The 55477-nt window shown below is 70.1% G+C and carries 53 protein-coding genes, 1 tRNA gene and 2 pseudogenes (1 of these 56 cut by a window edge); 19 read left to right on the forward strand and 37 right to left on the reverse strand.

What is annotated here, in order from left to right; translation table 11 throughout:
* Nucleotides 1–47 precede the first annotated feature (47 nt).
* The 6 genes from AC5P09_RS11405 to AC5P09_RS11430 all read right to left on the reverse strand — a co-directional run bounded on the left by AC5P09_RS11405 (nucleotide 48) and on the right by AC5P09_RS11430 (nucleotide 9247).
* Nucleotides 48–497, reverse strand: coding sequence for a hypothetical protein (locus AC5P09_RS11405; protein WP_493873749.1), 450 nt, complete (start codon nucleotides 495–497; stop codon nucleotides 48–50).
* A gap of 1 nt (nucleotide 498) precedes the next feature.
* Nucleotides 499–5121, reverse strand: a complete 4623-nt coding sequence (locus tag AC5P09_RS11410; RefSeq protein WP_493873750.1) for a DNRLRE domain-containing protein — start codon at nucleotides 5119–5121, stop codon at nucleotides 499–501.
* A 130-nt stretch (nucleotides 5122–5251) separates the two neighbouring features.
* A complete protein-coding gene (locus AC5P09_RS11415; RefSeq protein WP_493873751.1) occupies nucleotides 5252–6217 on the reverse strand; it encodes an ankyrin repeat domain-containing protein in 966 nt (321 codons plus the stop codon).
* A 205-nt stretch (nucleotides 6218–6422) separates the two neighbouring features.
* Nucleotides 6423–8090, reverse strand: a complete 1668-nt coding sequence (locus AC5P09_RS11420) for a glycosyltransferase family 2 protein (protein ID WP_493873752.1) — start codon at nucleotides 8088–8090, stop codon at nucleotides 6423–6425.
* Nucleotides 8091–8316: 226 nt separating this feature from the next.
* Nucleotides 8317–8805, reverse strand: a complete 489-nt coding sequence (locus AC5P09_RS11425; RefSeq protein ID WP_493873753.1) for a DUF2267 domain-containing protein — start codon at nucleotides 8803–8805, stop codon at nucleotides 8317–8319.
* Between the two features lie 16 nt (nucleotides 8806–8821).
* Nucleotides 8822–9247, reverse strand: coding sequence for an Hsp20/alpha crystallin family protein (locus tag AC5P09_RS11430; RefSeq protein WP_493873754.1), 426 nt, complete (start codon nucleotides 9245–9247; stop codon nucleotides 8822–8824).
* 155 nt (nucleotides 9248–9402) lie between these two features.
* Here AC5P09_RS11430 and AC5P09_RS11435 point away from each other — a divergent pair.
* Nucleotides 9403–9606, forward strand: a pseudogene (locus AC5P09_RS11435) (hypothetical protein); the annotation flags it as partial.
* A gap of 523 nt (nucleotides 9607–10129) precedes the next feature.
* Here AC5P09_RS11435 and AC5P09_RS11440 read toward each other — a convergent pair.
* The gene (locus tag AC5P09_RS11440) at nucleotides 10130–11434 is read right to left on the reverse strand and encodes an MFS transporter (protein ID WP_493873755.1); all 1305 of its coding nucleotides are present in this window, start codon (nucleotides 11432–11434) and stop codon (nucleotides 10130–10132) included.
* Nucleotides 11435–11662: 228 nt separating this feature from the next.
* The gene (locus tag AC5P09_RS11445) at nucleotides 11663–11995 is read right to left on the reverse strand and encodes a hypothetical protein (RefSeq protein WP_493873756.1); all 333 of its coding nucleotides are present in this window, start codon (nucleotides 11993–11995) and stop codon (nucleotides 11663–11665) included.
* A gap of 94 nt (nucleotides 11996–12089) precedes the next feature.
* Here AC5P09_RS11445 and AC5P09_RS11450 point away from each other — a divergent pair, with 94 nt between their 5' ends.
* On the forward strand, nucleotides 12090–12227 hold the full coding sequence (locus AC5P09_RS11450; protein WP_493873875.1) for a hypothetical protein: 138 nt from the start codon (nucleotides 12090–12092) through the stop codon (nucleotides 12225–12227).
* A 33-nt stretch (nucleotides 12228–12260) separates the two neighbouring features.
* Here AC5P09_RS11450 and AC5P09_RS11455 read toward each other — a convergent pair whose 3' ends face one another.
* Nucleotides 12261–12638 (reverse strand): VOC family protein, encoded by a 378-nt coding sequence (locus tag AC5P09_RS11455; protein ID WP_493873757.1) that lies wholly within the window; start codon nucleotides 12636–12638, stop codon nucleotides 12261–12263.
* A gap of 211 nt (nucleotides 12639–12849) precedes the next feature.
* On the opposite strand from AC5P09_RS11455, the gene AC5P09_RS11460 reads away from it, so the two are divergent.
* Nucleotides 12850–14319 (forward strand): alginate lyase family protein, encoded by a 1470-nt coding sequence (locus tag AC5P09_RS11460; RefSeq protein ID WP_493873868.1) that lies wholly within the window; start codon nucleotides 12850–12852, stop codon nucleotides 14317–14319.
* Nucleotides 14320–14781: 462 nt separating this feature from the next.
* Here the strand turns inward: AC5P09_RS11460 and AC5P09_RS11465 are convergent, their stop codons facing one another.
* The gene (locus AC5P09_RS11465; protein ID WP_493873758.1) at nucleotides 14782–16335 is read right to left on the reverse strand and encodes an MFS transporter; all 1554 of its coding nucleotides are present in this window, start codon (nucleotides 16333–16335) and stop codon (nucleotides 14782–14784) included.
* 54 nt (nucleotides 16336–16389) lie between these two features.
* Nucleotides 16390–17727 (reverse strand): DUF445 domain-containing protein, encoded by a 1338-nt coding sequence (locus AC5P09_RS11470; protein WP_493873759.1) that lies wholly within the window; start codon nucleotides 17725–17727, stop codon nucleotides 16390–16392.
* 193 nt (nucleotides 17728–17920) lie between these two features.
* On the opposite strand from AC5P09_RS11470, the gene AC5P09_RS11475 reads away from it, so the two are divergent.
* On the forward strand, nucleotides 17921–19294 hold the full coding sequence (locus AC5P09_RS11475; RefSeq protein ID WP_493873760.1) for an SGNH/GDSL hydrolase family protein: 1374 nt from the start codon (nucleotides 17921–17923) through the stop codon (nucleotides 19292–19294).
* A 21-nt stretch (nucleotides 19295–19315) separates the two neighbouring features.
* Here AC5P09_RS11475 and AC5P09_RS11480 read toward each other — a convergent pair whose 3' ends face one another.
* From AC5P09_RS11480 to AC5P09_RS11495, 4 genes are all read right to left on the reverse strand, one after another.
* On the reverse strand, nucleotides 19316–20158 hold the full coding sequence (locus AC5P09_RS11480) for a DUF1707 SHOCT-like domain-containing protein (RefSeq protein ID WP_493873761.1): 843 nt from the start codon (nucleotides 20156–20158) through the stop codon (nucleotides 19316–19318).
* Between the two features lie 79 nt (nucleotides 20159–20237).
* A complete protein-coding gene (locus AC5P09_RS11485; RefSeq protein WP_493873762.1) occupies nucleotides 20238–21209 on the reverse strand; it encodes an ABC transporter ATP-binding protein in 972 nt (323 codons plus the stop codon).
* Between the two features lie 6 nt (nucleotides 21210–21215).
* On the reverse strand, nucleotides 21216–22064 hold the full coding sequence (locus AC5P09_RS11490) for an ABC transporter permease (protein ID WP_493873763.1): 849 nt from the start codon (nucleotides 22062–22064) through the stop codon (nucleotides 21216–21218).
* Nucleotides 22057–22857 carry an ABC transporter permease gene (locus AC5P09_RS11495; protein ID WP_307675139.1) on the reverse strand — a complete coding sequence of 267 codons (801 nt, stop codon included), beginning with the start codon at nucleotides 22855–22857 and terminating at the stop codon, nucleotides 22057–22059. Before AC5P09_RS11495 ends, AC5P09_RS11490 begins: the two co-directional genes overlap by 8 nt.
* 213 nt (nucleotides 22858–23070) lie before the next feature.
* Between AC5P09_RS11495 and AC5P09_RS11500 the strand changes: the two genes are divergently transcribed.
* Nucleotides 23071–25464, forward strand: coding sequence for a transglycosylase domain-containing protein (locus AC5P09_RS11500; protein ID WP_493873764.1), 2394 nt, complete (start codon nucleotides 23071–23073; stop codon nucleotides 25462–25464).
* A gap of 58 nt (nucleotides 25465–25522) precedes the next feature.
* Here the strand turns inward: AC5P09_RS11500 and AC5P09_RS11505 are convergent, their stop codons facing one another.
* Entirely contained in the window at nucleotides 25523–25879 is a 357-nt protein-coding gene (locus AC5P09_RS11505) for a GroES family chaperonin (protein WP_307675141.1), read from the reverse strand.
* 43 nt (nucleotides 25880–25922) lie between these two features.
* Nucleotides 25923–26252, reverse strand: coding sequence for a DUF3618 domain-containing protein (locus AC5P09_RS11510; protein ID WP_307675142.1), 330 nt, complete (start codon nucleotides 26250–26252; stop codon nucleotides 25923–25925).
* A gap of 106 nt (nucleotides 26253–26358) precedes the next feature.
* Here AC5P09_RS11510 and bcp point away from each other — a divergent pair, with 106 nt between their 5' ends.
* Nucleotides 26359–26826: a thioredoxin-dependent thiol peroxidase gene (gene bcp / locus AC5P09_RS11515; protein ID WP_493873765.1), complete on the forward strand. Its 468-nt coding sequence runs from the start codon at nucleotides 26359–26361 to the stop codon at nucleotides 26824–26826.
* Here bcp and AC5P09_RS11520 read toward each other — a convergent pair.
* A complete protein-coding gene (locus AC5P09_RS11520; RefSeq protein WP_493873766.1) occupies nucleotides 26807–27316 on the reverse strand; it encodes a GNAT family N-acetyltransferase in 510 nt (169 codons plus the stop codon). The genes bcp and AC5P09_RS11520 overlap by 20 nt on opposite strands.
* 152 nt (nucleotides 27317–27468) lie before the next feature.
* On the opposite strand from AC5P09_RS11520, the gene AC5P09_RS11525 reads away from it, so the two are divergent.
* The 3 genes from AC5P09_RS11525 to AC5P09_RS11535 all read left to right on the forward strand — a co-directional run bounded on the left by AC5P09_RS11525 (nucleotide 27469) and on the right by AC5P09_RS11535 (nucleotide 28867).
* Complete coding sequence (locus tag AC5P09_RS11525) at nucleotides 27469–28110, forward strand: HNH endonuclease signature motif containing protein (RefSeq protein ID WP_493873767.1); 642 nt, start codon at nucleotides 27469–27471, stop codon at nucleotides 28108–28110.
* On the forward strand, nucleotides 28107–28784 hold the full coding sequence (locus AC5P09_RS11530) for an HNH endonuclease (protein ID WP_493873768.1): 678 nt from the start codon (nucleotides 28107–28109) through the stop codon (nucleotides 28782–28784). The genes AC5P09_RS11525 and AC5P09_RS11530 overlap by 4 nt, the downstream gene beginning before the upstream one ends.
* Nucleotides 28784–28867: transfer RNA gene (locus AC5P09_RS11535), tRNA-Leu, on the forward strand. Before AC5P09_RS11530 ends, AC5P09_RS11535 begins: the two co-directional genes overlap by 1 nt.
* 54 nt (nucleotides 28868–28921) lie before the next feature.
* On the opposite strand, the gene rdgB is transcribed toward AC5P09_RS11535, so the two are convergent.
* From rdgB to AC5P09_RS11555, 4 genes are all read right to left on the reverse strand, one after another.
* A complete protein-coding gene (gene rdgB, locus AC5P09_RS11540; protein ID WP_493873769.1) occupies nucleotides 28922–29524 on the reverse strand; it encodes an RdgB/HAM1 family non-canonical purine NTP pyrophosphatase in 603 nt (200 codons plus the stop codon).
* A gap of 55 nt (nucleotides 29525–29579) precedes the next feature.
* Complete coding sequence (locus AC5P09_RS11545) at nucleotides 29580–29984, reverse strand: hypothetical protein (protein WP_493873770.1); 405 nt, start codon at nucleotides 29982–29984, stop codon at nucleotides 29580–29582.
* A gap of 156 nt (nucleotides 29985–30140) precedes the next feature.
* Nucleotides 30141–30878: a ribonuclease PH gene (rph, locus tag AC5P09_RS11550; protein ID WP_307675147.1), complete on the reverse strand. Its 738-nt coding sequence runs from the start codon at nucleotides 30876–30878 to the stop codon at nucleotides 30141–30143.
* A 94-nt stretch (nucleotides 30879–30972) separates the two neighbouring features.
* On the reverse strand, nucleotides 30973–31206 hold the full coding sequence (locus tag AC5P09_RS11555) for a PTS sugar transporter subunit IIB (RefSeq protein ID WP_266438963.1): 234 nt from the start codon (nucleotides 31204–31206) through the stop codon (nucleotides 30973–30975).
* Nucleotides 31207–31358: 152 nt separating this feature from the next.
* Here AC5P09_RS11555 and AC5P09_RS11560 point away from each other — a divergent pair, with 152 nt between their 5' ends.
* Nucleotides 31359–32696, forward strand: a complete 1338-nt coding sequence (locus AC5P09_RS11560) for a PTS transporter subunit EIIC (RefSeq protein ID WP_493873771.1) — start codon at nucleotides 31359–31361, stop codon at nucleotides 32694–32696.
* Nucleotides 32697–32862: 166 nt separating this feature from the next.
* On the forward strand, nucleotides 32863–34128 hold the full coding sequence (locus AC5P09_RS11565) for a PTS transporter subunit EIIC (RefSeq protein WP_493873772.1): 1266 nt from the start codon (nucleotides 32863–32865) through the stop codon (nucleotides 34126–34128).
* A 120-nt stretch (nucleotides 34129–34248) separates the two neighbouring features.
* Here the strand turns inward: AC5P09_RS11565 and AC5P09_RS11570 are convergent, their stop codons facing one another.
* Nucleotides 34249–35001: an MBL fold metallo-hydrolase gene (locus AC5P09_RS11570; RefSeq protein WP_493873773.1), complete on the reverse strand. Its 753-nt coding sequence runs from the start codon at nucleotides 34999–35001 to the stop codon at nucleotides 34249–34251.
* A 215-nt stretch (nucleotides 35002–35216) separates the two neighbouring features.
* Here AC5P09_RS11570 and AC5P09_RS11575 point away from each other — a divergent pair, with 215 nt between their 5' ends.
* Nucleotides 35217–35678, forward strand: coding sequence for a type II toxin-antitoxin system PemK/MazF family toxin (locus tag AC5P09_RS11575; protein WP_493873774.1), 462 nt, complete (start codon nucleotides 35217–35219; stop codon nucleotides 35676–35678).
* A gap of 26 nt (nucleotides 35679–35704) precedes the next feature.
* Here the strand turns inward: AC5P09_RS11575 and AC5P09_RS11580 are convergent, their stop codons facing one another.
* The 8 genes from AC5P09_RS11580 to clpS form a co-directional block, all read right to left on the reverse strand.
* Nucleotides 35705–36655, reverse strand: coding sequence for a PLP-dependent cysteine synthase family protein (locus tag AC5P09_RS11580; RefSeq protein WP_266438953.1), 951 nt, complete (start codon nucleotides 36653–36655; stop codon nucleotides 35705–35707).
* Nucleotides 36656–36671: 16 nt separating this feature from the next.
* Nucleotides 36672–36950, reverse strand: a complete 279-nt coding sequence (locus AC5P09_RS11585) for a MoaD/ThiS family protein (RefSeq protein WP_493873775.1) — start codon at nucleotides 36948–36950, stop codon at nucleotides 36672–36674.
* Between the two features lie 113 nt (nucleotides 36951–37063).
* A complete protein-coding gene (locus AC5P09_RS11590) occupies nucleotides 37064–37159 on the reverse strand; it encodes a putative leader peptide (protein ID WP_019759525.1) in 96 nt (31 codons plus the stop codon).
* Nucleotides 37160–37279: 120 nt separating this feature from the next.
* On the reverse strand, nucleotides 37280–38344 hold the full coding sequence (locus AC5P09_RS11595) for a LacI family DNA-binding transcriptional regulator (protein WP_493873776.1): 1065 nt from the start codon (nucleotides 38342–38344) through the stop codon (nucleotides 37280–37282).
* Between the two features lie 36 nt (nucleotides 38345–38380).
* Nucleotides 38381–38803: a M67 family metallopeptidase gene (locus AC5P09_RS11600; RefSeq protein WP_493873777.1), complete on the reverse strand. Its 423-nt coding sequence runs from the start codon at nucleotides 38801–38803 to the stop codon at nucleotides 38381–38383.
* 75 nt (nucleotides 38804–38878) lie between these two features.
* A complete protein-coding gene (locus tag AC5P09_RS11605) occupies nucleotides 38879–40309 on the reverse strand; it encodes an amino acid permease (RefSeq protein ID WP_493873778.1) in 1431 nt (476 codons plus the stop codon).
* Between the two features lie 344 nt (nucleotides 40310–40653).
* Entirely contained in the window at nucleotides 40654–41256 is a 603-nt protein-coding gene (locus AC5P09_RS11610; protein ID WP_493873779.1) for a DUF2017 domain-containing protein, read from the reverse strand.
* A gap of 44 nt (nucleotides 41257–41300) precedes the next feature.
* Nucleotides 41301–41618: an ATP-dependent Clp protease adapter ClpS gene (gene clpS / locus AC5P09_RS11615; protein ID WP_493873780.1), complete on the reverse strand. Its 318-nt coding sequence runs from the start codon at nucleotides 41616–41618 to the stop codon at nucleotides 41301–41303.
* 58 nt (nucleotides 41619–41676) lie between these two features.
* On the opposite strand from clpS, the gene AC5P09_RS11620 reads away from it, so the two are divergent.
* Both AC5P09_RS11620 and AC5P09_RS11625 read left to right on the forward strand, forming a co-directional pair.
* On the forward strand, nucleotides 41677–43023 hold the full coding sequence (locus AC5P09_RS11620) for a nicotinate phosphoribosyltransferase (protein ID WP_493873781.1): 1347 nt from the start codon (nucleotides 41677–41679) through the stop codon (nucleotides 43021–43023).
* Between the two features lie 130 nt (nucleotides 43024–43153).
* Nucleotides 43154–43741: an isochorismatase family protein gene (locus AC5P09_RS11625; RefSeq protein WP_266438935.1), complete on the forward strand. Its 588-nt coding sequence runs from the start codon at nucleotides 43154–43156 to the stop codon at nucleotides 43739–43741.
* 33 nt (nucleotides 43742–43774) lie between these two features.
* On the opposite strand, the gene AC5P09_RS11630 is transcribed toward AC5P09_RS11625, so the two are convergent.
* Together AC5P09_RS11630 and AC5P09_RS11635 are read right to left on the reverse strand one after the other, a co-directional pair.
* Nucleotides 43775–44116: a hypothetical protein gene (locus AC5P09_RS11630; protein WP_329340183.1), complete on the reverse strand. Its 342-nt coding sequence runs from the start codon at nucleotides 44114–44116 to the stop codon at nucleotides 43775–43777.
* A gap of 133 nt (nucleotides 44117–44249) precedes the next feature.
* Nucleotides 44250–46571, reverse strand: a pseudogene (locus tag AC5P09_RS11635) (immune inhibitor A domain-containing protein).
* Between the two features lie 335 nt (nucleotides 46572–46906).
* Between AC5P09_RS11635 and AC5P09_RS11640 the strand changes: the two are divergent.
* Entirely contained in the window at nucleotides 46907–47209 is a 303-nt protein-coding gene (locus AC5P09_RS11640; protein WP_493873782.1) for a hypothetical protein, read from the forward strand.
* Between the two features lie 68 nt (nucleotides 47210–47277).
* Here the strand turns inward: AC5P09_RS11640 and AC5P09_RS11645 are convergent, their stop codons facing one another.
* Together AC5P09_RS11645 and AC5P09_RS11650 are read right to left on the reverse strand one after the other, a co-directional pair.
* Entirely contained in the window at nucleotides 47278–47943 is a 666-nt protein-coding gene (locus tag AC5P09_RS11645; protein WP_493873783.1) for an RDD family protein, read from the reverse strand.
* Between the two features lie 89 nt (nucleotides 47944–48032).
* On the reverse strand, nucleotides 48033–49847 hold the full coding sequence (locus AC5P09_RS11650) for an RDD family protein (protein ID WP_493873784.1): 1815 nt from the start codon (nucleotides 49845–49847) through the stop codon (nucleotides 48033–48035).
* Between the two features lie 229 nt (nucleotides 49848–50076).
* Between AC5P09_RS11650 and AC5P09_RS11655 the strand changes: the two genes are divergently transcribed.
* Entirely contained in the window at nucleotides 50077–50490 is a 414-nt protein-coding gene (locus AC5P09_RS11655) for an SsgA family sporulation/cell division regulator (protein WP_493873785.1), read from the forward strand.
* A 60-nt stretch (nucleotides 50491–50550) separates the two neighbouring features.
* On the opposite strand, the gene AC5P09_RS11660 is transcribed toward AC5P09_RS11655, so the two are convergent.
* The gene (locus tag AC5P09_RS11660) at nucleotides 50551–51966 is read right to left on the reverse strand and encodes an FAD-binding oxidoreductase (RefSeq protein ID WP_493873786.1); all 1416 of its coding nucleotides are present in this window, start codon (nucleotides 51964–51966) and stop codon (nucleotides 50551–50553) included.
* Nucleotides 51967–52058: 92 nt separating this feature from the next.
* Between AC5P09_RS11660 and AC5P09_RS11665 the strand changes: the two genes are divergently transcribed.
* Nucleotides 52059–53471 carry a tetratricopeptide repeat protein gene (locus AC5P09_RS11665; protein WP_493873787.1) on the forward strand — a complete coding sequence of 471 codons (1413 nt, stop codon included), beginning with the start codon at nucleotides 52059–52061 and terminating at the stop codon, nucleotides 53469–53471.
* A gap of 25 nt (nucleotides 53472–53496) precedes the next feature.
* Here the strand turns inward: AC5P09_RS11665 and hppD are convergent, their stop codons facing one another.
* Nucleotides 53497–54642 (reverse strand): 4-hydroxyphenylpyruvate dioxygenase, encoded by a 1146-nt coding sequence (gene hppD / locus AC5P09_RS11670; protein ID WP_493873788.1) that lies wholly within the window; start codon nucleotides 54640–54642, stop codon nucleotides 53497–53499.
* A gap of 124 nt (nucleotides 54643–54766) precedes the next feature.
* Here hppD and AC5P09_RS11675 point away from each other — a divergent pair, with 124 nt between their 5' ends.
* Together AC5P09_RS11675 and AC5P09_RS11680 are read left to right on the forward strand one after the other, a co-directional pair.
* Nucleotides 54767–55258: an Lrp/AsnC family transcriptional regulator gene (locus AC5P09_RS11675; RefSeq protein ID WP_307675165.1), complete on the forward strand. Its 492-nt coding sequence runs from the start codon at nucleotides 54767–54769 to the stop codon at nucleotides 55256–55258.
* 22 nt (nucleotides 55259–55280) lie between these two features.
* Nucleotides 55281–55477, forward strand: partial view of an ABC transporter permease gene (locus AC5P09_RS11680; RefSeq protein WP_493873789.1) — the start only. 451 nt of this gene lie beyond the right edge of the window; only the first 197 of its 648 coding nucleotides appear in the window; its start codon is at nucleotides 55281–55283; the stop codon falls past the right edge of the window.

Consider the following 55477-nt stretch of genomic DNA (forward strand, 5'->3'; position numbering starts at 1 on the left):
CCGGTGGTGCCGGGGGAACGGGCGCTTGCGTAGAGGGCATAGAGGGCTCAGCCCTGGAGCTTCATGCCCTCGGGTGAGGTGAGGCCCTTGTCGGGGTGGGCACGGAACGTCGCCGTCCACGTGGTGGGCGGGCAGGACGTGCCGTTGGGGTGCTGCTCCGTCAGTTTGGCCCGGGTGCTGTCCTCGACGACCGTGTCACCGCTCTTCGCGGACGTCACGGTGAGCCGCACCGGCACGGTGGACGCACCGATGTCGTCCGGGAGTCGGACCACCAGCGAGGCGAACGGGTCGTCGGGACTGCCCGATGCCCGCTCCTCGCAGGTGTCGTCCACGCACAGCCGGATCTTCGCCTCGTCCGGGCCGCCGAAGTCGGCGGGCCGCCACACGGCGGAGACCTGCGAGTCCGCGTCGGCTTCGGTGCACGGTGTGCTTTGGCCGAGGAGCGAGCAGCCGGTCAGGGAAACCGCCAGCAACGGTGTGAGAAGGACGCGGCGCATGTCAGTACCTCGCTACCGTGCCGGGGAAGGCGCTGTTGGCCAACCCGATGTCGGTGAAGAATAGCCAGCACGGGTCGAACAACCCACCGCTGTTGTCGCCGCCACCACCACCGCCGCCGGAGATGATGCCCTTCGCGAAGGCGCGTCCGCTGCCGTCGACGGTGTACACCGGGCCGCCGGAGTCACCGTTGACCGTGCAGGATCCGGACGTCTTCTTCGCGACGACCATGTTCTTGGCCCTCGTACCGCCGGAGTAGGTGAAGCTCACCTGGGTGTCGGTCACCTTCCAGCCGCACTTCTCGCCGGTCATCATGCCGCCCGTGCAGACTTTGTCGCCCTCTTGGGCCCAGCGCCGCCAGTAGTCGTGGACGGGCCGGGACGAGCTGGACGTCTTGCCGCCCTTGTAGATCCGGGCCGACGCGGAGCTGTCGCTGTTGATCCGGTACAACGCCAGGTCACCGGAGTAGTAGCTCTGCCCGGAGAGTTTCACCGAGCCGTACCCGTTCTTCCAGTTGTCCCGGACGACGGGGCCTATGTAATCGTTTTGACTGGGGTTCAGGATGGCCCCGTTGCCGGTGGTGCAGTGGCCCGCGGTCACCATGTACCACTTGCCGTTGTACTTCCAGGGGAATCCCGCCGTGCACCACGTCGCCGAGTTGGTGGTCAGTTGCGAGTAGATGCGCGCCCCGCCGTAGTAGGGCGAGGTGTCGTTGTAGCGGGTCGCCTGGGGTTCCAGCGCGTCGACCCCGGGCGCGACCTGCACGGCCACGGTGTCGGTGCCGTACCGCTCGCCCAGGGCCGTGACCAGCGCCGGGGCAGCCGTCTCGGTCGCCACGACGACACGGTTGTCAGCGGCGTCCACGGACGCGACGCGCAGTCCGCTCGCGCCGGGCAGTTCCGCCTCCGACAGCTGGAGGACCTCGTCGCGTACGGACTCCAGCGCGGTGACGCTGTGCTCCACCACTTCGGTGCGCGGGGCGACCTGCTCGGTGACGGTCGGCCCGGCGGGCGCGGGAGTGGTCTCCGTGGTGTCCTCGGGCATCGCGAACGACTCCTCGCCGGTGGTGTCCGCGGACCCGTCGGCGGGCGGCGCCGGCGTCTCCGCCTCGTTGGGCTCGGTGTCGGGCTTGGTGCCGTCCTCCGTGTCCTCGGCGGGCAGTCCGCTGCCCTCGTCGGCCGGGGCCTGAGTCACCTGGATCGGGACGGACGCCGCGTCGGCCGAGGCCGGCTCCACGACCGGTGCGACCAGTTCACCCGTCGCCGGGTCGACATAGGGCGGGGCGTAGGCGTCGGGGTTCGCCGCCGCGCGGGCCTCGGCCTGCTCCAGGGCATAGGCCTGGGCGGGTTCCGACTCCTGCATGCCGTCGCTCGTGCCGCCCTCGATGACCTCGACCCGGTCGACGATCGCCGAGACCGGTTCGGCCTCCGGCGGGGCGTACGCCCCAACGAAGCGGGCGCCGATCTGCCGGCCTCCGCTGCCGGACAGGGACGAGGTGTCCCACAGCAGCTTCGGCGCCGCGCCACCGCTGAGCGGCACCGGCCAGGTGACGGCGGAGCCGTCGGCGGCGCGGGTCACCTGGGAGGCCGGGACGACCTGCCACGGGTCGGCGGACGAGGTGCGCTGGAGGAAGGTGACGTTGGTCAGCGAGGCCGGGGCACTGACCGCGAGGTCGACCGAGCCGACGAGCACCTCGCCGTTGGCGGGCGCGGTCACAGCCGCCCGTCCGACGTGGAAGGCGCGCGTGGTCTCGGCCGAGACGTTGCCGGCCCGGTCGGTGGCGGTGACGGCGAGCTGGTGGCTGCCCTCGGTGGCCGGGGTGATGGGCAGCGCCACCGGGCCGCCGGTGGTGGTGATGGTCTGGGCGGTGCCGCCGTCGACCGAGTACGTCAGGCCGCGGGTGTCGGTGCCGTCGGGCGTCAGCGTGAACGTCCCGGTCACCTGCGCGCCGCCGGCCCAGGCGTCCGACGGGTAGGCCGCGGAGGTCACGGCCGGGGCGCCGGGCGCGGTGGTGTCGACGGTGAAGCGGTAGTGCGAGGTCGCCCCGCCCGTGCCGTTGCCGTCGATGCCGCGCACGTGCAGGTACCAGGTGCCCTCGGTACGCGTCGTCGTGTACGAGGTGCCGGTCGTCTCGGCCGTACTGTCGGGCAGGGTGTCGGCGGTGCCGTCGACGACGATGCTGTACCCGGCGGAGGAGCCGGAGGGCGCTGTCCAGGTCGCGCCGAAGGAGCCGCTCTTGTACGCGCCCGTCTGGTCCGGGTGCGTGGACGAGCTGATCGCCGGGCTCGGCGGCAGCGTCATGTCGACCCGGAACGGCAGATGCGCGGCGGCCGACGACCAGTTGCCCGCCTGGTCCTTGGCCCGCACGTGCAGGTACCAGGTGCCGTCCGCGTCGACGGTGCTGGTGAACTTCGTCGACGTCTGCACAGTGCCGGTGGTGGCCGGCAGGGTGTCCGCGACGCGGTCCGCGGTGACCACGTAACCGGCGGCGCCGGACAGGTCGGTGGGCGCCGACCAGCTGAAGGACGCGGTGCGGTCGGCGTACGCGCTGGTCGTCACGGGGTGGGTGGAGGAGACCAGGCCGCCGGGGGCGACCGGGGCGGTGGTGTCGACGTTGAAGCCGCGGTGCTGGGTCGGGGACCACAGCCCCGCCTTGTCCTTGGCGGCCGCGTGCACCCACCAGGTGCCGTCGGTGCGCCCGGACGAGTTCACTTCGGCCGTCGTCTGCGTGACGGTGGTTCCGGCGGCGGTCGTCGGGCTCTGGTCGAGCTTGACGGCGTATCCGGTCACGCCGGAGGCGTCCGTCGCGGCGAGCGTGCCCGTGAAGGTGGTGGCGTTGTACCAGGCCGACGCGGAGGGGTGGCTGGTGGAGGTGACGGCGGGGGCGGACGGGGCGGTGGTGTCGACGGCGAACGTCTGCCACGCCGACCAGGCCCCGGTGTCGGTGCCGTCGGACGCCCTGGCCCGCCACTTGTAGTCGCCCGGCGCCAGGGTGCCGGCCGTGTGGGTCGCCACTGCCCCGGAGGCCACGGAGGCGGACGTGCCGGACTGCAGGGCCGCGGTGCCGTTCGCTGCCCAGACCTCGAAGGCCAGCGTGAGCTGCTGGGCGTCGGCGTCGGTGGCCTTGGCGGACAGGGTGGGTGTGGTGTCCGCGGTGTAGGTGCCGGACAGCGGGGAGATGGCCGTCGCGGTACCGGGCCTGGAGTTGTAGGTGACCGACAGGGAGGGCTCGTAGGCGGCGTTGTGCGAGCCGTCCGTCTGGTTCGCCGAGTGGTAGCGGCGCCAGGTCAGCGGGTCCGTCTCGTCGACGGCCGCGATCCGCACGCCGTGGTTGGTCTGGCCGTCGGCCCAGGCCTGGACGATCCCGTCGATGTCCCAGGAGACGTGTCCGGCCGGGCAGTTGGAGTTGTAGCCCTTGGCCGCGGTGGAGGTCACGGCGCCGGTCGAGGTGGTCGTCGGCTGCTCGGCCCACGTGATGGCCGACGGGTCCCAGGCCGAGGTGATACGGCGTACCTGGTTGCCGGAGCTGGTGGTGCTGCACGTGGACGAGTAGTACGAGTACAGGCGCAGGTCGGTGTCGAGGACGTGCTTGCCGGCGTACTTCGCCACGTCGAACTTGAGGTACGAGCGGGCCTTCTCGGTGCCGTTGTAGGTACCGGCCTTCAGCTCGGTCGAGCCGCGCTGCGAGGTGAGGTAGTCGTCGTACTGGACCCAGGTGTCGGTCACCGGGCCGAGCAGGGAGTCGGTCGGGTCGATCGTGACCGGGTACTCGAGGCCGGGATCGGCGAGGAACTCCTCGTCGGGCTCCAGGACCAGGACCTGGTCGCCGGTGTCCGCGTCCCGCTCGATCGTGACGTCGATGGCCGCGAGGTCCTTGGGCTCACCGGAAGCGCGCTGTTCGCCCGAGCCCCACATCACGGGCAGCGGCGCGGTGGCCACCGTACGGCCCTTGCTGTCGCTCCAGCGCAGCCGTTCGTCGGCGGTCTCGTGCAGGGTGAGGCCGTCGGCCGAGACTGGCAGCCGGTAGCTGACCGGGCCGTCCGGGCGCTCGTGCAGGACGACGGAGTGGGAGAAGCCCTCCTTGAGGGCGGTCACCACGAGGTCGCCGCCCTCGACGGCGCCGGGGTAGACGGCGGTCGGGCCGTCCAGGCGCGGCTCGGGCAGCTTGCCGCGCCAGTCGAGGCCGAGGGTACGACCGCCCCGGGAGACCTCGGCCAGCGGTTGGCCCGAACCGCCGCCGGAGAACGTGATGTCGGCGGCCGCGGTCTTCGGCCGCACCACGCCGTCCTCGGCCACGAGGGTGGTGTCGACCGGCCGCCAGCTGCCGTCGGGCTGCTTGACCCGGATCGGGCCGGTGTACGTCTCGACAGTGGTCGTGCCGTCCGCGTTGGCCCAGGTGGTGGTCGAGTCGGTGCGCTCGGAGACCATCTCGGTCCGGGCGCCGGACGCCTGCTGCGCGGCCGGGGCATCGGCGGCCGGGGTGGCGTCCTCGGCGAACGCGGTCTCGTTGAACAGGGGCAGCGGGGCACATACGAGAGCGGCGAACAGGGCTGCCGCCAGAACTCGTTGGTTCCGACGGGGTCTTCGCCCGCCCGGGGCCGGGGTGACCGGCGCGGAGTGGTGCACAGGGGATCCTTCCAGTCATCTTGGCTGAAGATCGCTGATCCTAAGGCCTGCACATGCCACACCCACAAGGGGAGGAGAGAGTTCCGTTTCTGACGGCCGGACTTGAGCGCGAGAGGCGCACGGCTTGTTCTCAGTGCGTCCAGTAGTCCCGTTCCGGGAGTTCCACCCACATGTCCGGAGGGCCGGTGATCGCGCGTGCGTCGGTGAGGCGCAGGCCCGCGTAGGCGCAGGCGAAAGCGACCGCCTTGTGGCGGAAGAGGTAGGTGGCGAGGACCTCCTCCGGGGTGTCGTCCGGGTTCGGGTGGCCGCCGCCGGGGTGGAGGTCCCAGCCCTTGACGACGCCGTCGCGGGTGATGCTGCCCTGGTTGCCGCTCTTGGGGTTGGCGTACAGGCCGTAGGAGACGGTGCCCTTGGACAGGCGGGTGTGGATGCCGGGCATTGACGGGGCGTATCCCCAGGGTTGGGTCACCACGCAGCCGCCCGGGACCGTCGTCACGCCGATGATGTGGAGGGTCTCGTCGATGTCGTAGTCGTACGGGTCCTCGATGATGTCGGCCGCGTCCTCGCCCTGCGCCGGGGTCGCCCCCAGGCGGCGGATCGCCTCGTCGGCGTCGATGCCGGCCACGCAGGCGAGGCCCAGGCCGTCGTAGTAGAAGTCGCCGAGGGCCGCGAGGAGGCGTCCGGCCTCCTCCACCGCCGCCTGTTCCGGCTCGCTCAGGCCGGGTTGGCCCGCCGGGCGCGGGAACAGGTCCGGGGTCGGGCCGGCCAGGCTGAGGCGGCCCGGGGACCAGCCGCCGAGCAGGGGGGGCCAGGGGCCGGCGCCGGCTTCGGTGAGGGCGCGGGCGTTGTCCGGCTTGTCGGCGAGGACGGCTTCCCACAGGGCTGTCGTGCCGTATTCGAGGGCGTCGACGTCGGTGACGCGGCGGGCCAGTTCGGCCACGACCTCCGGTGAGCCGCACGACGCCGCTTGGTGCAACGGGCGGACTCCTCCGCACGATTCCGGGTCGGCGCCCGCGTCCAGATTCCGCCGGACCGCGTCGTGGTCCGTCCAGGCGCTCCAGCCCATGCGTGGCCAGCCGTCGCTCCGAGCCGTCACCGTGCCCCCTCCAGCGCAGGTCCGGGCGGCAGCTCTCCTCTCACCGCCCCGTACCCACACCATGGCAGACGGCACTGACAACGCCGTTGTCCCGAAGGCGGACTGATGGGCCGAGTGGCCAACCGGCCAACGGGCCAACCGGCCAACGGGCCAACCGGCCAACGGGCCAACGGGCCAACGGGCCAACGGGCCAACGGGCTTACGTTCAGTCCTTCCGGCCCGCCGTCCAGGGATCCGCCCGGCGCGCGAGCGTACGAACCTGCTTGCGTACGTCCTTCGGGAGGCGCCGCACGAGGGTGCGGGCGGCGCGGCGGACGGTCGGGGTCGCCGTGGCGTGCAGGAGGACGCGGTGGGGGACGGAGATGTGGCCCGGTTGGCCCACGGACAGGCGGAGTTGGCCGGAAGGGCCGCCCCAGGTGGGCATGACCAGGCGGGCCGGGCTGCCGGTCGTGTACGCGGCGGGGCAGGAGAGCGCGCCGGTGAGGCGGTCCCGGCGGCCGACGCCGAGGAGTCGGGCGTTCGCCCACACCAGGTGCGTGCCGGGGGGCATCTCGGTGCCGCCGGCCAGGGTCAGGGGATCGATGACGGTCTCGCCGGTGATGATCACGCGGTGGCGGCCGTTGCCCAGCGGCTCGGTACGCGGGGCGAGGTCGGTGTCCGGGAACCACCACAGGTTGCGGGCGGCGTCGTGGACGAGGATCTCGCCGCGGGCGTCGCCGAGGGGGTGCGGGACCTCCCAGTCCTCGGCGCCCTTGATGTCCGCCAGCAGATCGGGGTCCAGGAGGAGACGGCCGTAGCGCTCCACGAGGGTGAGGGGTTCGCCGTCGGAGCGGAGCATGCCGATCGTCGTCCGGATGACGAGTCGGTCCTTGTGCCTGCGGATGGCGTCGACCGTGACCTGGGGCTTGATCTCCTGGGTGCGGCGCGCGAGTTCGACCAGGGACTCCAGGTTGCCCTCCTCCAGGAGGTGGGCTCTGAGTCTGGTGATCGCGGGGAGTCCCTCCCGTACGCCCGGCGGGTAGCAGTCCAGGGCCATGCGGCGTACGACGTCGAAGTACCGTTCGCGGCTGCTGCCCGTGCGCTGGAGGACGCGGGGTTCGCTGACCGGGCGCAGGAGTTCGACGCGGTAGGAGCGGCGCAGCAGGTGGTCCTGGAGGGGGCCCGGTTCGGTGCCCTCCTTGATGGCCTCCACGACCGTACGCAGGTGGCCGTAGTAGGTCTCGGGGGTGCTCGCGCGGCTGCTGGTGTTGCCTCCGTCTTCGCGGCGGTTCCATACGTAGCAGGGGTCGCCGAGGATGGAGACCCTCTTGGCGCGCACGTACGCGCGGGCCATGAAGATCTGGTCCTCGAGGCGTACCGGTCCCTCGGGGAAGGTGATGTCCTCGTCGAGGAGGAATTCCCGGCGGAACATCTTGTGGGGCGTCAGGCTCTCCATGAGGGGGGTGTCCTCGGCCGTGCACTGTTCGACGGTGCGTCTGAAGAGGATGCTGGGGCCCTGCATGGTGCCGACGATCTTGCCCAGGACGATGTCCGAGGCGTTGCGGGCGGCGAGGCGGTAGAGGCGTTCGAGTGCCTCGGGGGTCAGTTCGTCGTCCTGGTCGACGAACTGGACGTACTCGCCGCGGGCCGTCCGGACACCCACGTTGCGGGGTTTCCCCGGCCAGCCGGAGTTCTCCTGGTGGACCACGCGCACGTGCGGATGCTGTTCGGCCAGCCGGTCGATGCGCTGCCCGGAGTCGTCGGTCGAGCCGTCGTCGACGTAGATGATCTCGTACGCGTCCCGGCCGAGGCTCTGGTGGAGGAGCGACGGTGCGCAACGCTCGATGTAGTCACCCGCGTTGTAGACGGGCACCACAATGCTGACCTTGAGCATTTATTCCCCCAGGCAGGGACGGACCGGGTTATTTCGTGACCGACCTCACGGTAGTCGGAGCCCGCGTTCGTGTCCTGCCGGGCGCGCTCTTCGGGGGAACTCTGGCTCGTTGTGTCCGTCCCGCCGTGCTGGGTTTCGGCCATGCCGGCGTCGATGCCCGGAGAGCCGAAACCCAGCAGGGAGGTTGACGACCGTCGGCAGGAGGGGTGGACGACCGTCGGCTCGTTCAGCCTGCCGGTGTCAGTTCCGCTCGGCCGAACAACAGGGCGTAGCCCTGCGGGAGCCGGGCCAGCACGCGGTCCACCAGGTCGTCGCCGACCAGGCTCGGCAGGACGCTCAGGACCGAGCTGACGTCCCAGCGGGCCGTGGCCGGGGTGGCTCCCTGGATGCGGGCGGCCACGGCGTCCACGAACTCCGACGCCGTCAGGGGGCGGGTCACCGGGATCTGGGAGGCGACCACACGGGCCGCCTCCTCGGGGAGGGCGCGGGCCAGGTCGACGCGTTCGTCGCCGGTGACGTGCCCGCCGAGCGCGGAGAGGACGATGCGGGTGACGCGCTCGGCCTCCGCCGTGGTCGCGTACTGGCCGGACTCCCGTACGGCGTCGATCAGTTCGGGCCATCTTGTCGTGCTCAGTGTCGTGCTCAGGGTGGTGCCCGTTGTGGAGCTCGGCGTCGTGCTGGGTGTCGTGCTGGGTGTCGTGCTCAGTACTGTCATAGAGGCTCCCTCCCGGTCAGCCGTTCAGTTGCTTACGGTCGCTGCCGCCGCCCGTGATCTGGATGCGGCGCGGCTTGGCCTGCTCCGCGACCGGGATGCGCAGGGTCAGGACACCGGCGTCGTACGAGGCGTCGATGCGTTCCGTGTCGAGGGTGTCGCCGAGGAAGAGCTGCCGGGTGAAGCTGCCCGTGGGGCGTTCGGCGACGATCAGTTCCGCGTCCTCGGGGGCGGGGGAACGGCGTTCGGCACGGACGTTCAGGACATTGCGTTCGACGTCGATCTCGATCGTCTCGGGGTCGATGCCGGGGAGGTCGAAGTGGACGACGAACTCGTCCCCGGACCGGTAGGCGTCCATCGTCATCGCGGTCGGGCGGGCGGTGGAGCCGAGGACCTGCTGCGCGAGGCGGTCGAACTCGCGGAAGGGGTCGGTACGCATGAGCATCACAGTTCACTCCTTTCCTCAGGTGCTGCCTGTGCGATGCCCTACGGCTTCTTATATAGCTCGGAGGAGAAAACTTGACAAGCCCCGACTCAGGAACGGGCATCGTGGCCGGTGAGCGCTAGCCTCGGGGCACACGGACAGCACAGGAGGCAGGCATGGCGAGGATTCCCAGCGCGGTCGTCGCGGCGAGCGGTCTCGTCGGCGGATACGGCGTGGCCCGCTGGACCAGGAAGCGGCAGCTGGGCGGGGCCGTACTGGCCGTCGCCGGGGCGGCGGCAGCGCAGCAGTGGCGGCAGCAGGCGGGCGGGAAGGCCGCGGGGGCACTGACGGTCGAAGTTGCTGCAAACACTGTGTCCCACGCAGGTCGTGTCGCTTTATACGGAGGCTGAACCTCGGCGTTGTGTCGCGTTACGACGAGCCATCGTGTTCCTTTTCTGGCTTCCCGCTGTGACGGAGATCACGGGGCATGGTCTGCCGGGATCTGACTATACGTGGGGCGCTCTGTCACAAAGGCCGGCTTGACAGTCCCGCTCAGCTGGTTCGGCGCATGGTTGTGGCACTGCCTCCGTCGCCTGTCTGTGCGGCAGTCCTTTTGATGTCGTTGAGTGCCCCCACCCTGCGCACGAGCTCCGTGGTGATACCGCGCAGGTCTGCCGACCAGTCCCGACGGGCACCGCAGACCGCCTAGGACCAGGCTGACAATGCGGCTGGTCGGCGTGTACGTCGCCGTCATACACGATTAGAGCCATCGCGAACGCCATAGCTCGAGCGGCAAGCCATAGCGGACCTGAGAGATCCCAGATCGCTTCGGCACCAGATTCGTTCGCTTGGCACGTGCTTCACGTACGACAGAGGCGGGGCGCCCGTTGCGGGTCATGGAGTTCAGGGTGTCCTGCGATTCGTGGACGAATCTCGCCGTGTGGCCGGCGGGTTCGGCGCCGTGGTTTCCGCGGGCGCGGACGACTTCGGTCCGTGCGGTGATGAGTCCCGCAGACCGCCGAGCGCCAGGACCGTCATCACCACCGCGGCCCCCGCCGCCACACCGAAACCGCCGTGCGCACCGCCCGCGTCCACCACCCGCCCCGCGACCGCCGCGGCGCCTGCTATTCCTGCCGCGCTTGCGGAGTTGCCCCAGGTGAACGCCTGGGTGAGGACGGCGCGCGGGACCGACGACTCTGTGAGGACAGAGGAGAGGATCAGTAGGACCGGCACGGCGAGTCCGGTCAGGGCGAGGGTGGCGCCGACCGCGAGGGGCGCGTCGAGGAAGGTCAGCGGGAGGCTCGCGAGGGTGAGGCAGGCGGCGGCTACGGCCTGGCGGCGACGGGGTGAGCCGCCGTGGCGCCATGCTCCGTAGGCCCAACCACCCACCAGATTGGTGCAGTTGGAGGCGAAATAGAGCAGCGCTGCCGCGTCCGGCGTGCCGCGTCCGACGGCGTACGCGGCGACGGACACCTGCATCGCGCCGAAGAACACCCCGAGCGCGAGGCCGAGCGCGACCTGTCGCAGGAATGCGGAGCGGAGCAGGGCGCGTCCGGCGTGCCGGCGTTCGGCGCGTCCTGTGAGCGGCGGCATGGTCCGGCGCTGGGCGGCGAGAGCGAGCCCGCCGCCGACGACGAGCGCGGCGGCGAGCAGCACCCCGGCGCCCGGGCGGCCCGCCGCACCGAGGACACTCACCAGGGCCGGGCCGGCCAGGTAGGACATGCCGTTGGCGAGGGCCTCCAGGGCGAAGGCGGTGGGCAGCGCGGCAGCCCGATCGCCGGACAGCAGGGCGGACCAGCGAGCGGCGGACAGGGCACCGAGCTGGGGCAGCGTTGCCCCGACGAGCGCTCCGGCGACAAGGTCGGGAACGGTGCCGGCGAGCAGCAGCACCACGGCCCCGGCATGTGCGCCCAGCGCCCAGGGAAGCACCCGCGCCTGCCCGAACCGGTCGACAAGGCGCCCGAGTTGGGGCCCGGCGATGGCGTCCGCGACAGCGAACCCGCCGGTGACGAGACCCGCGGTGGCATACGACCCGGTGCGTGCGTGCACCAGCCAGACGATGCCGATCCCCGTCATGGCGATGCCCAGACGCCCGACAGCGGCAGGAAGGAAGAAGGCCGCAGCACCCGAAGTGCGCAGCAAAGTACGGTAGTTCGCCGAAGCCGAAGGCACGACGCATCCCTTTCGCCGCCCGGCGGGACGCGCCACACGAGGTCGTCGGCGTCCGGATGTGCCGACCCGTGGCTGCGCCTGAAGCCGTCCAGTGGTGGCGTGGAGCGGGGACGCGCACCCCACGCCGACTCCGTCACCGGGCAGATGTCATGCGGTAGTTGATGACTTCCTCGAGGGTAGAGGAACGGCGCGCAGAAACGAACAAGGGAGCAGTTGTTCCCTTCCCACACACATGCAACACCGCTAACCCGGGCCAGGGTCGCCTCAGCTGCACGACCCGTACGGGGCCATGCCGCTGGCGGGGGCGGGGAGGCTGCGGACGTTGCCGTCGGCGGCGAGCTGTTTGCGCAGGCGCTCGATCTCGTCGTGCTGGGCGGCCAGCCGGGAGATCGCCAGGGTCTGGAACTCGGTCAGTTCCTCGATCTTCGCGTCGCGTTTGGTGAGCCGCTCTTTCAGCTCGGCGTTGTGGGTCTTGAGGCGTTCGATCTGCGCGACGCGGGGGTCGTCGATCAGGACCGGCATCTGGTCCCGTATGAGAGGGCGGCGAGTCAAGTCCCAGGACTCCCACCCCGTTGCAGAGAAGCCGATCCACTTCATGTGCCGGAGCCTAGATATCCGACACAACTAACTGCAACACACTTTCAATGCCGCCTGTACTCGACCCTCCAGAAAGAGACACGCTCGTTAAGCAGTGACTTCGGTCGCGTACGTCGCCGCCTTCGCCGGGTCGCACCCCCTGGCCAAGAAGGTGGGCGCCTGGCCGGCCGTGTTCGGGGTGGCCGGAGCGGTGGGCCTGGCCTCGTGGGCGGTAGCGGACCGGAAGGCCTGAACCGACCGACGACCCGGGCGGCGGCGCGGGCGACTACGCCGGGTCCGTCAGGTGCGTCAGGTGCGTCAGCACATTCACCACCCGCCCGTTCGGATCCCGTACGAAGAACCGCCGTACGCCCCATTCCTCGTCCCGCAGCTCCCGTACGACCTCCGCGCCGGACGCCACCACCTGCGCGTACGCCGCGTCGACGTCCTCGACCTCCACGCTCAGGTCGGGGACGACGGGGCCGGTGCGTTCCTCGGTGAAGAAGCTGATCTGGGCGGTCGGGTTGGCCGGGGAGGCCAGGGTCGTCACCCAGCCCATGTTCATGACCTCCTCGAAGCCGAGCAGGCCGTAGAAGTCCCTGCTCGTACGCATCGCCTCCTCGGACTCGACCTGGATGTTGGGGACGATCCTGCGGACTGTCATCCGGCATCTCTCCTCGCCAGTGGCTTGCCAACGGTTTGCCGGCAGCTCACCATCGGCTCGACTTGGGGGCACGAGACTCCAGTTTTCGTTATCCGTCGTCACTTCTCGACGTCTCCTCACCGTCCCCTGCCACAGGGTCACAGGAACGCGACCCACCCCCGAGGACCGAAGAGGAATGCCGCTCGTGACACGAGAGATCAGCCGCCGGAGCATGCTCAAGGCCGCAGGCGTCGCAGCCGGAGCCGTCGGTGTCGGTACCGCCCTTGCCCCGAGTCCCGCCGCCGCGGCCGGCGCCGCCTACGCGCACCCCGGCCTGCTGCACACCCGCGCCGATCTGGCACGTATGGCCGCCAAGGTGAAGGCGGGCGCCGCCCCCTACACCGCCGGTTTCGCCAGGCTGACCGCCAACCGCCACGCGCAGAGCGGCTGGACGGCCAACCCGCAGGCGACCGTGTACCGGGGGGCGGGCTCCCCGCAGAACTACACGCTCCTCTACAACGACATCCACGCCGCCTACCAGAACGGCCTGCGCTACCACGTCAGCGGTGACAGCGCGTACGCCGACACCGCCGTCGCGATCCTCAACGCCTGGTCGGGCAAGCTGACCAGTCTCGAAGGCAGCGCCGACCGGTTCCTCGCCGCCGGGCTCTACGGCTACCAGTTCGCGAACGCCGCCGAACTCGTGCGCGACCACGGTGACTTCGAGCTCGGCCGGTTCCAGGAGATGCTGAGCACCGTCTTCGCACCGCCGAGCGACAGCTTCCTGGTCAGCCACAACAACGCGGTCGTCACCAACTACTGGCCCAACTGGGACCTGGCCGCCATGGCGTGCGTCCTCGCCACCGGCATCTTCTGCGACGACAAGGCGCAAGTCGCCCGCGCCGTCGACTACTTCAAGCACGGCGAGGGCCTGGGCGCGGTCAAGAACGCCATCCCCGTGGTGCGCGACGACGGGCTCGCCGAGTGGCTGGAGGCCGGGCGCGACCAGGGGCACGCGCTGCTCGGCGTCGGCCTCATGGGCACCTTCTGCGAGATGGCCTGGAACCAGGGCGTCGATCTGTACGGCTACGACGACAGCCGCTTCCTCAAGGGCGCCCAGTACGTGGCCAAGTGGAGCATGGGCGGCGAGGTGCCCTACACCGCCAACACCCGTGCGAAGGGCGCCATCAACGGCTGGTCCGGCCAGGAGACCGCCGGCGACGCCGCCACGGTGGACCCGGCCATGCAGCGCCCGATCTGGGCCATGATCGCCAACCACTACACCAAGCGCCGGGGCCTGTCCGCCACGTACCTCACCCGGATCGCCGCCCAGGCCGCGCCCGAGGGGGGTGGCGGGGACTACGGTCCCAACAGCGGTGGGTACGACCAACTCGGCTTCGGCACGCTGGCGTTCACGCGGGACCGGGCGGCGGACACGTCGGCTTCCCCGAGCCCGGTTGCCAGTGCGGCTGCCTCCGGCGGTGCGGGGGGCGGTTCGGACGCCCGGCCGCAGACCGGGGCGTCGGCTTCGGCGACGCCCTCCGCTTCCGCGTCCGCGTCGCCCAGCGCCGAAGGGGACCTCGCCGCCACCGGTTCCGACGACATCGTCGGCTGGACCGCCGCGGCGGGTATCACCGCGGTTGCCGGCGGGCTGCTCTTCCTGCGGCGGCGTGACCGGGTGCGGCGGGACGGCGCTCAGTAGGAACGGCGAACTGCGGTGAGCGGGGTGGGTGCGACGCGACGGCGCCGAGCAGGACCCGCAAGCTGCCGTGGGCGAGGTGGGTCGCGCAGCCCGGCGCTGGCGGGGTGCCGCGCCTCTTTGGGTCGGGAGCCGCCCCAGCGGCACGACTGCCCGCAGCTGGGCGGGCCCCGGGCACCAGCAGCCGGACGACGTCAGCTGCCCACAGCCGGTAGGCGCGGGCAGCCACCGTTCGACAGGCTCACCACCCCACAGCTGGGCAGACCCAGACGCCCACAGCCCGACGACGTCGGCTGCCCACAGCCGGCAGATGCGGCTGCCGCCGTTCGACAGCCTCACCAACCCACAGCTGGACAGGCCCAAGCACCCGCAGCCGGACGGCATCAGCTGCCCGCGACCGGTAGGTGGGGCCGCGGCGGGCGGCCTGACGGGCGGCTGCCCGTCGGCCGTGCCGTGGCCTCCCCCCTACGCCGTCGCCGCCCGCGACCCCGTCCCCGTCCCCGTCCCCGTCCCAGAAGACCCGGACCCCGGTCCCTTCCGTCCTCCCTTTCCCCTCACCGCCGAAGTCGCCACCGCCGTCAGAGGCGTGGCGATGTCCTCCAGGGAGCGGCGTTCCGCTCGTACCGCGAGGAGCGCCGCGACCAGGCCGGCCGCGCACATCAGTGCCGCGCCGATCTGGAAGGCGAGGACCGTGTCGCCGACCTTGCCGGTGCCGGTGAGGTCGGCGAAGAGGATGGGGCCGCTGATGCCGCCGGCGGCGGTGCCGATGGCGTAGAAGAAGGCGATGGACATGGCCCGGGTCTCCATCGGGAAGACCTCGGAGACCGTCAGGTAGGCGCTGGACGCGCCCGCGGAGGCGAAGAACAGCACCGCGCACCAGCAGGCGGTCAGCGTGCTCGCGCTCAGGGAGCCGCGGTCGAAGAGCCAGGCCGTGCCGAAGAGCAACAGGCCCGAGAACAGGTACGTCGACGAGATCATCACCTTGCGGCCGACCGTGTCGAACAGCTTGCCCAGCAGCAGGGGGCCGCAGAAGTTTCCGACGGCGATGACGGCGAAGTAGTAGCCGGTGTCGCCGGTCGGGACGTCGTAGAAGGTGGTCAGGATCGCGCCGAAGCCGAAGGTGATCGCGTTGTAGAGGAAGGCCTGGCCGATGAAAAGGGAGAAGCCGAGGATCGCCCGCCTGCGGTAGTCGGAGAAGACGGTGCGGCCGATCTCCAGGAAGGTGACGCTGCGGCGCTGGTGGATGGTGATCTCGCCCTCGGGCCGCGGCAGTGGTTCGTTCCTCTCCGTCTCGACGCGCTGCTCGATGGAGGAGACGATCCGTTCCGCCTCCTCGTCCCTGCCGTGGATCAGCAGCCACCGTGGGCTCTCCGGGACGTGGCGTCGTACGAGGAGAATCACCAGGGCGAGGACGGCGCCCAGGGCGAAGGTCAGCCGCCAGCCGACGTTCGCCGGGAAGATGGCGGTGTTCAGCGCGACGATCGACAGCAGCGAGCCGCCGACCGCGCCCAGCCAGAAGCTGCCGTTGATCATGAGGTCGACGCGGCCCCGGTACTCCTTGGGGATCAGCTCGTCGATCGCGGAGTTGATGGCCGCGTACTCGCCGCCGATGCCGAAGCCGGTCAGGAAGCGGAAGGCGAAGAACCACCAGGTGTCGAAGGCGATCGAGGTGAGCGCGGTCGCCGCGAGATACACCGCCAGGGTGATCATGAAGAGTTTTTTACGGCCCCAGATGTCCGTTAGGCGGCCCCAGAAGAGGGCGCCTAAGCAGGCGCCCGCCACGTAGAGCGCGGCGGCGATGCCGGTGACCTGGCCGGAGGTGATGGGCAGTCCGCTGCCGGGCTCGGACAGCCGCCCGGCGATGTTGCCGACGACGGTGACTTCGAGGCCGTCGAGGATCCACACGGTGCCGAGACCGATCACGATCGTCCAGTGCCAGCGCGACCATGGGAGACGGTCGAGTCGGGCGGGGATGTCGGTCGTCACAGTTCGGCCGGTCTCGGCCTGCGCGGTGGTCATGGGCTCCCTCCTCATCGAGCGAGAACCCGGATCGAGTGCCCTCGACCGACGCGGCTACGCCCCCAGCGCCCGCGACACCGTGTAGATCAACAACCCGACCAGCGAACCGACCACCGTGCCGTTGATGCGGATGAACTGCAGGTCACGGCCGATGTTCGCCTCGATCTTCTTCGTCGTGTGCTCGGCGTCCCAGCCCGCCACGGTGTCGGTGATCAGGGAGGTGATCTCCCTGCGGTAGGTGGTGACGACGTACACCGCCGCGCCCTCCACCCAGCCGTCGACCTTGCCCTGGATCTTCGGTTCGGCGGCCATCCGGGCGCCCAGGGACAGCAAGGAGGCGCGGACGCGCAGGCGCAGCTCGCTGCGCTCGTCCTCGGCGGCCGAGACGATCATGGATCGTACGGCGGTCCAGGCCGAGGCGATCAGGTCCTGGACCTCGCCGCGGCCCAGCACCTCGCCCTTGAGACGCTCGACCCGCGCGCGCGTGTCGGTGTCGGACTGGAGGTCGGAGGCGAAGTCGGTGAGGAAGCGGTCAAGGGCGCCGCGGGCGGGGTGGGAGGGCATGTCCCGCATCTCGGCGCAGAAGCGCAGCAGCTCCTTGTAGACGCGTTCGCCGACCCTCTTGTCGACGAACTTCGGGGTCCAGCCAGGAGCCCCGCCCTGTACGGCGTCCATGACGGAGTCGCTGTGCAGGATCAGCCAGTCGTGCGCGCGGGAGACGATCAGGTCGACGGCACGACGGTGGCCGCCGTCCGCGACGACCTTCTCCAGCATCTTGCCTATGCCGGGCGCGATCTCCTGCGCGTCGGCCCTTCTCGTGATCGCCTCGCCGACCACGGCCTGGACGTCCGAGTCACGCAGGACGGTCAGCGCGCCCCTGAGCGCGGCCGACAGTTCCGCCGTCACCCGGTCCGCGTGCTCGGGGTCCGCCAGCCACACGCCGAGCCGACTGCCGATGCCGACGGCGCGCAGCCGCTGTCGTACGACGTCCTCGGAGAGGAAGTTCTCCCCGACGAACTCGCCCAACGACACCCCCAACTGGTCCTTCTTGGTGGGGATGATCGCGGTGTGCGGGATGGGCAGGCCCAGCGGGTGCCGGAAGAGGGCGGTGACCGCGAACCAGTCGGCCATCGCGCCGACCATGCCGGCCTCGGCGGCCGCGGCGACATAGCCCGCCCAGGTGCCGGCGCCCTGGTGGGAGGCCCACTTGGCGAGGACGTACACCAGCGCCACGAACAGCAGCATCCCGGTCGCGGTGAGCTTCATCCGGCGTACGCCGCGCTGTTTCTCCTGGTCGGCCTCGCTGAACGTGTTCATGGCGCGGTTCGTGAAGGCGCCCGGGCGGGCATGCTGCCCTTCGGCACCGATTGATCCCGTTTCCGTACGTTCCATCCGCTCCACCCGTTCGGTGATCCCTCACACATTGTCCCTTCCTGACCGACTCCTGGAACGGAACAAGAGTTCCCGGCGTCTGTCCGGTCGGGGGAACGCGGTGAGATCTGCCGGTTTTCCCCGGCCCATGGCTCATCATGGGCTCATCAGATCGGAGCCTCGGGCTCCCATCGCCCGAGGAGAACAACACCGCATGACCCGGCGTCATGGATACGCCCTGCTCGCCGCGATCCTCTCCATGATCGTGGCCCTGTCCGCCGCCATCTACGTCGGAGTGGCAACCGACGACGGTACGCATCAGCGCACCACGCTGGCCGGCGGACGCGCAGCCCCCCACAACTCCGCCGCCCCCGCCTCCACCGGCGTCTGGGTCGGCACCTGGTCCGCCTCCCCGGTCGGCGGCGAGCCCGGCACCGAGACCGACGGCATGGCGGGCCGCTCGGTGCGCAACGTCGTCCACGCGAGCATCGGCGGTACGAGTGCCCGCGTCACGCTGTCCAATCTCTACGGCCAGTCGCCGCTGACCATCACCCACGCGTCGATCGCCCTCGCGGCCGGTGCCGGAACCGCTGAGGCGGCCGCGCAGACCATGCGGCGCCTGACCTTCGGCGGCAACACCCTCGTCGTCGTCCCCGCCGGGCAGCAGGTGCTCAGCGACGCCGTCGTCCTCCGCATCCCGGCGGGCAGCGACGTCCTGGTCACCACCTACTCCCCCGTTCAGTCCGGCCCGGTCACCTACCACCCGCGCGCCCGCCAGATCTCGTACGCCGCCGAGGGCGACCGCACCGAGGACCCGACCGGGACCGCGTACACCGAGCAGACCGAGTACTGGCGTTACCTGACCGCGCTGGACGTACTCAGCGACGAGGCCGAGGGCACCGTCGTCGCCTTCGGCGACTCGCTCACCGACGGCGTCGGCTCCACCAAGAACGCCAACCACCGCTGGACCGACCTCCTGTCCCGGCGGCTGCGCGCGGCGATCGAGGCGGGCCGGGACGTGCCCCGCTACAGCGTCGTCAACCAGGGAATCGGCGGAAACCAGGTCCTCGTCGACGGCCTCGGCCTCCCCCACTCTCGGCTTCGCTCGAGCGGGGGGACCCCCATCGCCGAGAACCAGGCCGGAGTCGCCCGCTTCGCCCGGGACGTCCTCGGCCGCACGAACGTCAAGGTCGTGATCATCGACCTCGGCATCAACGACATCCTCCGCAACCCCCAACTGGCCGACCCCGACGCCATCCTCGACGGCCTGCGCACCCTGGTCCACCAGGCCCACGCCCGCGGCATCAAGGTCATCGGCGCGACCCTCATGCCCTTCGGCGGCCACCGCGGCTACACCGACGCCCGCGAGTCCGTACGCCGGCAGATCAACGCGGAGATCCGCGCGGGCAAGGTCTACGACGCGGTGGCCGACTTCGACAAGGCAGTCCGCGACCCCTACAACCCACGCAAGTTCCACCCCGACTACGACTCCGGCGACCACCTCCACCCCAGCGACAAGGGCTACGAACGCATGGCCGCGGCCATCGACCTGGACGACCTGAGGGGCGCGGCACCGGCGGAGCTGTGATCTTTCCGGGAGGGGCAGGGATCAGTACTCCCGGCGCCGCCGCCGGTCCCGCTCCTCCCGGCGCTCCTCGCGGCGCTCCTCCCGGCGCTCACGACTTCGGTCCCGCATCAGGTCGTGGTGGCCTTCGAGCATCCCGCGGTGGGAGTCGTGGAGGTCGTCCCGGGAGGACTCCCCCAGCTCACGCAGCGACGCCTTGCGGTCCAGTTTCTCCTGGCGGCGCTCCTCCTTCAGGCGTTGCCGCTCGGCGCGGGTGAGCTTGCGTTCCACGCCGACGCCGCCCCAGAAGGCGAAGCCCGTCACGATCACGCGCGGGGCGCCCGGGTCGCCCGGCACGCCCTCCTCGCGCTGGTCGAAGCCGCCCATGATGCCGAGGCCGCGCACGAGGACCTCGACGCCGGGCGGCACGACCACCTGCATGCCGCCCATGATGGCGATGCAGTTGATCACGACCTCGCCGTCCGCGAAGTTCGCCTCGCGCAGATCGATCTCGCCGCCGCCCCAGAAGGCGAAGCAGTTGAACCGCCTCGGCACCGTCCAGCGCCCCTTGCGCTGGAAGCCCGACATGATCGCCACGGCCCACGTCGACGACCCCTCGCCGCCGACGATCCGCCCCGCCCAACTCCCGCTCTGCGCGGGCTCCTTGGTCATCGAGATCCGAGGAGCGGGGGCGCCTCCCGGGCCGGACGGCAGGTCACGGGTGATCGGTGCGAGCTCGCCGTACGTGCGTGCCTTGTACGTCGCGTCCAGCCGTTCCCCGAACTCCTCCATGTCGAGGCGCCCCTCCGCGAGGGCGTCCCGCAGGACCTCGGCGACTCGTTCACGGTCGGCGTCGGAGGCGCGCAGCTCCGGGGCATCCTCGGTCATACCCGCCAGCCTACGAGTTCCGGGCGACGGGCACTACGGCAGCCGCGCCCGCAGCCACAGCCACAGCCACAGCCAGCCACTATGCGGTCGCCGCCCGCTCCACATACATCTTGGCGATCACGGCCTCGATGTCCGGCTCCCGCACGGACAGGTCCACCAGCGGATACTCCGCCGCGATCCGCGCCACCAGCGGCGCCGCCGACGCCGACGCCGGGAACGCCAGCCACTGCCGCGGCCCGTCCACCTTCACCACCCGCGCGGGCGGCGGCGCCTCGATCGGCGGCAGTTCGCGCTCCAGGTCGACCACCAGGATCCGCTCGCTCTCCCCCGCCTCGTGCAGACCGGTGAGCGGACCGTCGTACATCATCCGCCCGTGGTCGATGACCATCACCCGCGAGCACAACTGCTCGATGTCCTGGAGGTCGTGCGTGGTCAGCAGCACCGTCGTGCCGTTCTCGGTGTTCAACTCCCGCAGGAACTCCCGCACCTTGGCCTTCGACACGACGTCCAGCCCGATCGTCGGCTCGTCGAGGTACAGCACCTCCGGGTCGTGCAGCAGCGCCGCCGCGATGTCGCCGCGCATCCGCTGGCCGAGCGAGAGCTGACGCACCGGCACGTCCAACAACTCCCCGAGTTCGAGGAGTTCGACGAGCCGGTCGAGGTTCGCGCGGTAACGGCCGTCCGGGATACGGTACATGCGGTGCATCAGCCGGTAGGAGTCGATCAGCGGAAGGTCCCACCACAGCGTCGTACGCTGCCCGAACACCACCCCGATCCGGTGCGCCAGCCGCGACCGCTCCCGCGACGGGTCGATACCCGCGACCCGCAGCCGGCCGCCGCTCGGCGTCAGGATGCCGGTGAGCATCTTGATCGTCGTCGACTTCCCGGCACCGTTCGGTCCGATGTAACCGACCATCTCGCCGCGCGGCACGGTGAAGGAGATCGAGTCGACCGCCCGCACCTGCCGCCGCTCCCGCTTCAGGAAGCCGGTCTTCTTGCGCACGTCGAATACCTTCTCGACGCGGTCCAGTTCGATGAACGCCGTATCCATCAGTCCTCAGCTTCCCGTACTCCGATACGACCGCAGCCCTGTCCGCCACGCCAGTCCCGCCAGCGCACAGCACACGGCCGCCACCAGCGGCGACGCGAACGCCGTCCACCCCGGCAGCCCGAGCGGCAACGGCCGCCCCAACACATAGGCGGCGGGCACCCAGTTGACGAAGGCGAGCGGCAGCACGAACGTCACCCCCCGCACCAGATCCTTCGCGAAGATGGTGGGCGGATACTGCAACAACGTCGTACCGCCGTACGTGAACGCGTTCTGCACCTCGGAGGCGTCCTGCGCCACGAACTGGAACGCCGCCCCCGCCACGAACACCGCGCAGAAGATCCCGGCACCGCCCAGCACCATCACCGGCATCAGCACCAGCTTGAGCGGCGTCCACTGCAGGTCGAGCTCGACCAGCGCATAGCCCAGCACCAGCGCCCCCTGGGTCACCCGGCCGAGCCGCCGCAGCCCGAACCGGTCGGCCGCCACCTGCGCCAGCACCGGCGCCGGCCGCACGAGCAGGGTGTCGAGCGTGCCGTCGCGCACCCGGCGGCCCAGCCGGTCCATCGAACCGATCGCCAGGTCCGCGAGCCCGAAGGACACCGAGGACAGGCCGTACAGGAAGGCCACCTCGGGCAGCGGATAACCGCCGAGGGCGTCCACCTGCGAGAACATCAGCAGGATCGCGACGAAATCGAGCGCGGTCGCCGCGAAGTTGCCGACCGTGGTCATGACGAAGGAGGCCCGGTAGGCCATCGTGGAGCGGATCCACATCGCAGCGATCAGCCGGTACGTCCGCACGCCCTCCGCGAGCCGGCCGGTCGGGGCCGCCTCGGCCCGCCATCCGCCCTCAGCCACCCTGAACCACCACCCGCCGCGTCGCCATGGCCTGCACCAGCCGCCCCAGCACCAGCAGCACCACCGCCCAGCCGGCCTGGAAGACGTACGTCCGCCACGGATCCGCCTCCCCCAGCAGCACATCCGCGGGCGCCTGCAGCAGCGACGACCAGGGCAGCGCCCGTACGACCTCGCCGAGCGCCCCCGGGAAGACGTTCAGCGGGAAGATCATCCCCGAACAGAAGAACCCGACGAGCCACGCCATCTGCACCACACCCGTCCCGTCCAGCAGCCAGAACGCACTCAGCGCCACCAGAAAACGGATGCCGTAACCCACCACCATCGCGAGCACCACCGCGAACAAGAAAGCACACCAGGTCCCCACGTCACTGGGCACCGCGGCCGGAAAGACCAGCACCCCGAACGCGAACGGCACCACCCCCCGGCCCAGCAGCTGGAACACCGCCCGCCCCAAGTCGGCGGCCAGCCACCACAGTTGCAGATCCGCCGGCCGGTACAGGTCGATCGCGATGTCCCCCGTACGGATGCGCTCCATCAGCTCGTCCTCGACGCCGCCGCCCCCGATCGCCAGCGTCGACAACAGCGCCTGCCCCACCCACACGTACGTCACGGCCTGCGCCTGGTCGTACCCCCCGAGATGCGGCCGCTCCTCCCACAGCGCCAGATACGTGTAGACGAGGATCAACCCGAAGACGGTGTTCGTGAACACCCCCGCGGCCGTGGCCACCCGATACGTCGCGTACCGTCGGAAACCCCCCGCCGCGACCGCCGCGTACAACCGCGCCGTATCCACGGCACACCGCCCTCCTCGCCCGCCCGGCCCTGTTCCGACACCGAAGCGCAGGAGCCTAGTCCGCAGGCTGTGGGCCACGCCACGCATTTTCCGGGCAAGCGCGTGCCGATTGTCGGGAACGGAACGCGTGGTGCGAGAGTCTTCAACTGGGGGCGCACAAGGCGTACGAGACGTACGGGAACGTAAGACGCGAAACAGGAGTCCGTGCACGACATGAGCGACGAGCCGCAGCCGCAGCAGCCGACCCAGGGCTGGGCACCGAGAGAGCCGGAAGCGGCCGCCGAACCCGAGGGCAAGCCCAAGCGGCCCAAGCGCACCGGCTGGCGGCGGATCATCCCCACCTGGCGCATGGTGCTCGGCACCTTCGTCATCGGCGTGCTGGTCCTGGCCGGCCTGTTCTTCCTCGGCTACTCCCTGGTCAAGATCCCGGCGGCCAACGCGTTCGCCACCAAGCAGAGCAACGTCTACCTCTACGCCGACGGCAGCCAGCTCGCCCGGGACGGCGAGGTCAACCGGGAGAACGTCAGCCTCGCGCAGGTCTCCAAGGACGCCCAGCACGCCGTACTGGCCGCCGAGGACCGCGACTTCTACACCGAGTCCGCCATCGACCCCAAGGCGATGCTCCGCGCCGGGTGGAACACCGCGACCGGCAAGGGCAAGCAGTCCGGCTCCACGATCACCCAGCAGTACGTCAAGAACTACTACCTCGCGCAGGAACAGACCGTCACGCGCAAGGTGAAGGAGTTCTTCATCTCGATCAAGCTGGACCGCACCGAGACCAAGGACCAGATCCTCGAGGGCTACCTCAACACCAGCTACTTCGGCCGCAACGCCTACGGCATCCAGGCCGCCGCCCAGGCCTACTACGGCATCGACGCCACCGACCTGGACCCGGCCAAGGGCGCCTACCTCGCCGCACTGCTCAACGCGCCCAGCGAGTACGACGTCGTCGCCCACCCCGAGAACAAGGCCGCCGCCCAGGGCCGCTGGAACTACGTCCTCGACGGCATGGTCACCAAGGGCTGGATCAGCGCCTCCGAGCGGGCCGGCATGAAGTTCCCGATGCCGAAGGAAGCCACCGTCTCCACCGGCATGTCCGGACAGCGCGGCTACATCGTCGACGCGATCAAGGACTACCTCACCGAGAACAAGATCCTCGACAAGGACCAGCTCGCCGTCGGCGGCTACCGCATCACCACCACCCTGCAGAAGAGCAAGCAGGACGCCTTCGTCGACGCCGTCAACGACCAGCTGATGGACAAGCTCGACAAGAAGAACCGCAAGGTCGACACCTACGTCCGCGCCGGCGGCGCCGCCGTCGACCCGAAGACCGGCAAGGTCGTCGCCATGTACGGCGGCATCGACTACGTGAAGCAGTACACGAACAACGCCACCCGCGGCGACTTCCAGGTCGGCTCCACCTTCAAGCCGTTCGTGTTCACCTCCGCCGTCCAGAACGACTCCCAGACGCAGGACGGCCGCACGATCACCCCGAACACCATCTACGACGGCACCAACAAGCGGCCCATCGTCGGCTGGGACGGCGGCACCTACGCCCCCGAGAACGAGGACCAGGTCTCGTACGGCAACATCACCGTCCGCGAGGCCACCGACAAGTCCGTCAACTCGGTGTACGCGCAGATGGCCGTCGACGTCGGCTCCGACAAGGTCAAGGAGACCGCCATCGACCTCGGCATCCCCGCGAGCACCCCCGACCTGACCGCCTCCCCGTCCATCGCACTCGGCCCGTCCACCGCCAGCGTCCTCGACATGGCCGAGGCCTACGCCACCCTCGCCAACCACGGCAAGCACGGCACGTACACGATGATCGACAAGATCACCAAGGACGGCACGAACGCCATCGAGCTGCCGGCGAAGAAGACCAGGCAGGCCGTCAGCCGCGAAGCCGCCGACACCACCACCTCCGTCCTGCAGAGCGTCGTCGAGGGCGGCACCGCCACCGCCGCCCAGGCCGCCGGCCGCCCCGCCGCGGGCAAGACCGGCACCGCCGAGGAGGACACCGCAGCCTGGTTCGCCGGCTACACCCCCGACCTCGCCACCGTCGTCTCCGTCATGGGCCAGGACCCGGTGACGGCCGCGCACAAGTCGCTGTACGGCGCGATGGGCCTGGAGCGGATCAACGGCGGCGGGGCGCCCACCGAGATCTGGGCACAGTTCTCCAAGGCCGCCCTCAAGGGCGAGCCGGTCACCGACTTCGACCTCGAACTCCAGCCGGGCGCCGACGTGGTCCAGCCCCCCGTCACCGACGTCCCGTCCGACCCCGCCACGGGCGACGAGAACACCGGCGGCACGACGGGAGACACCACCGGCGGCCAGGACACCCAGGGCCAGACCGAGGGCCAGACCGGCGACCCCAGCACCGGCACCACCGACGGCACCACGGGAGACACGACGACCGGCGGCACGACCGGGGACACGACCACCGGCGGCACCCCGACCACGGACGGCGGCACGACCGACGGAACGACCGGAGACACCACCGGCGGCGACACGGCCACCGGCGGCACCACGGGAGACACGACCGGCGGCGACACCGGCGGCACGACGACCGGGGTAGGCCCGCAGCTCACCACAAGGAGACAGTGACCGCGCACGAAAAAGGGCTGGTGACCACGGTCACCAGCCCCTCTCCTTCGCTGCCGTTCTACAGATACAGGCCGGTCGAGTCCTCGGACCCCTCGAACCGGTCCGCGGCCACCGCGTGCAGATCACGCTCACGCATGAGCACGTAGGCGATACCCCGCACCTCCACCTCGGCCCGGTCCTCCGGATCGAACAGCACCCGGTCACCCGGCTCCACGGTCCGCACGTTCTGCCCCACCGCGACGACCTCCGCCCAGGCCAGCCGACGGCCGACGGCCGCGGTGGCCGGAATCAGAATCCCGCCACCCGAACGCCGCTCGCCCTCGCTGGCGTCCTGCCGCACGAGTACACGGTCGTGCAGCATCCGGATGGGCAGCTTGTCGTGCTGGGTACTGTGCTCGTTTCTCTTGGCGCTCACGCCACGAACCTACCTGCCTTTGCCGGCCTCGGAGGCCGGAGGGTCAGCCCTTGCGCCGCCTGGTGCTCAGGGCGAGCAGCCCCACCACCCCGACCACGACGAGCGCGACCGGCACGACCCGCTCCAGCCGGGGCGCGCCCTCCTCGTCGACGAACTGCGCCTTCACATCACTCACGGCCCGGTTGACCCCGACATAGGCCCGCCCGAGCGTGTGATCGATATTGGAGACGACCTTGGCCTTGGCATCGCCCACGATCGTCTTCGGATGCACCCGCACCCCGATCTCGTCGAGCGTGTCAGCCAGCAATTCGCGGCGGCGCTTGATGTCCGCCTCGATCTGCGCCGGGGTTCTCGTGTCCGACGTGTCCGCCACCGTACGGCCTCCGAAGTCAGCTGATGCCTGTTGCTGATGCTGTTCCGGACAGTCTGTCAGCTCAGGGCCGGAACGCACTGTCAGGACCCCCCGTTACGCTAGACCGATGAGCGAGCGACTCCAGCCCGGGGACGTGGCCCCCGCCTTCACCCTCCCCGACGCCGACGGCACCGAGGTGTCCCTGTCCGACCACAAGGGACGCAAGGTCATCGTCTACTTCTACCCGGCGGCCCTGACGCCCGGCTGCACCAAGCAGGCCTGCGACTTCACGGACAACCTCGAGCTGCTGGCCGGCGCGGGCTACGACGTCATCGGCATCTCCCCCGACAAGCCGGAGAAGCTGGCCAAGTTCCGCGAGAAGGAATCCCTGAAGATCACCCTCCTCGCCGACCCCGACAAGACCGTCACCGAGGCCTACGCCGCCTACGGCGAGAAGAAGAACTACGGCAAGGCCTACATGGGCGTCATCCGCTCCACGATCATCGTGGACGAGGAGGGCAAGGTCGAACGGGCCCTGTACAACGTCCGCGCCACCGGCCACGTGGCAAAGATCATCAAGGACTTGGGTATCTGAACGAGACCCACACATCAGGAGCCAGGTCGGGCCGCTCAGGCACCGGCCTGCGCTCCTCGCTCCACCCGTCCCCGGCAAGCTCGCCGGCCACCCGCCGCCAGAACCGAACGGCACCAGGGTTGGCGTCCTGAAAGGCGACCTCCCACTCCCCGGGATGCCGGCCGACGACCTCCCGTACGGCCCGGAGCCCCACCCCGCTCCTGCGCACTCCCCGCACGACGAAGAAGCTGTTGAGTACGCGGGTCGGCCCACTGAGCCCCCGCACGAAGGCAAACCCGACGGGATGCCCACCGAGGCTGAAGAGATACGGCGCCCAGTCGACGTCCCCTGAAAAGGCAGCCTCCAGCCGCTCACTACGGAACGTCCCGTCCGGGTTGGGCAGTTGTCCCCCGAACTCGGACAGGTCATGCCGGAAGAGCAGCCAGAGGCGTTCGACGGTGGGGCGATCGGCGGGGGTTGCTGGTCGGACGTTCAATTCTGCTGAGGTCATGAAAAAAGCCTCCCGAGCGGACAAGGGTCCGCACCTGGAAGGCCTCATCGGTGAGCATATCAACCGCCCTTACGTTCCGAGCGTGACTGTCCGATATCCGGTTCGTTACTCCGTGCGGGCCACGAACGCGTGGCCGGGATCGGAGGGGAACGATGGGGACCAGTGCGTATCCGAAGGCGCGGCTGGAGGAGGCGGCTCGGGGGGCGCGGACGTTGTCGGAGGCGTTGGGGGAGCTGGGGGTTGATCCGAATAGCTCAACGCGGAACTACATCCGTGAGCGGATGAAGAAGCTGGGGGTGGACACCTCGCACTTCGAACGCGAGGGGGGTCGGTGGACGAGAGAGGTCCTAGAAGCCGCGGTTTCGGCATCGACGAACATGTGCGAAGTACTGCGCCGTCTCGGGGTTGAGGTCGTCGGCGGGCAGCACACGCACATCAGCCGCCGGATCAAGGCGTACGGCATCGGCACCTCGCACTTCCAGGTGCCAGCCCAACGGGGCGAGGCGCTGCGTCGCCGAACGCCGGGCGAACTGCTCATCGAGCAGCCCGCAGACAACGCCCGGCGCGTCCAGAGCGATCGCCTCAGGCGGGCGATGACGAGCGTGGGCGTACCCGAGCGGTGCGCCCTGTGCCGTATCGAAGCTGTCTGGCGGGGGCACCCACTGCCCCTCGAGGTCGACCACATCGACGGCAACTGGCGGGACAACCGCGTCGAGAACCTGCGGTTCCTGTGCCCCAACTGCCACTCGACAACGGATAATTACCGCGGGCGCGGCAAGGGGCGCGCTTCATGAGCAGCGGTGTGCAGTACACCCGGGAGCGGCTGGCCGAAGCCGCAGCACGATGCTCCGACATCGAAGAGGTCATCGCCTTCTTCGGCACCCAGCCGTACGCCACACTCCGCCGCTACCTCATCCGGCGGTTCGCTCACTTCGGCATCGACATCTCGCACTTCAGCCCCTACGGCAGGCAGCGCCGCCCCACCCCCGACGACTTGCGAGCCGCAATCGCCGGATCCGACTCCATCGCGGAGGCGTTGCGCCGCCTGGAACGCCCGGACAACGGCAGGCAGCGCGCGCTGTTACGTCAGTGGGTCGCCGAAGAGGGCCTCACAACTGCGCACTTCTTGGGGCAGGCGCATCAACGAGGGAAGACTCGCCCGGACATCCTCAAGCGCCCTGAGGAGGTCCTGGTACAACACGACGGCAAGCGGCGAACCAGGACATACCTGCTACGCCGTGCTCTGTGCGAAGTCGGCGTCCCCGAAGAGTGCGCGGACTGCGGCGTCGACCCCGAGTGGCTCGGCAAGCCCATGACCCTGGAGGTCGACCACATCAACGGGGACTGGAGCGACGACCGGCGCGAGAATCTGCGGTTGCTCTGCCCCAACTGTCATGCGATCACCAGCACCTGGTGCAGGGGAGGCAACAAGCCCCGAGCGGCTCCCGGTACGATGGCAGACGGCTAGCGGCGGTGGTGCAATGGTGACACAGCAGACTTAGGATCTGTGGCCCTTGATCGGGCTTGAGGGTTCGAATCCCTTCCGCCGCACACGAACGGCCTGCGAATCGAAGGATCGATGCGCAGGCCGTTTCCGTGCGCACGTCAGCCCAACAGCTCCCGCACCACCGGCACCAACCCCCTGAACGCCTTCCCCCGATGACTGATCGCGTTCTTCTCCTCCGCGCTCATCTCGGCGCACGTCCGCGTCTCCCCCTCCGGCTGGAGGATCGGGTCGTAGCCGAAGCCGTTCGTGCCCACCGGCGAATGACGCAGCACCCCCCGCAGCTGCCCCTCAACCACCCGCTCCGTGCCGTCCGGCAGTGCGAGCGCCGCCGCACACGCGAAATGCGCGCCCCGATGCTCGTCGGCGATGTCGGAGAGCTGGGCCAGCAACAGCTCCAGGTTGGCCTTGTCGTCGCCGTGCCGGCCCGCCCAGCGGGCGGAGAAGATGCCGGGAGCGCCGTTCAGGACGTCTACGCAGAGCCCCGAGTCGTCGGCCACTGCGGGCAGGCCCGTTGCCTGGGCGAGGGCGTGGGCTTTCAGCAGGGCGTTCTCGGCGAAGGTGACGCCTGTTTCCTTGACGTCGGGGACGTCTGGGTAGGCGTCGGCGCCGACGAGGTCGTGAGGGAGGCCGGCGTCGGCGAGGATCGCGCGGAGTTCGGTGATTTTTCCGGCGTTGCGGGTGGCGAGGATCAGGCGGGTCATGGGGTCCAGTATTCCGGCCCCATGACCCTCGCCTCTCCCGGGTTTTCCGGGTGCCCTACGGCGTGCAGACCTTGGTCAGTTCGCCCGCCGCGTCCGTGACCCCGCTGAGGTCGGGGGTCGCGTCGCCGTTCTCGACCGACGTACGGACGTTGGTGACGGCCTCGCCGAGGTCGTCGACGGCCTTGTTGACGTCGGCGTTGTCGGTCTTGTCGCCTATTTCGTCGAGGTTCTTGTCGATGGCGTCGAGGGATTCCTCGAGCTGCGTCGGGTCGTTGGACGCGCTCTCCACCGCCTGCTGGAGGTCGGTGACGCTGTCGGCGATGGCGTCGGCGGTCTGGACGCAGTCCAGCGCCTTGTTCACGGCGTCGCAACCGGTGGTGAGGCCGGTCGTCAGTCCGACGGCGGCCACCGCTGCGACGATGGCGATTCGGCGACTGCGGCGGCGTCGGCTCGCGGCCATGGATCTGTTCCCTCCCGTTGGCAGGGCCCTGGGACAGTCCCCGGTCGGCCCTCATGCTGGCCGGGCGTACAGCGGTGAGCCGTACGCCCGTATCCGTAGTGACGCGAGGACGGTCGGCGGGGTTGCGCCCGGCGGCCGTCCTTCTTGGTGCGTCCTTTACTTTTCGAGGACCGTATCAAGTGCCTTGCGCTGCAGGGCGGCCAGGTCGGTGCAGCCGGTGACGGCGAGGTCGAGGAGGGCGTTGAGTTCGTCGCGTGCGAAGGGTTCGGCTTCGGCGGTGCCCTGGACCTCGACGAAGCGTCCGTCGCCGGTGCAGACGACGTTCATGTCGGTCTCGGCGCGGACGTCCTCCTCGTAGCAGAGGTCCAGGAGCGGGACTCCGCCCACGATGCCGACCGAGACCGCGCTGACCGTTCCGGTCAGGGGCTGGCGGCCGGCCTTGATCAGCTTCTTGCCCTGGGCCCAGGAGATGGCGTCGGCGAGTGCCACGTAGGCGCCGGTGATCGCTGCGGTGCGGGTGCCGCCGTCGGCCTGGAGTACGTCGCAGTCGAGGACGATGGTGTTCTCGCCGAGGGCCTTGTAGTCGATGACCGCGCGCAGGGAGCGGCCGATGAGGCGGCTGATCTCGTGGGTGCGGCCGCCGATCTTGCCGCGGACGGATTCGCGGTCGCCGCGGGTGTTGGTGGCGCGGGGGAGCATGGAGTACTCGGCGGTGACCCAGCCTTCGCCGCTGCCCTTGCGCCAGCGCGGGACGCCTTCGGTGACGGAGGCGGTGCAGAAGACCTTGGTGTCGCCGAAAGAGACGAGGACGGAGCCCTCGGCGTGCTTGCTCCAGCCGCGTTCGATGGTGACCGGGCGGAGTTGTTCGGGGGTGCGGCCGTCGATTCGAGACATGGCGTTGAGCCTAGCCGTACATGCGGAGGGGGCCCCTCCCGCGGTGGGAAGGACCCCTGAAGCGGTGAACCGGTGAACCGGTGAGCTCGTGGGCTCACATCATGTCTTCGATCTCCGTGGCGATGGGGTCGGCGTCGGTGCCGATGACGACCTGGATGGCGGTGCCCATCTTGACGACGCCGTGGGCGCCGGCGGCCTTCAGGGCGGCCTCGTCGACCTTGCCGGCGTCGATGACTTCGGTGCGCAGGCGGGTGATGCAGCCTTCGACCTCTTCGATGTTGTCGATGCCGCCGAGCCCGGCAACGATCTTCTCAGCCTTGCTGGCCATGTTGTTTCTCCCTGATCCGAACCGCTTTGTCGCAGTAACCCACAGTTGGCCCATCTTCGCCAGCGATCGTGCCGCGCGTACCGAAGGATGACGTCACAGCACCGAAATCGTCCGTAGCTGGTCTACACCACCTGACAGGCGGTCGCCAAACCATGAGTGCCGAGAACGCCGGGAGCGCCGGGGGTGCCGGGGGTGCCGGGGGTGCCGATACGGCGGTGAGTCCCGCGCGCGCTCGCTGGAACAGCGTGTTCCAGGGGTTGCAGAAGATGGGGCGCAGTCTTCAGCTCCCGATCGCGGTGCTGCCGGCCGCGGGCATCCTCAATCGTCTTGGTCAGCCTGATGTGTTCGGGGACGACGGGCTCGGCTGGACGAACGTGTCGAAGGTGATGGCGGGCGCGGGTGGTGCGCTGCTCAACGGTCAGCTTGGGCTGCCGCTGCTCTTCTGTGTCGGTGTGGCGATCGGCATGGCGAAGAAGTCGGACGGTTCGACGGCGCTCGCGGCGGTGACGGGGTTCCTCGTCTACTACACGGTGTTGCTGGAGTTCCCGGAGGACTGTCCCGAAGGGGCGAGGGCCATTCCCGACATCGGTTGTCAGGCGACGGTCGGGGGCACGGTGACGGCGTTCACCTTCCAGAATCCGGGGGTGTTCGGCGGGATCATCATGGGTCTGATGACCGCCTACTTCTGGCAGCGGTATCACCGTACGAGGCTGGTGGACTGGCTCGGTTTCTTCAATGGCCGTCGGCTGGTGCCGATCATCATGGCGTTCGTGGCGATCGCGTTCGCGGCGCTGTGTCTGTGGGTGTGGCCGCCGATCGGTGACGGCCTGGAGAACTTCAGCGACTGGCTGGACGGTCTGGAGGCGTGGGGTGCGGGCATCTTCGGTGTGGCGAACCGCGCCCTGCTGGTGATCGGGCTGCACCAGTTCCTGAACGTGCCCATCTGGTTCCAGTTCGGCACGTACACCAAGCCGGACGGCTCGGTGGTGCACGGCGACATCAACATGTTCCTGGCGGGCGACCCGGACGCGGGTCAGTTCACCTCGGGCTTCTTCCCGATCATGATGTTCGCGCTGCCTGCGGCGGCGCTGGCGATCACGCACTGTGCGAGGCCGAGCCGGCGCAAGGAGGTCGGCGGTCTGATGCTGTCGGTGGCGCTGACGTCGTTCGTCACGGGGATCACCGAGCCGATCGAGTACTCGTTCCTGTTCGTCGCGCCGTTGTTGTACGTGGTGCACGCACTGCTGACGGGTGTGTCGATGGCGGTGACGTGGGCGCTGGGGGTGCACGACGGGTTCAGTTTCTCGGCCGGGTTGATCGACTACGTCATCAACTGGAATCTGGCGACGAGACCGTGGGCGATCATTCCGATCGGACTGTGCTTCGCGGTCGTGTACTACGTGATCTTCCGGTTGGCGATCACGAGGTTCGATCTGAAGACTCCGGGCAGGGAGCCGGAGGAGGAGGTCGAGGACACGACGAAGGCGTAGCCGGTTCGTCACAGAGAATCGCGGGTTCCTTATCCGCCCTTCACCGTGCTACAACAGGTCTACACCACTGAGTGGTGTAGACCATGCGGTGTTTCCGCGTGGCAAAGAGACGCCGCCGTCCCCCTTCACGTGTCCCCGGGCGGCGCCATGCCCTCTGGAGGAAGTTGTGACCACGGCCAGCGCCGCTCCCGCGGCCGACAAGAAGAAGGGCGCGGGCGTGATGGCTGTCATGCAGCGTATCGGCCGCAGCCTGATGCTGCCGGTGGCCGTCCTGCCCGCCGCCGCTCTCCTGGTCCGCCTCGGCAACACCGACATGCTGGGACGCCCGGAGTTCCCCGCGTTCATCACGAAGATCGCCGGTTTCATGGCGGCCGGCGGCAACGCGATCCTCGACAACATGGCGCTGCTGTTCGCCGTGGGTATCGCGATCGGCTTCGCCAAGAAGTCGGACGGCTCGACGGCCCTCGCGGCCGTCGTCGGCTACCTGGTCTTCAAGAACGTACTCGCCACGTTCACCGACAAGAACCTTCCGCAGGTGGCGACGGCCGTCGACGGCAAGGTCGTCATGGTGGACGCCCCGGTGGACGCCAAGGTCCTCGGCGGTGTGGTGATGGGCATCGTGGTGGCCCTGCTGTACCAGAAGCTGTACCGGACCAAGCTGCCGGACTGGGCGGGCTTCTTCGGCGGCCGTCGTCTGGTCCCGATCGTGTCGGCCTTCGCGGGTCTGGTCATCGGCATCGTCTTCGGTTACATCTGGCCGGTCCTCGGCACGGGTCTGCACAACTTCGGCGAGTGGCTGGTCGGTTCGGGCGCGGTGGGCGCCGGCATCTTCGGTGTCGCCAACCGTGCGCTGATCCCGATCGGCATGCACCACCTGCTGAACTCGTTCCCGTGGTTCCAGGCGGGCGAGTACGAGGGCAAGAGCGGCGACATCGGCCGCTTCCTGGCCGGTGACCCGACGGCGGGCCAGTTCATGACCGGCTTCTTCCCGATCATGATGTTCGCGCTGCCGGCTGCCTGTCTGGCGATCGTGCACTGTGCCCGTCCGGAGCGTCGCAAGGTCGTCGGCGGCATGATGTTCTCCCTCGCGCTGACGTCGTTCGTCACCGGTGTGACCGAGCCGATCGAGTTCACGTTCATGTTCATCGCGCCGGTCCTGTACGGGATCCACGCGGTCCTCACCGGTGTCTCGATGGCCCTGACCTGGGCGCTCGGTATGAAGGACGGCTTCGGCTTCTCGGCCGGCGCGGTGGACTACTTCCTGAACCTGGGCATCGCGACCAACCCGCTCGGCCTGGCCGTGGTGGGCTTGTGCTTCGCGGTGGTCTACTACGTCGTCTTCCGCTTCGCGATCATCAAGTTCAATCTGCCGACACCGGGCCGCGAGTCCGACGAGGAACTGGCGGAACTGCAGAAGGCGGAGGCCAAGTAGGCCGTAAGCCCCTCTCGCACACAGGACGGCCCCCGGAGCGCCAGGCTCCGGGGGCCGTCCGCCGTACAGGGCACTCTGACCTCGTACGACCGAGGACTCAGATCTCGTACGACCGGGGACTCAGATCTCGTACGTCACCCTCGGCGCCGCCAGTTCCACCGGACCGTCGTACACCGCGCGCGCGTCGGCCAGGTTGGTCTGGGGGTCGGTCCACGGGGGGATGTGGGTGAGGACCAGGCGGCGGGCTCCTGCCCTGCTCGCCGTCTCGCCCGCCTCGCGGCCGTTGAGGTGCAGGTCGGGGATGTTCTCCTTGCCGTGCGTGAAGGCGGCCTCGCACAGGAACAGGTCGGTGTCGCGCGCGAGTTCGTCCAGGGCCGGGCTGATGCCGGTGTCGCCGGAGTACGTCAGGGACTTCCCGGCGTGCTCGACGCGGATGCCGTACGCCTCCACGGGGTGGGCCACGCGTTCGGTGTGGACCGTGAACGGGCCGATCTCGAAGGTGGACGGCTTGACCGTGTGGAAGTCGAAGACCTCGCTCATGGAGGAGGCGGTGGGAGTGTCCGCGTAGGCCGTGGTGAGGCGGTGCTCGGTGCCCTCGGGGCCGTAGACCGGGATCGGGTCGCAGCGGCCGCCGTCGTGGCGGTAGTAGCGCGCGACGAAGTACGCGCACATGTCGATGCAGTGGTCGGCGTGCAGATGGCTGAGGAAGATCGCGTCGAGGTCGTAGAGACCGCAGTGGCGCTGCAGCTCGCCCAGGGCACCGTTGCCCATGTCGAGAAGCAGCCGGAAGCCGTCGGCCTCGACGAGGTAGCTCGAGCAGGCCGATTCCGCGGACGGGAACGACCCCGAGCAGCCGACGACGGTGAGCTTCATAAAGCAGAAACCTCCGCTGGCGGGAAACTTTTCTGGGAAGGAGACGGGGGTCGTGCGGTTCGTCGAGCGTAAGGCGCAAAACTCATGGTCGCTCCTCCACCAGGGGCTGTTGTGGGCGAACTCACCTGTGGTGTCACCGGTTCGGCTGGCCCCGGGGCGTGCGCGGCGTGAGGAAGGGCGCGCGGGCGTTATGGGGCGCCGGTAACGTCATGCCCATGGATACGTCCTGGTGGCTGGCGCTCGCGGCGGTGGTACTGCTCGCGATGGTCGCGACGCTCGTCGACGGCTGGGGGCGCGGCCGGCGTCCCGCGGGGCGGCGGACCCGGCCGCCGGGGCGTCCGACGGGGCCCCGCGGGCGGCCGAGGACGCGTCCGCGGCCTGCGGAGATCTGGTGGGCGACCGTGCCGTACGAGGACGGGCCCGGGGGCAAGGACCGGCCCTGTCTGGTGCTGGTGGTGCACGGGGAGCGGGCGACCGTCGCGAAGATCACCAGCAAGTACCACGACGAGCGGGCCGGGGTGATCCCGTTGCCGCCGGGCGCGGTGGGCGATGCGCACGGGCGCGCGAGCTTCCTGGAGACGGACGAGCTGCGCGAGGTGCCGGTGTGGGAGTTCCGGCGCAGGGCGGGGGTGGTGGACCCGGTCCTGTGGGACCAGGTCCGTCACCTCGCCACGTAACGGGGCTGACGGCGGCCGACGAGGGCTTACGCCCAGAGCTGGCCCTGGAGGGCCTCGATGGCCTCCTCCGTGGTGGCTGCCGTGTAGACACCCGTGGACAGGTACTTCCAGCCGCCGTCGGCGACGACGAACACGATGTCCGCGCTCTCGCCCGCCTTGACGGCCTTGTTGCCGACGCCGATCGCCGCGTGCAGCGCGGCGCCGGTGGAGACACCCGCGAAGATGCCCTCCTGCTGGAGGAGCTCGCGGGTGCGGGTGACCGCGTCCGCCGAGCCGACGGAGAAGCGGGTGGTGAGGACGGAGGCGTCGTACAGCTCCGGTACGAAGCCCTCGTCGAGGTTCCTGAGGCCGTAGACCAGGTCGTCGTAGCGCGGCTCGGCGGCGACGATCTTGACGTCCGGCTTGTTCTCGCGGAGGTAGCGGCCTACGCCCATCAGGGTGCCGGTGGTGCCGAGGCCGGCGACGAAGTGGGTGACCGAGGGGAGGTCCGTCAGGATCTCCGGGCCGGTCGTCGCGTAGTGGGCGCCCGCGTTGTCCGGGTTGCCGTACTGGTAGAGCATCACCCAGTCGGGGTGCTCGGCGGAGAGCTCCTTGGCGACCCGTACGGCGGTGTTGGAGCCGCCCGCGGCGGGCGACGGGATGATCTCGGCGCCCCACATGCCGAGCAGGTCACGGCGTTCCTGCGAGGTGTTCTCGGGCATCACGCAGACCATGCGGTAGCCCTTGAGCTTGGCGGCCATGGCGAGGGAGATGCCCGTGTTGCCGCTCGTCGGTTCCAGGATCGTGCAGCCGGGGGTCAGGCGGCCGTCCTTCTCCGCCTGCTCGATCATGTGCAGGGCGGGGCGGTCCTTGACCGAGCCGGTCGGGTTGCGGTCCTCCAGCTTCGCCCAGATACGGACGTCGGCGGACGGCGAGAGCCGCGGCAGGCGCACCAGAGGGGTGTTGCCCACCGCGGCCAGCGGGGAGTCGTAACGCATCGGTGGTCAGCGGGCCTTAGACCATGCCGCCGGCCACGGCCGGCAGGATCGTGATGCTGTCGCCGTCGGCGAGTTTGGTGCTGATGCCGTCGAGGAAGCGGACGTCCTCGTCGTTCAGGTAGACGTTGACGAAGCGGCGCAGTTCGCCGCCGTCCACGATGCGGGCCTGGATGCCCGCATGCCGGGTCTCGAGGTCGGTGAAGAGCTCGGCGAGGGTGTCCCCGGTGCCCTCCACGGCCTTCTGGCCGTCGGTGTACTGGCGGAGGATGGTCGGGATGCGGACCTCGATGGCCATGGCTGAGGGCTCCTGTCGGAAGGTGTCTGGTCGGTGGCGCGCGGCAGCGCTGTACAGCGGGGTGGTGCTTGATCAGGCGCCGCGGCTCACGGCCGTACGGCGGCAGGGCAGCGTCAACAGATGGCGCTGGCGAGCCTGCACAAGTCGACGTGCAGCCGCGCCACGAGCAGCATGCCCGGCGTCTTTTCGCTCACGTCGTGGGAAACCATGGGCTCATCGTATCGATTCCCGGTCGGGGTCCCGGAATGTGATCCCACATGCCGGACGGATTCCGGCCGGGGAGTGAGACCGCGCTGCTGAGGCGGGCCCGCGGGCCCGCGCGGGGCCACTCATGCGGACCCGCGCAGAACCAGCCGGGTCGGTACCACGACGGAGGACGGCGCCTCGGCCCGCTCGGTGCGGTCGGTGCGGTCGGTGCGCTCTGTGCGGTCGAACAGCAGCCCGGCCATCAGGCGTCCCATGCCCTCGACGTCCTGGTGGACCGTGGTCAGGGGCGGGTCGGTCGACTCCGCGATGTCGGTCAGGTCGTCGAAGCCGACGACGGCCACGTCCTCGGGCACCCGGCGTCCGCGTGCCCGCAGGGTCTGCAGGGCGCCGGAGGCCATGAGGTCCGAGGCGACGAACACGGCGTCCAGGTCGGGGCACCGGTCGAGGAGGGCGGCCATGGCGTCGGCGCCGCCCTGCCGGGTGTAGTCGGCGCGCTCGGTCAGCTCGGGCGGGGCGTCGAGGAGGACGTCCCGGTAGCCGGCGAGGCGGTCGGCGGCGGAGGTCTCCTGGTCGTGGGGGCCGGTGACGGTCGCGACGCGTTTCCTGCCGAGCGAGACCAGGTGCTGGACGGCCTGCCGGGCTCCCCCGCGGTTGTCGCCGTCGACGTAGGCGTGGCGGTGCACGGTGTCGCCGGCGCGCAGCAGCGGCCGGCCGCCGAAGACGGCGGGCAGGCCGATCCGCTCGATCATCTCGTGCAGCCGGTCGCCGGGGCGCAGGGAGAAGAGGACGGCTCCGTCGACGTGGCCGCCGCCGAGGTAGTCGGCCACGCGCGCGTAGTCGTCCGGTTCGTCCAGGAAGAGCAGGACCGCCTGGGCGCCGTGCTGGGCGAGTTCCCGGCGGATGCCGCGCAGGAGGCAGTCGAAGAACGGGTCGAGGAAGAGCCGGTTGTCGGGCTCGGTGGCCACGACCGCGATGGCGTTGGTGCGGTGGGTGACCAGCTGGCGGGCGGCCTGGTTCGGTACGTAGCCGAGTTCGGTGATCACTTCCCGGACGCGGTCGACGACCTCGGCGCGCACCTTGGGCTCGTCGTTGATCACCCGGGACACCGTGGACTTCGAGACGCCGGACCGGCGGGCGACGTCCTCCAGGGTGGGGCGCCGTGGGGTCGGCCGCTGCGTCAACACCATCTCCGATACGGCGAGTTGCTCGGGCGGGTACGACGGTCAGTATGCCTCGACGACCTTGATCTCCTCCTCGGTGACCTCGCCCTCGACGATCCGGAAGGAGCGGAACTGGAACGGGCCCGCCGCGTCGGTGTCCGCGGTCGAGACGAGGACGTAGTGCGCGCCGGGCTCGTTGGCGTAGGAGATGTCGGTGCGGGACGGGTAGGCCTCGGTCGCGGTGTGGGAGTGGTAGATGATCACCGGCTCCTCGTCGCGGTCGTCCATCTCGCGGTAGAGCTTGAGCAGGTCCTGCGAGTCGAACTCGTAGAAGGTGGGCGAGCGGGCGGCGTTCAGCATCGGGATGAAGCGCTCGGGGCGGCCGGTGCCCGCCGGGCCCGCGACCACGCCGCATGCCTCGTCGGGGTGGTCCTCGCGCGCGTGGACGACGATCTGGTCGAACAGGGCCTGGGTGATGGTCAGCATGCTGGCCAGGATAAGCAGCAGGGCCGCCCCGTATCGAAGGGTGGTACGGGGCGGCCCACATGGTGAGCGGAGGGGTCAGCCGATCTTCTCGAACTCCGGCTCGCCGCCGCGGTCCGCGATCCGCGGGTTGCGGCTCTTCAGGATCGCCCAGCCGATGCCCAGGGCGGCGGCCCAGACCGCCATCACGTAGAGGCAGACGCGGGAGTCGGCGTCGTACGCGATCAGGCCGGTGACGAAGAGCAGGAAGGCGATCGCGACGTACGAGCACTTCGAGCCGCCCGGCGCCGGGAAGGGCGAGGCGGGCAGGCGGCCGGCCTCGACCGCGCGGCGGTACAGGACGTGGCTGATGAGGATCATCAGCCACGTCCAGATGCCGGCCGCGGTGGCGACGGAGACGACGTAGCCGAAGGCCTTCTCCGGGACGACGTAGTTGAGGACCACGCCGATGCCCATGAAGAGCACGGAGACGAAGATGCCGAAGGCGGGCGTCTTGGTCGACGACAGCTTGCTGAACGCCCTCGGGGCCTCTCCGCTCTCGGCCAGGTTCCGCAGCATGCGGCCGGTGGAGTACATGCCCGAGTTGCAGGAGGACAGGGCGGCGGTCAGCACCACGAAGTTGACGATGGCCGCGCCCGCCGGGATGCCGATCTTCGCGAAGGCCTCGACGAAGGGGCTCACCCCCGGTGCGAACTCGGTCCACTTGACCACGCACAGGATGACGGTGAGGGCACCGACGTAGAAGAGCGCGATGCGCCAGGGCAGGGTGTTGATCGCCTTGGGGAGGGTCTTCTCCGGGTCCTCGGACTCGCCGGCCGTGACGCCGACCAGTTCGACGGCGAGGTAGGCGAACATGACGCCCTGCAGGGTCATCAGGGACGAGCCGATGCCCTTGGGGAAGAAGCCGTCGAAGGCCCAGAGGTTGGAGACGGCCGCGGTGTCACCGGCGCTGCTGAAGCCGAAGGTGAGGACGCCCAAGCCGATCACGATCATGCCGATGAGGGCGGTGACCTTGACCATCGAGAACCAGAATTCCAGCTCGCCGAAGACCTTCACGGAGATCAGGTTGACCCCGAAGAGGATCACCAGGAAGACCAGGGCCGTCACCCATTGCGGAATGGCCGGGAACCAGTAGTTGACGTAGATCGCGGCGGCCGTCAGCTCGGCCATGCCGGTGACCACCCACATCAGCCAGTACGTCCAGCCGGTGAAGTAGCCGAAGAACGGGCCGAGGAACTCGCGGGAGTACTCCGCGAACGAACCCGAGACCGGGCGGTAGAGCAGGAGCTCGCCGAGTGCCCGCATGATGAAGAAGATGATCACGCCCGCGAGGGCGTACATGAAGATGAGGCTGGGTCCGGCCTTGGCGATGTTCGCCCCGGCGCCCAGGAAGAGTCCGACGCCGATGGCGCCGCCGATCGCGATCATCTGGACCTGGCGGCTGCCGAGCCCTCGTTCGTACCCCTCTCCCTCGGGGGTCTTCTCCGTGTCGACCTGCGCTGAGGTCATGTGTGGTGCGCCTTCCTCCATGCCGACCCGGGCCTCTCGTCGGCCTCGGATCGGGTTCCGATCCCCCCGGATTGATGGAGCTGAGCGGGCCTTGCGGGCCCGCTCGTGCCTGGCCGGCGGTCCGCCGGCTCGGTGGCGCACCCGGCCGAACATTCGGGTGGTGTTCGCCGGGCGGTCGTGAAGATTTATCACGGCCGCAATGATGATCGCCTGAGCGACGTGTGGCGCAGCACACAGGGAGAGTTGGACAAAAGCCACCCTGGAGGGGCATAGGTGTCCGTCACGGTGACGCGATCGTTATCCGGATTTGAGCGTCCGCTGAGCGAACACACAACCGTCACAAGTCAGGGCATGAGTGTCGAAACGAGGGTCTCCTGGAGCCCGCCCAGCCACAGATACGCCATGACCATCGGCTTGCGGGGGTCCTCGTCCGGCAGGCGGTAGAGGAGGTCCGTGTCCTCTTCGTCCGTGATGTCCAGCCGGGAGCCGATCGCCAGGCGCAGGTCGTTGAGGGCGCCGAGCCACTGCTGGGACTGCTCCGGGGACAGCTTGAGGACCGCCCCGCCCTCACCCGCGGCGCTGAGCTCGCCCAGGGCGCGAATCACCGCGAGGGCGTTCTCGCGCTTGCCGGCCCGCAGGTCGTTCTCGGTGTAGCGGCGGAACTCGGAGGAGTACGCCCGCTGCTCCTCGGCCTCCTTGGGACCCGGGGTGCCCTCGGGGTCGCTGTAGGCGTCCGGGAACAGACGCATCAGGACGGGATCGGAGGGCGGCTCGCTGGGGCCGTCGGCGAAGAGCTCGGCGAGCGGGTCCTCGGGGGCGTCCTCGCCGGGGCCGGGGCCGATGAGCTCCAGGAGCTGGACGGCCAGCGACCGGATGATGGAGATCTCGACGTCGTCGAGGGCGACGGCCGCGCCGCCGCCGGGGAGCGGTTCGAATTGTCCTGGCATCAGGGGTTATCGCTACTTCCGGTCCTGCGGGCGGCTGGGGCGGGTCACTTCCGGTCCTGCTGGAGGGTGGCCCACAGGCCGTAGCCGTGCATCGCCTGCACGTCGCGTTCCATCTCCTCGCGACTGCCGCTGGACACGACCGCCCGGCCCTTGTGGTGGACGTCGAGCATGAGCTTGGTGGCCTTGTCCTTGGAGTAGCCGAAGTACGACTGGAAGACGTACGTCACATAGCTCATGAGGTTGACGGGGTCGTTGTGGACGATGGTGACCCAGGGGACGTCCGGCTCGGGGACGGCGAAGACCTCTTCCGCCGACTCGGTGCGTTCGATCTCTACGGGAGCGGGTGACGTCACATCGCCCATGCTGCCACGCTCCCTACAAATCGTCACACTGACACAAATAGAGGTAGCATCTGCTGCCATGAACACAGCGGACCTTGGGCTGCCGGTGGACGTTCCCTCGACAGCGCTCTTCACGGACCAGTACGAGCTCACGATGCTGCAGGCCGCCCTGAAGGCGGGTACCGCCGAACGGCGCAGCGTGTTCGAGGTCTTCACCCGGCGGCTGCCGGAGGGGCGGCGCTACGGCGTCGTCGCGGGCACCGGCCGGGTGCTGGACGCGGTCGAGAACTACCGTTTCGACGCGGACGTCCTCGGCTTCCTGCGCGAGGGCGGCATCGTCGACGACGAGACCCTGGACTGGCTCGCCTCGTACCGCTTCTCGGGTGACATATGGGGCTATCCGGAGGGGGAGGTGTACTTCCCGGGCTCGCCGATCATGCGGGTCGAGGGCTCCTTCGCCGAGTGCGTGCTCCTGGAGACCGTGGTCCTGTCGATCCTCAACCACGACTCGGCGATCGCCGCGGCCGCCTCCCGGATGTCCTCCGCCGCCGGGGAGCGCCCCCTGATCGAGATGGGTGCCCGCCGCACCCACGAGCTGGCCGCGGTCGCCGCCGCACGCGCCGCGTACGTCGGCGGCTTCACCACCACCTCCGACCTGGCGGCGGGCTTCCGCTACGGCATCCCCACGGTCGGCACGAGCGCGCACGCCTTCACCCTGCTCCACGACCACGAACGGGACGCCTTCCAGGCCCAGGTGAACTCGCTGGGCCGGGGCACCACGCTGCTGGTGGACACGTACGACGTCACCGAGGCCGTCCGCATGGCCGTCGAGGTCGCCGGGCCCGAGCTGGGCGCGGTGCGCATCGACTCCGGTGACCTGCTGCTGGTCGCGTACCGGGTGCGGCAGCAGCTGGACGAGCTGGGCGCGACGGACACCCGGATCATCGTGACCTCCGACCTGGACGAGTACGCCATCGCCTCGCTCGCGGCGGCGCCCGTGGACGCGTACGGCGTCGGCACCCAGCTGGTGACCGGTTCCGGGCACCCGACCTGCTCGATGGTCTACAAGCTGGTCGCCCGCGCCGAGTCCGCCGACCTCAAGGCCCCGCTGGTGCCGGTGGCGAAGAAGTCGTCCGGCGGCAAGACGTCCATCGGCGGCCGCAAGTGGGCGGCGCGGCGCCTGGACGAGTACGGGATCGCGGAGGCGGAGGTCGTCGGCACCGGGCCGGTGCCGGGCGAACTCGTCGACCGGCAGCTGCTCGTCGAGCTGGTCAAGGCCGGCGGGGTCGTCGCGCGGGAGCCGCTGGACGTCGTACGCGACCGGCACGCGGCCGCCCGGGGCAACCTGCCGCTGTCGGCGACGCAGTTGTCGCGCGGAGAACCGGTCATCCCGACGGAGTACGTGCATGGGCGCTCGGGTAGCTAAAGCTGGTGCCGTGCTTCACGCCCTGCCGTGCCCCCTCCCGTCCCGCCCCACAAGTCCGTAGGCTCGGAGGTTCACCGGCCGGGCCCGCACCCCTTCTCCGCCCCGACCCCATAGTCGAAGGACACCGACCATGCGCCGCGCCTTGATCGTCGTTGACGTGCAGAACGACTTCTGCGAAGGGGGCAGTCTCGCGGTGGCCGGGGGTGCCGATGTGGCCGCCGCCGTCACCGAGCTGATCGGGCAGGCGGCCGGCTCCGGCTACCAGCACGTGGTGGCCACCCGCGACCACCACATCGCCCCCGGCGGCCACTTCGCCGACAACCCCGACTACGCCCACTCCTGGCCCGCGCACTGCGTCGCCGGCACCGAGGGCGTCGGCTTCCACCCGAACTTCGCCCCGGCCGTCGCCTCCGGCGCGGTCGACGCCGTCTTCGACAAGGGCGCGTACGCGGCGGCCTACAGCGGCTTCGAGGGCGCCGACGAGAACGGCGTGACGCTCGCCGACTGGCTGCGCGCCCGGCAGGTCGAGGAGGTCGACGTCGTCGGCATCGCCACCGACCACTGCGTGCGCGCCACCGCCCTGGACGCGGCCCGCGAGGGCTTCCGTACGCAGGTGCTGCTGGACCTCACGGCCGGGGTGGCCGAGGAGACCACCGAGCGGGCCGTCGAGGAGCTGCGCGCGGCGGGCGTGGAGCTGACCGGGAAGCCGGTCGTCTAGAGAGCCCGCGCAGCCCCGCGGAGCCCGGCGGTGTCACGCCGGGGCCGGGGGGCGTCTGAGCAACGCCCTGATCGGGTGCCAGAGCTCCTGGACGAGCTCCGGTCCGCCGACAGCGTTGTCAGGCGCCGTACGCCATATCAGGCCGTCCGGATGGTGCAGGACCGCGGTGATCTCGTCGGGGGTCGGCGGGGCGGCGTTGCCGCGCAGGTAGACCGCCCGCATGCCGAGGTTGCGGAGCCTGGTCAGGGCGCGCGCACGGTTCTGGGCGTGGACGAGGAAGCGGACACTGCCCGTGCCGTCGGCGGTGGGGCTGGGCAGGTTCAATGCCACCACCACGCTGCCGGTCGGCAGCTTGCAGAAACCTCCTGCGGCCATGCGGTCACACCCCCGTGCGAGTCGGCGTCAACATCGGTGTCAATAAGAGAACCACAGGACGCACCTAAACACGATCGGCGGCAACCCGCCAGGGGGTCACCGCCGATACGCTTCTGACCTGCGAAAATGCTGTCTACTTCGCGGACGGTCCGACCTGGAGCGTGATCGTCGAGCCGCTCAGCGGCTCCTTTACGATCTTGATCCGGGTGTCGGTGTCAGTGACCCTGACGCCCGCGAGCGGGGTCGACTCGTCGTAGTACGTCGACTTGCCGTCGTCGAAGACCGGGACTCCGGGACGCGACTTGATCTTCGTGGCGACGCCCGCGTTGTGGAGCGTGAGCGCGTCCGTCGGGTACCAGCTGAAGGTCGAGTCGAAGGACTGGACGCGGTTGCGCATCAGCGTGCCGTCCGACCACTTCAGCGGCGTCGGGTGGGCGTCGACCGGCAGGATCAGACCCTCACCGGGGTGCTGGCTGGTGTTGTCGTCGGCCTGGGAGGTGTCCCACTTCCAGATCAACAGGCCGTTCTGGTACGCGTAGTGCTCCACCCAGTCCGGACGCGTCGTCGAGAAGCCGAAGTTGTACGGGCCGACCTTGAGGGTCTTGTCGTACGACACGTACTGGCGGTTCTCGGCGATGTAGTACTGCGCGTAGTCGTCGGTGATGGCCGCGCCGATGCGGGAGAAGCCGTTCACCGTCCAGGCCGCGTCCGCGGACTCGGCGGTGTCGGAGAACAGGGCGGCGCCGTCGGCGGTCACCGTGATCCGGTCGGCCGCGAAGCCCTTCTGTGCCACGCCGCCGTCGGTGGCGTAGCGGAAGCGCAGGTCGACCTTCTGACCCGCGTAGGCGTCCAGCGGGTAGGTCAGCTTCTGGTAGGCGTCCACCGTGCCGGTGAGAGCGGGCTTGCCGCTGCCGTCGCGCGGGACGGCGGTGCCGTCGGCCAGGGTGCCGTCGATCGGCGTCCAGTTGGTGCCGCCGTCGGTGGAGACCTCGGTGTAGAGGTAGTCGTAGTCGGCCTCGATGTCCCACCAGCCGTCGAGGGTCAGCGCCGCCGACGCCTTGCCGGTCAGGTCGACCGTACGGGCCAGGGTGTTGCGGAGGTTGTCGCCGCTGCCGCTCCACCACTGGGTGACGCCCTGGGCCGGGGTGACCACCTCGGTGGTGACCTTCTTGTCGGGCAGCTGGACGATGAGGGCCTGCGGGTTCTTGGTGTTGTACTCCGCGACGCCCAGCGTGTGGGTGGACTTGGTGCCGGCCTTGGCCACGTCGTAGTCCAGCCAGCCCAGTTGCAGCTTGTCCCAGGCGTTCATGTCGCCGGGCAGGTCGCCGATGGAGTCCTTGCCGGTGCCGAGCCAGGAGCCGGACGACATCAGGGTCCAGAAGCCGGTGGAGTTCTCGCCGCCGCCGGAGGTGTCGTACTCGTCGGGCAGGCCGAGGTCGTGGCCGTACTCGTGGGCGAAGACGCCCAGGCCGCCGTTCTCCGGCTGGATGGTGTAGTCGCCGACCCATATGCCGGTGTCGCCGACCTGGGTGCCACTCCCACGTACACCAGTGGTGCGCCCACAACGCGTGTTCGTCAGGGCGCCGCCAACCGGGACCACCCGCCTGCTCGTTGAAGCAATCTGGAAGTGGTCGATTTGGCGCCCTCGCCTGCCCGAGGGCCGACGATTCCGGTCCGTGCCATGTGGCACCACCACGGGTTCCTGCTTCACAGGCTCCAGCCGCTCCCCGAGAGGAATCGGTCTTACGTGAGCCTCCACAGGCGTCACTTCCCGCCCGCCCGGCGGTAGATCCGCAACAAGGTTGTCAGATAAGGGGACTCTAGCGCGGGTGCCGCACCCCTCTGGATCGCAGCGCCCAAGGCACCCCGATCGAGGCACCTACTGAACGTCTGAACGAACGCGCCCAGGTGTCTTCTCGTGGTACTTCTTCAGCGACTCGGCGTCCCTTCCGTCGCCGAAGTACAGGTCCTGGAAGTGCGCCTGGTTGTAGTCCGCCTGCCAGGCCGTGCTGTTGTCCACCGCGCGGTCGGGCTCGGCTATCTCGTTGTGCAGCGGGCCGACCGTGCCGCCGTAGCGGCTGTCGATCTGGTCGCCGAACTCGACGAGGATCGTGAAGATCTTGTCGGTCTTCTCGCGGCCGAGCTCGACGTACTTGTCCTTGCCCTTGGAGCCGTCGAGCTTGACGACCTTCGAGCCGTCCCGGTCCTTGACCGTGGCGGCGCCGGATATGACCTGGTCGAGTGCTTCCTTGCGCTGCGCCTCCTGGGTCTTGGACAGGGGGCCGTCGAGGTCGTGTTCCCTGCTCTTCGCCGGCTGCGGGTCGTGCCCGTCTGCGGAAGCGGGTGCGGCGGCCGGATCGGCCTGCGCCACGGCGAAGGTGGAGATGGTGGCGGTGGCGGCGGCGAGCGCCACGACAGTCGCGGCGGCTCTGAGCTGCCAGGGTCTACTGGTCACTTGAGTCTCTCCCCATTGGTCAAGTGCCGGTATTCGACTAAAGGTTGGGGAGAAGAGACAGACCTTGACTTGAGCACGCCAATTGCACTATGCGGAGGCAGAGTTCACATTGCGGACACATGACGGAGTGCCGAACAGGCGCGCGAGTCCGTCCACTTGCTGGACGCCATGACTCCGTGCGCCCCCCATGCTCCGGCACTGTTGGTCAGGTCACGCTTACCGTTCGTTCCGCTCGGGCATGCAGGCGATTAGAGTCGATTGGCGGAACGCCCGGAATACGGCGGAAAGCCAGGCCGACACCCCCCGTGGACCCCACTTCCGAGGACACGATTGACATGCCTCGTCCGACTGTCACGCCTCGCCCGACGGCCGCACAGCTCGCCTACGGTTCGTGCACCGTGATTTTCTCGACGCTCGCCATGCTGCTGCTGTCACAGACGAGTTCGGGCGTGGGGATCGCGATCATCGCCTTCTCGGCGCTCGTCCTCGGGCTGCTGGTGGCGATGACCGTACCGGTGCACAAGCCCCGCGTGGTCGCGGTACATCGCCCCGCCACGGAAACGGCGCAGGCGCCCGTACCGGCCTCGGTCGCCTCGGTGGCATCCGAACAGCCCGTGCACGAGCGCGCTGCGTCCTGACGTAAGTCTTCTGTGGGCGCGTCTTCTGTGGGCGCGTCTTCTGTCGTCGAGTCTTCTGTGGTCGGTGGTCAGGTGGTCCTGACCACCACCGTCTTCGCCGCCTTGTCGTGCAGGCCCTGCTTGTAGGGCTTGTCGAAGAAGCTCCAGCCGCCCGAGATCGCGGTCCAGATACAGGCGCAGCAGAACGCGAACGGGATCCACAGCACCGCCGAGCGGATCAGCGTGCTCTGCACGGACGGTGTGGCCCCGTTGTCCAGGTTGGCCACCCGCATGCCCAGCCACTTCTTGCCGAGCGTCTGCCCCGACTTGACGATCATGAAGGTGTCGTAGCCGATGTAGAGCAGGGCGGCGACCAGCGACTGACCGAGCGACTTGCCGTACTCCATGTCGTCGCCGTCCACGTTGTACTCGTTGACGCCGAAGGCCCAGGTGAGCAGCCAGACGACGATGCCCACGAGGATCATGTCGATGATCCGGGCGAGCGTGCGCCGGCCGCTCTCGGCGAGCGGCGGCATGCCGGCCAGCGGATCGCCGGGATACCCGCCACCGCCGCCGTACGGGGCGCCACCGCCCCCGTAGGGGTCACCGCCGCCCTGGTAGGGCGGGGGCTGGCTGCCGTACGGGGGCTGATCGCCGTACGGCGATCCCGAGCCCTCGGCCGGCGGGGGCTGCTTCCTGAACGGGTCGTCTTCCGGTGGCTGCTGACCGGAGCCGGGAGGCGGTTCGCTGCTCATGGCCCGAGTCGACCGCGAACCCTCCCGTTCCGCATCCGGCGAGCGGCCGTCCGGGCTACCGAATCATGTACGCCGTCCGCTGTACGCCGTCAGCCCGCCACGAACGTATGCGCCGCCTTGTCGTGCCAGCACTGGTGCCACGGCCGGTCGAACAGGCCCCACGCGACGCCCACGAGCCCGATGCCGAGCAGGCCGGGCACGCTGTAGACCAGCCAGCGGCGCAGGGCCCCGCCGAAGGTCGGCGGCTCGCCGCCCTCGATGTCCCGCACCTCCAGGCCGAACAGCTTCTTGCCGAGGGTGCGGCCCCACTTGGCGGTGGGCAGCGCCTCGTAGAGGACGCCGAAGAGCAGCAGGACGGCGAGGATGATGCCGAGATAGACCGACGTCGTGCCGTCGAGCAGCCAGACCGTGACGGTCTCGCCGGACAGCTTGGCCGCGTCGATCTTCTCGTTGACGTGGTCGATCGCCTTGGTGCCGAGCGGTACGGCGGCCCCGGCGGTGACGGCCGCGAGGACCAGGGTGTCCACCAGACGGGCGGCCAGCCGCTTGCCGAGGCCCGCGGGGCGGGCGGACGCCTGACGCCGGGCGGCGGCCTGGAAGATGTCCTCCACCGGTGGCTTCCAGGGCGCGACCGGCTGCTCCTCGTCGGACGCGCCCGCGAGCCGGTGCACCTGCTGCGCCCAGGAGGGCTGGCCGCCACCGGCGCCGCTCGCCATCGGCGTGCCGCCGGAAGCGGCGGAGGCGGCGGGCTGCGGCTGCGGCGCGCCGGGCTGCTGGGGCACGCTCGGGGCGGCCTGCTGCGGGCCGGACACCGGGGACGCCGGGGGCGTCTGCTGAGGGCCGGAGAGGGCGGCGGGGGCGGCTGCGGCTCCCCCGGGTCCGACCCGCCCCTGCGCCTGCGCCTGTCCCTGCCCCTGCCCCTGCGCCGCCGAGGCCCGGGCTGTGGCGGCCTTTCCGGCGGCGAAGCCGGGGGCGTCGGGAGACGCGGGCTGTCCGGCGGGGGTGGACTGGGGGCCGTAGCCCTGCGAGGGGGCTCCGGCCGCGCCGCCGGCCTGCCCGGGCCCTGCGCCCGCCGAGTGCTGGGCGTCGGCCCCGGGCGCGGGCTGAGGCCGCAGGCCTGCCGCCTCAGCGCCGGCTGCCGTCGCCCCCGTGCTCCCCCGCTGCGCCCCCGCCGCCCCGCTCTGCTGGGCCGTGCGCGGGGAGAGCGCGCGGAAGGTCATCGTGCCGTCGTCGTCGCGGGGGCCGCCGGGGCCAGGGACGCCGGGAGCCGCCGGGGTCGTACGGCCTGTCGTGCCCGGGCCGGAGCCGTCGGCCGCCGGGCCACCGGGGCCCGCCGTGGCCCGGCGGAAGACGAACGTGTTGCCGGAGGCGACATCGCCCTGGTCCGGCTCGGCGGGCGGAATCGTCGCCGAGCCGTCCGTGCGGGCGGAGCGGCCGTCCGGCTGGGCCGGGCCGTCACCGGGCTGCGCGGGATGCGGCAGCCGGGGGTCGCCACCCTGCCCCTGGGCACCCTGGGGAGCGCCCTGCGGCGAACCCCAGGAGACCCGGCGGTCCTGGTCGCCGCCGAAGCCCGACTGACGGGAACGGTCGGCGCCCCAGGCGGACGCGGGCTCGGGCCGGCTGCCGTGCTGGGCGTCGCCCGCCGAGACGGGGCCGGAGGCGTCGGCCGGGTCCTCGTCGAAGAAGTGCGGGCCCGTCTCCTCGACCGGAGCCGCTCCGGGACCGGACGCGGCCCGGGCGCCCGGCGGTGGGGCGAGCGGTTCGCCGTCCGCGGGGGCCGGGCGGCTGGTGCCGGGAACCCAGGAGGCACCGTTCCAGTACCGGACATATCCGGGAATGGACGGGTCCGGGTAATACCCGTCGCGGGGCCTGTCGTCACCGGGTGCCGGGGTTGGGGCGCTCATGTCCGTCGTCCCGTATCTGCTCGGGGGTCAAATGGGGGCCTCCACATCTATCAGACCGGCGCAGCAAGCACCGCCAGTCCCACCGGACCCACTCCATTTGAGCACCCTCGTGACGCTGCCGGGAAAAAAGTTCCGCGAAACCGCGTAATGCTTCCGGCCCCGCCCGCTCTCCACTCGTACGGGCCCACCGCGGGGTCCCGTGCACGAGGCGCGAGAGAGGAAGCACACCATGCACTACACCGTTGTGGAGCGCGAGTTGGAGCTCAGGCTCATCCTGTCGCCGGAGCGCGGCATCCCGGTCCCGGCCCTGCTGAGCTACCACACCGACGACCCGTACGCCGTCCACATCACCTTCCACATCAACTCCGACCACCCGGTGAACTGGACGTTCGCCCGCGAGCTCCTCGTGGAGGGGGTGTTCCGGCCGTGCGGGCACGGGGACGTACGGATGTGGCCGACCAAGGTGGCAGGCCGCAGCGTCGTCCTGATGGCGCTGAGTTCACCTGATGGTGACGCCCTCCTGGAGGCCCCGACGCCCCAGGTGTCCGCCTGGCTGGAGCGGACGCTGCGGGTGGTGCCCCCGGGGACCGAGGGCGAGCAACTCGGTATCGACGAGGCGCTCGACCAGTTGCTCGCCCAGTGACCGTGCCGGAGGAACAGTGACCCGTTCCGAGGGAACGGTGACCGGGCCGGGGAACCGGGATCAGAACAGCTTGCCCGGATTCAGGATGCCCAGCGGGTCGAACGCCGACTTGATCGCCCGCTGCATCTCCACGCCCACCGGGCCGATCTCGCGGGCCAGCCACTCCTTCTTCAGGACGCCCACGCCGTGCTCGCCGGTGATCGTGCCGCCGAGTTCCAGGCCGAGGGCCATGATCTCGTCGAAGGACTCGCGGGCGCGCCGGGACTCGTCGGGGTCCTGGGCGTCGAAGCAGACGGTCGGGTGGGTGTTGCCGTCGCCGGCGTGCGCGACGACGCCGATGGTGAGCTGGTACTTCTCGGCGATCCGCTCGGTCCCCTCCAGCATCTCGGCGAGCCGCGACCGGGGCACGCACACGTCGTCGATCATCGTCGTGCCCTTGACCGCCTCCAGGGCGGTGAGGGACAAGCGGCGTGCCTGGAGGAGGAGTTCGGACTCGGCCGCGTCGTCGGCCGGGACGACCTGGGTGGCGCCCGCGGCCTCGCACAGCGCGCCGAGGGCGGCGAGGTCGGCGGCCGGGTCCGCCGTGTCGAACGCGGCCAGCAGCAGGGCTTCCGTGCTCTCCGGGAGCCCCATGTTCGCGAGGTCGTTGACGGCCTTGACCGTCGTACGGTCCATCAGTTCGAGGAGGGACGGCACGTGGCCGCCCGCCATGATCCGGCACACGGCATCGCAGGCGGCGGCCCCGGACGCGAACTCGGCGGCCAGCACCAGCTGCTCGGGCGGCTGCGGCCGCAGCGCCAGGGTCGCCCGTACGACGATGCCGAGCGAGCCCTCGGAGCCGACGAAGAGACGGGTGAGGTCGTATCCGGCGACGCCCTTCGCCGTGCGGCGGCCGGTGGACATCAGGCGCCCGTCGGCGAGGACGACGTCGAGCCCGAGGACGTACTCGGCCGTCACCCCGTACTTCACGCAGCACAGGCCGCCGGAGGCGGTGCCGATGTTGCCGCCGATCGTGCACATCTCCCAGCTGGAGGGGTCGGGCGGGTAGTAGAGCCCGTGTTCGCCCACCGCGCGGGAGAGCGTGGCGTTGACGACGCCCGGTTCGACGACGGCGATGCGGTCGACCGGGTTGATCTCCAGGATCCGGTCCATCTTCGTCAGGGACAGCACGATGCAGCCGTCGGAGGCGTTGGCCGCGCCCGACAGGCCCGTGCGGGCGCCCTGCGGGACGACCGGGATCCGCAGCTCGGTGGCGACGCGCATGACGTGCTGGACCTGTTCGACCGTGCGCGGCAGGACGACCACCGCGGGGGCGCCGGCCGGGCAGAAGCTGGCCATGTCGTTGGCGTAGGAGGCCGTGACGTCCGGGTCGGTGAGGACGGTCTCGGCGGGGAGGCCGCCGAGCAGACGGTCGACGAGGTTGCCGGTCGCTGCGAGGTCTTCGTCGCGAGGCGCTTCGATACGGCTCATGATCACAGGGTCGCACCGGGGGCCATCGGTGTGAACCCCATGTACACCAGCCTCCGCATGCCGGGGTGTACTCGTCCTATTGACGCACAGTGAGCGCCATGGAGAACCAAGAGGAGGCTCCCGCGCAGCCACGCTCGTCCAGGCGGAGGCGGGTGCTGATCGCATCCGTCGCCGGGTCTGTCGTGCTCGGCGGTGTGCTGATGCTGCTGCCCTGGGAGCGGACGGCGACGCGGGCTCCCGGGCCGGCCCCGGGGGCGCAGGCGCTGACGGCGGTCACGGCCGGGGTGCCGGCCGCGCTGCCCGACCTGGCGGCGCTGATCGACGAGCGGACGTCGTATCTGCGGGCGCACCCCAGGGACGCGCTGTCGTGGGCGGTGCTCGGATCGGCCTATGTGGAGCAGGGGCGGCGGACCGCGGACCCCGCGTACTACCCGAGGGCCGACAAGGCGCTGCGGACCTCGCTCAAGGTCGCCGCGAAGGGAAACACCGAGGCCCTCGGCGGACTCGCGGCCCTGGCGAACGCTCGCCGGGACTTCCGCGCGGCGCGGACGTGGGCCGAGGCCGCCCGGAAGCTGGAACCCGGGCGGTGGACGACGTATCCGCTGCTCATCGACGCCTACACCGGCCTCGGCGACTACAAGGCGGCCCATGCCGCCCTCGAGCGGCTGATGGACCTGCGGTCCGGGCCGGCCGTGAAGGCGCGGGCCGCGGCCGTCTACCGCGACCGCGGCCGGCGTGAGGACGCCGCCGCCCACCTCGCGGACGCGGCGGCCGGGGCCGAGGCGCCGGCCGAGCAGGCGGCGTACCTGGAGCGGGCCGGGCAGCTGGCCTGGGAGCGCGGCGACCGCGAGGACGCGCTGCGGCACTTCCAGGAGGCGGTGCGCATCGACCCCGACCAGCGGGCCGCGCTGGCCGGACAGGGGCGGGCGCTTGCGGCGCTGGGCCGCACGACGGAGGCGCTGAACGCGTACCGGATGGCCCTCAGCAAGCAGCCCTGCCCCCAATACGCCCTGGAGCTGGGCGAGTTGTACGAGTCGCTGCGGCTTGGACAGGCCGCGCGGGTGCAGTACGACCTGCTGCGGGAGCGGGTGCGCAGTGCGGCCGCGGGCGGGGCCGACGAGGAGCTGGTGCTCGGGCAGTTCGAGGCGGACCACGGTGATCCCCGGGCGGCGGTACGGCGGTTGCGGGCCGAGTGGGCCCGCCAGCCGGGAATCGCGGTGGCCGACGCGCTGGGGTGGGCGCTGCACCGGGTCGGCCGCCACGAGGAGGCGCTGCGGTTCGCCGTGACGGCGACGGACAGGGCCAAGGGGGGCGGCGTACGCAGCGCGCTGTACATGTTCCACCGGGGCATGATCGAGCGGGAGTTGGAGCGCCACGGACCCGCGCGGCGGCACCTGGAGGAGGCCTTGCGGATCAATCCGTACTTCTCGGCGGTGCGGGTGCGGGCGGCTCGGGCGGCGCTGGCGGCGCTGGGTGAGCCGTCAGTGGAGAAGGTGCCGGCGAACTGGTAGTTCTACGCATTCCCGCACACCGCTCTCACAGGTTGCCGCGCCTGGCCTGCTCCCGCTCGATCGCCTCGAAGAGCGCCTTGAAGTTGCCCTTGCCGAAGCCCATCGAACCGTGGCGTTCGATGATCTCGAAGAAGACGGTCGGCCGGTCCTGGACCGGCTTGGTGAAGATCTGCAGCAGGTAGCCGTCCTCGTCCCGGTCCGCCAGGATCTTCAGTTCGCGCAGGGTCTCGACGGGGACGCGGGTGTCGCCGACCCACTCGCCGAGGGTGTCGTAGTACGAGTCGGGGGTGTCGAGGAACCGCACCCCGGCCGCGCGCATCGTCCGTACCGTCTCGACGATGTCGTTCGTGTTGAGCGCGATGTGCTGGACGCCGGCGCCGCCGTAGAACTCCAGGTACTCGTCGATCTGGGACTTCTTCTTGGCGATCGCCGGCTCGTTGATCGGGAACTTGACCTTCAGCGTCCCGTCCGCGACCACCTTCGACATCAGCGCGCTGTACTCGGTCGCGATGTCGTCGCCCACGAACTCCTTCATGTTCGTGAAGCCCATGACCTTGTTGTAGAAGCCGACCCAGTCGTTCATCCGGCCGAGTTCGACGTTGCCGACGCAGTGGTCGATCGCCTGGAAGGTGCGGTGGGCGGGGGGTTCGACCAGGGGGTCGGCCGCGACGTATCCAGGGAGGTAGGGGCCGTCGTAGCCGGTCCGCTCGACGAGTGTGTGGCGGGTCTCGCCGTACGTGGCGATCGCGGCGAGCACGACCGTGCCGTGCTCGTCCTTCAGCTCGTACGGCTCGGCGACCGCGCGGGCGCCGTGCTCGATCGCGTAGGCGAACGCGGCGCGGGCGTCCGGGACCTCGATGGCCAGGTCGACCACGCCGTCGCCGTGCTCGGCCACGTGCTGGGCGAGGAAGTGGCCCCAGGGGGTGGCGGGCTTGATGACGGAGGTCAGGACGAAGCGGGCGGAGCCGTTCTCGAGCACGTACGAGGCGGTCTCGCGGCTGCCGTTCTCCGGTCCGGAGTAGGCGACCAGCTTCATGCCGAAGGCGGTGGAGTAGTAGTGCGCCGCCTGCTTGGCGTTGCCCACGGCGAAGACGACCGCGTCCATTCCCTTGACCGGGAAGGGGTCGGCCTGCCGGGCGGTGTCGGGAGTGTGGTGTGTGGTCTGCGTCATGCCGGAAGCGTCACTCGTGGCGGCAAGGTGCGCAATAGTTTGCGAATGTGCTGGGCAATGTGTTCAGTGCGGTGCCCATTTCTGCGGGCGTTCTGTACAGGATGACCAGCGCCGGGAGGCTGCCGTGGGGACGACCGACGGGATCGACGGGCTCGATGGACGGATCATCGTGCTGCTGGCGCGGGAGCCGCGGATCGGGGTCCTGGAGATGTCCCGGCGGCTGGGGGTCGCCCGGGGCACGGTGCAGGCGCGTCTCGACCGGCTTCAGTCGAATGGCGTCATCCGCGGATTCGGTCCGCAGGTGGACCCGGCGGCGCTCGGCTATCCCGTCACCGCGTTCGCGACGCTGCAGATCCGGCAGGGGCAAGGGCCCGACGTACGGGCGCACTTGGCGACCGTGCCGGAGGTGCTGGAGCTGCACACCACCACCGGCAGCGGGGACATGCTGTGCCGCCTGGTGGCCCGCTCCAACGCCGATCTCCAGCGGGTCATCGACCGGGTGGTCGGTTTTGATGGGATCGTCCGGGCCTCCACCGCGATCGTCATGGAGAACCCCGTTCCGCTGCGGATCATCCCGCTGGTGGAGCAGGCGGCGGAGGACCGGGAGCCCTCCTGACGGCGACCTGAGGTGAGCGGACGTGAACTTCTGGGAGTACCTGGGCAACCGCCACCAGCAACTGCTGACGGACGCCTACCAGCACGCGAGTGCCGTCTTCCAGTGCATGGTCGTGGCGACGCTGCTCGGCGTCCTGATCGGCATCCTGACCTATCGGAGCGAGTGGGCGGGCAGCCTCGCGACGACGACCACCTCGACCATTCTGACCATCCCGGCACT

The organism is Streptomyces sp. a15, from assembly GCF_059026085.1.

Excerpts from the sequence above, each read along its gene's own strand:
- AC5P09_RS11405 (WP_493873749.1), bottom strand. The coding sequence starts at position 497 with ATGCGCCGCGTCCTTCTCACACCGTTGCTGGCGGTTTCCCTGACCGGC.
- AC5P09_RS11420 (WP_493873752.1), bottom strand. The coding sequence starts at position 8,090 with ATGCTCAAGGTCAGCATTGTGGTGCCCGTCTACAACGCGGGTGACTAC.
- AC5P09_RS11425 (WP_493873753.1), bottom strand. The coding sequence starts at position 8,805 with ATGACAGTACTGAGCACGACACCCAGCACGACACCCAGCACGACGCCG.
- AC5P09_RS11430 (WP_493873754.1), bottom strand. The coding sequence starts at position 9,247 with ATGCTCATGCGTACCGACCCCTTCCGCGAGTTCGACCGCCTCGCGCAG.
- AC5P09_RS11445 (WP_493873756.1), bottom strand. The coding sequence starts at position 11,995 with ATGAAGTGGATCGGCTTCTCTGCAACGGGGTGGGAGTCCTGGGACTTG.
- AC5P09_RS11455 (WP_493873757.1), bottom strand. The coding sequence starts at position 12,638 with ATGACAGTCCGCAGGATCGTCCCCAACATCCAGGTCGAGTCCGAGGAG.
- AC5P09_RS11460 (WP_493873868.1), top strand. The coding sequence starts at position 12,850 with ATGCTCAAGGCCGCAGGCGTCGCAGCCGGAGCCGTCGGTGTCGGTACC.
- AC5P09_RS11465 (WP_493873758.1), bottom strand. The coding sequence starts at position 16,335 with ATGACCACCGCGCAGGCCGAGACCGGCCGAACTGTGACGACCGACATC.
- AC5P09_RS11470 (WP_493873759.1), bottom strand. The coding sequence starts at position 17,727 with ATGGAACGTACGGAAACGGGATCAATCGGTGCCGAAGGGCAGCATGCC.
- AC5P09_RS11475 (WP_493873760.1), top strand. The coding sequence starts at position 17,921 with ATGACCCGGCGTCATGGATACGCCCTGCTCGCCGCGATCCTCTCCATG.
- AC5P09_RS11480 (WP_493873761.1), bottom strand. The coding sequence starts at position 20,158 with ATGACCGAGGATGCCCCGGAGCTGCGCGCCTCCGACGCCGACCGTGAA.
- AC5P09_RS11485 (WP_493873762.1), bottom strand. The coding sequence starts at position 21,209 with ATGGATACGGCGTTCATCGAACTGGACCGCGTCGAGAAGGTATTCGAC.
- AC5P09_RS11500 (WP_493873764.1), top strand. The coding sequence starts at position 23,071 with ATGAGCGACGAGCCGCAGCCGCAGCAGCCGACCCAGGGCTGGGCACCG.
- bcp (WP_493873765.1), top strand. The coding sequence starts at position 26,359 with ATGAGCGAGCGACTCCAGCCCGGGGACGTGGCCCCCGCCTTCACCCTC.
- AC5P09_RS11520 (WP_493873766.1), bottom strand. The coding sequence starts at position 27,316 with ATGACCTCAGCAGAATTGAACGTCCGACCAGCAACCCCCGCCGATCGC.
- AC5P09_RS11525 (WP_493873767.1), top strand. The coding sequence starts at position 27,469 with ATGGGGACCAGTGCGTATCCGAAGGCGCGGCTGGAGGAGGCGGCTCGG.
- AC5P09_RS11530 (WP_493873768.1), top strand. The coding sequence starts at position 28,107 with ATGAGCAGCGGTGTGCAGTACACCCGGGAGCGGCTGGCCGAAGCCGCA.
- rdgB (WP_493873769.1), bottom strand. The coding sequence starts at position 29,524 with ATGACCCGCCTGATCCTCGCCACCCGCAACGCCGGAAAAATCACCGAA.
- AC5P09_RS11545 (WP_493873770.1), bottom strand. The coding sequence starts at position 29,984 with ATGGCCGCGAGCCGACGCCGCCGCAGTCGCCGAATCGCCATCGTCGCA.
- rph (WP_307675147.1), bottom strand. The coding sequence starts at position 30,878 with ATGTCTCGAATCGACGGCCGCACCCCCGAACAACTCCGCCCGGTCACC.
- AC5P09_RS11555 (WP_266438963.1), bottom strand. The coding sequence starts at position 31,206 with ATGGCCAGCAAGGCTGAGAAGATCGTTGCCGGGCTCGGCGGCATCGAC.
- AC5P09_RS11560 (WP_493873771.1), top strand. The coding sequence starts at position 31,359 with ATGAGTGCCGAGAACGCCGGGAGCGCCGGGGGTGCCGGGGGTGCCGGG.
- AC5P09_RS11570 (WP_493873773.1), bottom strand. The coding sequence starts at position 35,001 with ATGAAGCTCACCGTCGTCGGCTGCTCGGGGTCGTTCCCGTCCGCGGAA.
- AC5P09_RS11575 (WP_493873774.1), top strand. The coding sequence starts at position 35,217 with ATGGATACGTCCTGGTGGCTGGCGCTCGCGGCGGTGGTACTGCTCGCG.
- AC5P09_RS11580 (WP_266438953.1), bottom strand. The coding sequence starts at position 36,655 with ATGCGTTACGACTCCCCGCTGGCCGCGGTGGGCAACACCCCTCTGGTG.
- AC5P09_RS11585 (WP_493873775.1), bottom strand. The coding sequence starts at position 36,950 with ATGGCCATCGAGGTCCGCATCCCGACCATCCTCCGCCAGTACACCGAC.
- AC5P09_RS11590 (WP_019759525.1), bottom strand. The coding sequence starts at position 37,159 with ATGGTTTCCCACGACGTGAGCGAAAAGACGCCGGGCATGCTGCTCGTG.
- AC5P09_RS11595 (WP_493873776.1), bottom strand. The coding sequence starts at position 38,344 with ATGGTGTTGACGCAGCGGCCGACCCCACGGCGCCCCACCCTGGAGGAC.
- AC5P09_RS11600 (WP_493873777.1), bottom strand. The coding sequence starts at position 38,803 with ATGCTGACCATCACCCAGGCCCTGTTCGACCAGATCGTCGTCCACGCG.
- AC5P09_RS11605 (WP_493873778.1), bottom strand. The coding sequence starts at position 40,309 with ATGACCTCAGCGCAGGTCGACACGGAGAAGACCCCCGAGGGAGAGGGG.
- AC5P09_RS11610 (WP_493873779.1), bottom strand. The coding sequence starts at position 41,256 with ATGCCAGGACAATTCGAACCGCTCCCCGGCGGCGGCGCGGCCGTCGCC.
- clpS (WP_493873780.1), bottom strand. The coding sequence starts at position 41,618 with ATGGGCGATGTGACGTCACCCGCTCCCGTAGAGATCGAACGCACCGAG.
- AC5P09_RS11620 (WP_493873781.1), top strand. The coding sequence starts at position 41,677 with ATGAACACAGCGGACCTTGGGCTGCCGGTGGACGTTCCCTCGACAGCG.
- AC5P09_RS11625 (WP_266438935.1), top strand. The coding sequence starts at position 43,154 with ATGCGCCGCGCCTTGATCGTCGTTGACGTGCAGAACGACTTCTGCGAA.
- AC5P09_RS11630 (WP_329340183.1), bottom strand. The coding sequence starts at position 44,116 with ATGGCCGCAGGAGGTTTCTGCAAGCTGCCGACCGGCAGCGTGGTGGTG.
- AC5P09_RS11640 (WP_493873782.1), top strand. The coding sequence starts at position 46,907 with ATGCCTCGTCCGACTGTCACGCCTCGCCCGACGGCCGCACAGCTCGCC.
- AC5P09_RS11645 (WP_493873783.1), bottom strand. The coding sequence starts at position 47,943 with ATGAGCAGCGAACCGCCTCCCGGCTCCGGTCAGCAGCCACCGGAAGAC.
- AC5P09_RS11650 (WP_493873784.1), bottom strand. The coding sequence starts at position 49,847 with ATGAGCGCCCCAACCCCGGCACCCGGTGACGACAGGCCCCGCGACGGG.
- AC5P09_RS11655 (WP_493873785.1), top strand. The coding sequence starts at position 50,077 with ATGCACTACACCGTTGTGGAGCGCGAGTTGGAGCTCAGGCTCATCCTG.
- AC5P09_RS11665 (WP_493873787.1), top strand. The coding sequence starts at position 52,059 with ATGGAGAACCAAGAGGAGGCTCCCGCGCAGCCACGCTCGTCCAGGCGG.
- hppD (WP_493873788.1), bottom strand. The coding sequence starts at position 54,642 with ATGACGCAGACCACACACCACACTCCCGACACCGCCCGGCAGGCCGAC.